Here is a 57,671-nt window from a genome sequence, read left to right on the forward strand (position 1 = left end):
TTCTAGAATTTTGAGAGTAGAAATAGAAAGAATTGGATTCGAAAGAAACTTCACTGTTTACGACAGAGCAGATCAAATATCTCTTGTAAAAGAATGTTTGAAGGATATGGGTGTTGATCCTAAAAATGTAGAAATCAAAAACGAAATCAATACAATTTCTAGATTGAAAAACGCAGGTGCTACGGAAAAAAATATTGACAAAGAAGATTTTGATATAAGTTTAAGCACTTTTACGATGGAATTATTTCAAAAATACGAGCACAAATTAAAAAGGTACAATTCGTTGGACTTTGATGATTTGATCGTCAAAACTAATTTATTGTTCGAGGAAAATCCAGACTTGAGAGAAAAATATTCTGACAGATTTAAGTATGTATTTGTCGATGAATACCAAGACACTAACGATACACAATACAAGCTAATCAAAAATTTGGTTTCAAAAAACGATAATATTTGTTGCGTGGGAGATTCTGACCAATCAATTTATGGTTGGAGAGGAGCAAACATTCAAAACATTCAAAATTTTGAAAAAGATTTTAAGAATGCTAAGGTTATTTTGTTGGAACAAAATTATCGTTCAACACAACCTATTTTGGACTTGGCAAACACTGTGATTAAAAACAATTCACTTAGAAAAGACAAAAATTTGTGGACTGCAAAAAACGAAGGTGATATGCCAATTTATAGGAGAATGTATTCTGATATCGATGAGGCAGACCAAGTTGTTCAATGGATTGAACAAGAAAGATATCGAGAAAATCCATACGAAGAAATGGCAATTTTGTACAGAACCAATGCGCAATCCAGACTTTTCGAAGAAAGATTAAATAGACTTGGTATTCCAAATAGAGTTGTAGGTGGATTGAAATTCTACGATAGAAAAGAAATAAAAGACTGCGTTAGTTATCTTAGAATCGTTGAAAATTTGAACGATAACATGGCATTAAATAGAATTATCAATGAACCGAAAAGAGGGATTGGTAAAACAACAATGGATAAGTTGTTGCAATGTTCGCAAAACAGATCAATTAGCATGATGCAATACATCAAAGATACTGATCTTCCTGATTTTTCAAATGCCACAGCGAAAAAGCTTCAAGAGTTTTATTATTTAATTAAAAGCTTTCCAAAAGATGAAATGAATGTTGCAGAACTTATGGAATATATTTTGGATAAAACAGGATACAGAGCTAATCTAGAAAAATCAAATAATAGAGATGATAAAACGAGGTTGGAAAATATTGATGAATATATTTCATCGCTATACCAATTTGTTCAAGATAATCCAGATAAAAACTTGAGAGAATATTTGGAAACTTCTTCATTAATGACTGATTTGGATAAAACTGACGATAATACAAAAGGTGTATCGATGATGACAATCCACGCTGCAAAAGGCTTGGAGTTTGATGTTGTATTTTTTACAGGACTTGAGGAAGGGACTATTCCATCTAGAGTTGATGAAGATGTAGAAGAAGAAAGAAGATTGTGCTACGTTGCAATCACTAGAGCAAGAAAAAAATTGTACATAACAAGTGTACAATCGAGAAGAAGATTTAATGAATTTCAAACAAAAGCTGAATCGAGGTTTATAGAGGAAATGGAAAATAAATACAAGGACGAATCTCCTAATAAAGAGGTTAGTTTTAGAGAATCGTTCAACACAAAAGTAGTTGATGATTACAGAACAGAAGCATCTGCTTCAATCGCTAAAAAACAAAATACTATTACTAAAAACAACGAAAAATATAGAGCTGGAGACAAAGTTTCACATAAAAAGTTTGGAACTGGTGTAATCGTTGGAATTGTAGAAAAAGAAAATGGAGATGAATTGACAATTAATTTTGACAAGAAAGGGTTGAAGAAACTAAATTCTTCACTAGCACCACTAACAAGGGTTGAATAATGGAAAAACAAGATAGAATGAAATATTTAGTAGACATACTAAATAAATACGCTTACCATTATTACACTTTGGATGATCCATTGATTGCGGATTCAGAGTACGATGTTTTGTATGATGAGCTTGTAAATCTAGAAAAAGAAACTGGAATTGTTCTACCAAATTCTCCTACAAATAGAATAGGTGGAGAAGTTTTATCAGGGTTTGAAAAGCATGAGCATTTGAATACTTTGTACAGTTTAGGAAAAGCGCAAAGCAAAGAAGAAGTTAGAAATTGGGTAGATAAAACCATTGAGTTTGTAGAAAATTACAATGAAAATCACGTAAACAAATTACCGAAAGTTGAATTTTATGTAGAATTTAAGTTTGACGGGTTGACAGTGAACTTAACTTATGATGGCGGATATTTGGTTATGGCTACAACAAGAGGAAACGGTACTATTGGAGAAGTTATTACAAGTCAAGTAAAAACTATTAATTCAATTCCATTGAAAATAAAAGATAAAAGATTAATGGAAATTCAAGGTGAAGGAGTCATGCCACTTTCTTCATTAGAAAAATACAATAAAACTCATGAACCAAAACTAAAAAATGCAAGAAATGCTGCAGCGGGAGCCCTTAGAAACTTAGATCCATCTGTTACTAGAGAGAGAAATTTGGATGCTTATTTCTATAATGTAAATTATTTACAAGATAACGAGCTTGAAACTCAAGAAGAAATGATGAAGTTTTTGGGAGATAATTATTTCAAATTGTATCCATACGAAAAACACGCTACATCATTTGAAGAAATTTCAAAATTTATTGACGAGATTTTTGAATTGAGAAATGAAATTGACGTGTTGACAGATGGTGTGGTAATTAAAGTTAATGATTTTAAAACAAGAGAAAAATTAGGATACACTAATAAATTTCCTAGATGGGCAATAGCTTACAAATTTGAACCTGAAAGATTTACAACAATTGTAAAAGAAGTAGAATGGAATGTTGGAAGAACTGGAAAAGTGACTCCGACAGCTTTGCTGGAGCCTGTAGAAATTGGAAATGTAACTGTAAAAAGAGCTACTCTGAATAATATTGACGATATTGAAAGAAAACAAGTCAGGTTAAATTCAGAAGTTTTCGTTAGAAGATCAAACGATGTAATTCCAGAAATAATGGGAGTTGTAAACCCTGACCAAGAAGATACGGAAGAAATTGAAATTCCGCATTACTGTCCATATTGTCACAGTGAATTATTCAGAGATGGAGTTCATATCTTCTGCCCAAATTCTATGAGTTGTACTCCGCAATTGGTTAAGAGAATGGTTCATTTTGCAAGCAGAAATGCGATGAATATAGATGGATTGAGTGAAAAAACATTGGAAGTTTTGCTAGAAAAACTCAATATAAAATCAATAGAAGAAATCTACGATGTAAAAAAAGAACAGTTGATGCAATTAGATGGTTTTAAAGAAAAGAAGAGCCAAAATCTTATAAATGCAATTGAAAAAAGTAAAAATGTGGATTTAGCTAATTTTATTTTTGCACTTGGAATTCCTGAAATTGGAGAGAAAACAAGCTTTGAATTGGCACAAAAATATAAAAGCTTTGATAATTTGAGAGAAGCGAAGTTTGAAGAATTAATTCAAATTGAAGATATAGGAAATGTTATAGCAGAAGAAATCGTAGAATTTTTCCATGACGAAACTATTTCTAATTCTATCGATTCACTTCTATCAAAAGGAATTAAAATCAAAAATCCTGAAAATATTGAAAAGAAATTGGATAATTTAACTTTTGTGTTGACGGGAAGCTTAGTAAATTATTCTAGAAAAGAACTTACAGATAAGTTATCAAATTTGGGAGCAAAAGTTTCATCATCTGTATCCAAAAACACTGATTACGTTGTATATGGTGAAAAAGCTGGATCCAAACTTACAAAAGCGAAGGATTTAGGTGTAAAATTAATGACAGAAGATGAAATAAATTCGTTCTTGGACAACTTATAAATTTAATTTATTTATGATAAAATTTAATCATGAATTAAAAAGGAGTTAGTATGATTAATCGCGATGAAGTAGTAAAAATCTATGATTTGGCTAACCTTGAGTTAACTGAAAATGTGGATGATTTATATGAAAAATACAATACTGTATTGGATTTTGCAAGTATGATTATGGAATGTGATACTGAAGGAGTAGAATACCTAGAATTCTTGCCACAATATCACAGCATACTTAGAGAAGATACACCAAAAGAATCAATTCCAAGAGATGTTGCGTTGAAGAATGCAAAATCTCGTGAGTATGGTTATTTTAAATTGAAGAAAGTGGTGGAATAATGATAGAAAATCTTAGAAACAAATTTGTAGAAAATCCTGAAAGTTTAAGGGACTACTACAATGATTTGGATAAATTAATAGAATCAAAAAAAGATTTGAATGTGTTCATAACTTACGACAAATCATTCGTCGATGAACAAATTGAAAAACTAATTGAAAAAGCAAAAAACAACGAAAATTTGGGAAAAATGTTCGGCGTTGCAGTTAGTGTTAAGGACAACATCAATGTAAAAGATTTGAAGATGACTTGTGGATCAAAAATGTTAGAGGATTATGTTTCAATTTATGATGCCACTGTAATCAAAAAATTAAAAGAAGAAGACTGCGTTATAGTTGGAAAAGTTAATATGGATGAATTTGCGATGGGATCTTCTTCAGAAACAAGTTATTTTGGCCCTACAAAAAATCCTGTCGACACAAAATTAATCCCTGGTGGTTCTTCATCAGGATCAGCTGCCTGTATCAAAGCTGAAATGGCTGTTGTAAGTTTAGGAACTGACACAGGTGGATCTAGTAGACAACCGGCATCTTGTTGTAATGTTGTTGGTTTTATGCCAACGTATGGTTCAATTTCAAGATTCGGTGTTCAATCAATGGCTAATACATTGGATGAAGTTGGTATATTATCAAATTCTGTTGAAGACATAATGGATACTTACAATGTAATTGCAGGTCACGATGACAATGATATGACCACAATACAATCTGAAGTAAATGTTAAAAAGAAAGATTATGACTTCAAAGGCAAAAAAATTGCCGTTGTTGATTTGAAAAAATATAGCAATGATGAGACAGTTATCAAAGAATACAAAGAAATATTAGAAATTCTAAAAAATATGGGAGCAGATTTAGTTGAAATCGACTTCGAATATTTAAAATACGCAAATGCTTTATACAACGTAATCGTAACGAGTGAAGTATCATCTAATATGTCAAGATTTGATGGAATTAGATATGGATATTTGACAGATGATTATGAAAATACGAGAGATTTGTTCGTTAAAGTTAGAAGTGAAGGATTTGGAGAAGAAGTTAAGAGAAGAATTGCTATGGGAACTTTCTATCTAGCAAGTTCTAACGACCAAAAAGTTTACAAACAAGGTTTAAAAGTTAGAAATCTGCTTTCACAAGAATTCAAAAATATCTTTAACGATTTTGATTTAATCGCCACACCTACAATGACAAGCTTACCTTATGAATTAGACAGCAGAAAAGACGATCCATTGGCTGTGTATGATTCTGGTATTTTTAATGTAATTGTAAACTTGAGTGGATTGTGTGCTATTTCAATTCCTTACAAATCAGGAATATCTACTAGTTTGCAACTAATTGCAAATAGTCACGACGAAGAAAATTTATTGAATGCAGCTTTAGCGTTTGAAAGGAGATAGCATGAACTTAAAAACACTTATAGGATTGGAAATTCACGTAGAACTATCAACTAAAACTAAAATGTTTTGTGGTTGTAAGAATGAGTTTGGACAAATCCCAAATACAAATGTCTGCCCAATTTGTTTAGGTCATCCAGGAGCGCTTCCTCACATGAACAAACAAGCTTTAAGATATGCTATCATGGCTGGACTTGCTTTTGATTGTGACATTGCTAATGAATTTAAGATGGACAGGAAAAAATACTTCTATCCAGATTTAGTTAAAGGATATCAAATTACACAAGAAGATCAACCACTTTGTACAAATGGATATATCGAATTAAAAACCTCAACTAAAAATAAAAAAGTTAGAATTAGAAGAATTCACATAGAAGAAGATACTGGGAAATCAATCCACAACGAAAGTGGAAATACTCTAATGGATTATAACAGGGCGGGAGTTCCACTAATTGAAATAGTTAGTGAACCAGACATGAGCAATCCTGATGAAGCGAGAGAATTCTTAGAAACTTTAAGAGAAAGAATTAAATATTTGGAAATATCAGATGTTAAGATGAGCGAAGGATCATTAAGATGTGATGTTAACATCAATGTTTACGATGAAGATTCTGATTTTAAAACTAAAATTTCTGAAATCAAAAACTTAAACTCATTCAAATCAGTTTCAAAAGCTTTAATTTACGAACAAGAAAGACATATGCAACTAGCTAAGGAAAACAAAATTGGAGAAAAAGAAACTAGAAGATGGGATGAAGATACTCAAACTACAATAGTTATGAGACACAAAGAAGAAGGAAATGATTATAGATTTTCAGTTGAAGGCGATATTCCTAAAACTTATGTAGAACAATCTTATATCGAAGAAATCAAAAAGAATTTACCAGAACTTCCAGAAATGCGTAAAGAAAGATTCATGAACGAATACAAGATTGATGAATACGACGCTGATATTTTAACTAGAAATGGATACTTAGCAGACTACTACGAAAAAGTTGTTGAAATTTCAAATGATCCTGTTCAATCTTCAAATTGGTTATTGGGAGATGTTCTTCGTCAAGTAAACGAAAATGAAATTGAAATTGAAGAAATGAATATGTCTGCTGAAAATTTGGCAAAATTGATTAAACTTTCTTCAGCTAAAAAGATAAATAATCAAACTGCAAAGAAAGTTTTGAGAGAAATGTTCAACGAAAACTTTGATCCAGAAGTTTACGTCAAAGAAAAAGGATTATTACAAGTTGATGACGATAATCTTTTACAACAAATTGTAGATGAAGTGGTAGCTGAAAATCCAGAATCTATCGAAAGTATCAGAAATGGTAAAGATCGTGCAATAGGATTCTTAGTTGGACAATGCATGAAAAAGTCAAAAGGTAAAGGAAATCCACAAAAATTCAACGAATTAATAAAAGAGAAAATCTAATGAAGAAAATATATTTATCTACAGGAAACAAAGGAAAAGTTTCTGAAATAAAAGAAATACTTTCTGATTTAACCTATGATGTGTATTCTAAATCTGAATTGGGTATAAATGAAGATGCAGTGGAAGATGCAGAAACTTTGGAAGAAAATTCGCTTATCAAAGCTAAATTTCTAAAAAAATACACAGATGATATTGTAATGAGTGATGACACTGGGCTTTTCGTAAATTCTTTGGATGGAAGACCTGGAGTATACTCTGCGAGATTTGCAGGAGATGAATGTGACGATAGTAAAAATCGTAAAAAACTTTTATCTGAATTGAAAGATAAAGAAGATAGAAGTGCTTATTTTGAAACTGTGATTACAATCATAGATTCAAATAATGAAATTCATCAAGCAAAAGGCAGAGTAGATGGCAAGATTTTACTTGAAGAATGTGGAGAACATGGTTTCGGATATGATAGTATATTCATGCCAGATGGCTACGATAAAAGTTTTGCACAAATGGAAGATTGTGAGAAAAACAAGATTAGTCACAGAAAAAGAGCTTTGGAAAACGCCAAAATCATCTTGAAAGGTTTAAATGAAAGTAGCAATAATTAGTGATACACATAATAAAATAGCAAAAGTTTATGACTATTTATTTGATAAAGAAATTGACATCATCGTTCACTTAGGAGATGTGTGCGATGATGCAATTTTACTTGAAGATTTATTAAAAAAAGAAGTCATTTATGTAAAAGGAAATAACGATTTTTATGTCGTTGGCGGTGAATATGATAAGGTTATCAGGATTTCCGATAAAAATATTTTCATAACTCATGGGCACAAATACAATGTATCTTCTGGAGTGAAAAGATTAGTTGAAAAAAGTAAATCATTAAATTGTCAAATGTGTTTGTATGGACATACGCACAGGTATTTTAATGAAAAAATTGATGGCGTTTGGGTTATTAATCCAGGCTCTGTAACTTATCCAAGAGATGGACAAGCTGGATTTGTAATATACGATACAAATAATGAAAAAATAGAAAGGATACTTTTATGAACGTATTAGACATTAAAGAACTTAGAGAAGATTTAGGTAAAAGAATTATCGATGGTGTTGAAAAATTAGGCAGAGAAGTTAAAGTTGCAACTGTAAGAGTCGGCGAAAACGCAGGAGATATTTCTTACGAAAAAGCTGTAAAAAACAACTGTGCTAAGTTGAATATTACTTGTGATCAAATAGTTTTAGAAGAAGGAGAAAATGAAAAATTAATCCAAACTATCAAAGAACTAAATGAAACACACGATGGTATATTAATGTTTAGACCATTAAAAGATAAAAACTTGGAAAAAGAAATTCAATATATAATTGCACCAGAAAAAGACATCGATGCAATGGGAATGGTTAACTTAGGAAAAGTTTTGGCAGCAGAAGAAGACGCATATTATCCAGCTACAGCAAGAGCTGTTGTAGAAATCGTAAAATACTATAACTTTGACGTTAAAAATGTGGTAATCGTAAACAGATCATTAGTTTTAGGTAAGCCACTTTTCAATATGCTTATAAAAGAAAACAAGACTGTTACAATGTGCCACTCTAGAACAGAAGATATCAAATCATTTACTAAAAATGCTGATTTGGTTGTAACCGCAGTTGGAAAAGCTAAAATGTTTGATGATTCTTACTTTACTAAGGATTCATATGTAGTAGATGTTGGAGTTAGCTTGGATGAAAATGGCAAATTATCAGGCGATGTTAATCCAGAAGTTGACGTAAAAGTATTGGCAAATAGCGTTGGTAAAATCACAACAAGAGTATTGTTGTTGCAAATGGTTGAAGGCGCTTTGAATAGACAATAATTTTAAATTGCAAGACCTCTTTATCATGATCGATAAAGAGGTTTTTGATTGCAATAAATTAAAAGTGTATAATATATTAGGTGATAATTTTGAAAATAGGTGCAGTAATAATGGCGAGTGGTTTGTCCAAGAGAATGAAATCTGACAAATTAATGCTAAAATATAATGACAAATTTATTTTTGAATATATTATTGATTTGGTGGTAAAATCAAACTTTTACGATAGAATTGTAATAACAAATAATTCTACGATAATAGAATATTGTAAAAATATAGGTATTAAAACGATTAACAATCCAAACAATGAAATCGGACAAAGTGAATCAATCAAATTGGGAGTCAAATATTTTAATGAGATGGATGGTATTTGTTTTCTTGTTTCTGATCAGCCATTTTTAACAGATTTTTCAATAGAAAAACTAATAACTTCATTTGAAAAAGGTAAAATTTCTCAACTAAGGTTTGCAAATAGAATTGGAAATCCTGTTATTTTTTCAAATAAATTTTTCAATGAATTATCATCACTAAAAAACGACGAGAAAGGTTCAATAGTCAAGAATAATAATTTAAATCATGTAAAATATGTAGACGCTTTATATGAAAGAGAACTCATGGATATAGATACAAATGATGATTACGAAAGGATATTAAATGCAGATAATTTGTTTGATTAGAGGCGCAGGTGACATAGCCACAGGTACAATTCAAAAACTTGTTCATGCTGGGTTCAAATGCGTTGTTACAGAAGTTTCAAATCCAAGTAGTATCAGAAGGAAAGTATCACTTTCAGAGGCAATTTACGATAAAAAAGCAACTGTTGAAGATATAGAAGCTGTTTTGTGCGAAAACATAGATGAAATTGATAAATACTTAGAACTTTATAATCCAGTTGTTATAGTGGACCCAAAACTTACGATTTTAAATAAGAAGAGATTTGATGTCGTAGTGGATGCGATATTAGCGAAGAAAAATACTGGATTGAAAAAAGAAATGGCAGATATTACTATAGCTTTGGGCCCTGGTTTTGAAGCTGACGTTGATTGTGATATTGTGATTGAAACAATGAGAGGTCATGATTTGGCAAGAATTATCGAACAAGGATTTGCCAAGAAAAACACAAAAATTCCAGGTGTTATAGAAGGCTTTTCAACTGAAAGAGTAATATACTCTGATTTTGAAGGAAAATTTACTAGTATCAAAAAGATTTCAGATGTTGTTAAAAAAGGAGAAATCATAGCAAAAGTTGGAAAAAATGATATAAGAGCGACTTTAGATGGCGTTATACGAGGTATGATACGAGATAATTTTGATGTTACAAAAGGGCTTAAAATTATCGATATTGATCCACGATATGAAGAAGTGAAGAATTGTTTTACAATTAGTGATAAAGCTAGAGCAATTGGTGGAGCTGTTTTAGAAGCGATAATGATGTTAGAAAACAGGAGAGAAAAGGATGCAAAATGATGTTTTGTTAGAAATGTATAAGTCTTTGGAAGATGGATATAAGTGTATGATGGTGACTTTATTTAAAAATAAAGGCTCAGTTCCAGGAAAACAAGGAAATATTATGGCTGTTCGTGAAGACGGAAAAACTTTTGGAACTGTTGGCGGAGGAGCTATTGAATACCAAGTAATCAAAGATTCTATTGAAAATTTAAAAAAAGATAATGACTTTGAGTTTGATTATGTACTTAATGAAGGCGAGAAGGTTAGTATGAGTTGTGGTGGAAGAGCTAGTGGATTTGGTAAAGTGTTTTTTCCTAAACCTACATTGATTATTTTTGGAGCGGGACATTGTTCTCAAAAACTAGCGAGAATTGCAACTTTAACAAATTTTGAAGTAGTAGTTGTAGATGATAGAGATGAATTTATTTACAATGAAGATTTTTCTAATATAAAGAAATTTATCAATAAAGAAATTGAAGATTCTATTGATGATTTGATATTTACTTCCGATACTTTTGTAATAGCCGCCACAAGAGATCATAAGCACGACGAAGAAGTTGCTTTTAATATTTTGAATAAACCTCATAAATATTTCGGAATGCTTGGTTCAAGAAAAAAAGCGAATACATTAAAACAAAATTTGATAGATAGAAATGTGGACAAGAATTTAGTCGACAGCATAAATGTTCCGGTAGGTCTTGATATTGACGATGGATCCGTGGAAGAGATTGCTATTTCAATAATGTCTCAAATTCTTAAAGTTAAAAACAAGTAATAAAGCATGACTTTTAAGTCATGCTTTTTTACTTGGTTTCATTTTTCTTTTGACAATCTGGACAAATTCCTCTGAATTCAAGGTTGTGAGAATCTATTTTGAATCCTGTTTTATCTTCCAAATCTGTCTCAATTTTTTCTACTGGACAGTGATCTATTGGAATGATTTTGCCGCAAGATTCGCAAATTATGCTGTGTTTATGTTTCTTGCCCTTTAATCTGTAATAAGAAATACCATCAATTTCACAAACGACTTCAACTATTTCTTTGCTTTTTAAAATTTTTAAATTTCTGTAGATTGTAGATAAATTAGAATTTTCTTTTTTCTTAAAAATTTCATACAAATCTTCTGCAGAAATCGGATCTTCTTCTTTTTCTAAAATCGATATTATAAGTTTTCTTGCTTTTGTGATTTTTAAACCATTTTTTAATAAGACTTCGTTTTTCATATTATCACCTATAATTATTATATCATTTTATTATGAAATATTTTAAAAGTGTTTTAAATTAGAAATAAAAAGAATACTACAATTTGTCAACTTTTTCGTCATTTATATCTAAAAATTAGCAAATTAGTGGTATAATATATAGTTAGTGAAATAAGGAGAGTTGTTTATGAACATTTTATTTTCACCACCTGATATTTCTGATAAAGAAATTGAAGAAGTGGTAGACGCATTAAAATCTGGTTGGATTACAACTGGACCAAAAACTAAACTATTAGAAAAAAAATTACAAGAATATACACAATCAAAAAAAACTTGCTGCTTTAATTCAGCAACGGCTGCATTGGAATGTGCGCTTCGAATTTTGGGTGTAAATGGCAAGAAGGATGAATGTATTACTTCGGCTTACACTTATACTGCAAGTTGTTCAGTTATTGATCATTTGGATGCTACGATTAAATTGGTAGACGTTCAAAAAGATTCCTACTTTATGGATTATGATAAATTATATGATTCCATAAATGAAAATACTAAGGCTATTATTCCAGTTGATATCGCAGGAGTTCCAGTTGATTACGATAAAATTTACGAAATTATTGAAGCTAAGAAATCTATATTCAGACCTTCAAACGAAATTCAAGAATCATTGGGAAGAGTAGCTTTGATTTCAGATAGCGCTCATGCGTTAGGTTCAACTTATAAAGGCAAAAAAATTGGATCATTCCAAGATATTGCATCTTTTTCATTCCATGCTGTTAAAAACTTTACTACAGCTGAAGGTGGAATGCTATCGATAAATATTGGCGATGTAGATAAGATTTACAATGATTTACAATTATACTCACTACATGGACAAAACAAAGATGCATTAGCCAAAACAAAATTAGGTGCATGGGAATACGACATTAAAGGTCTTTATTACAAATACAATATGCCGGATATATTAGCAGCAATTGGGCTTGCACAATTAGAAAGATATGATGATTTATTAGCTAGAAGAAAAGAAATAATCAAAATGTATAATGATGGTTTTGATAATACTTCAATTAGTTATTTGAATCATTTTGGAAAAGATTATACAAGTAACGGTCATTTGTATTTAACAAGAGTTGAAGGTATTGATGAACAAACTCGTAACGATATAATTGTCAAGATGGCAGAAAAAGGTATTGCTACGAATGTTCACTACAAACCAATTGCAATGATGACAGGATACAAGAATTTGGGATTTGATATAAAAGATTATCCTAATACTTTTGAACAATACAAAAATGAAATAACATTACCACTTCACACATTGTTATCTGATGATGAAGTAGCATATGTTATCGAAACTTACAAGGATATAGTTAGTGGTAAATAATATGGACAATCGAGTAGATGAAATCCTTAAAAATAGCAAATTTAATCTTTTCATCAAAAGATTATTTGATATTTTGGCATCTTTATTTGGAATATTGGTCATGGCAATCCCAATGATTATCATTTCCATAGCTATCAAACTAGATTCTAGAGGGCCTGTTTTTTTCAAACAAAAAAGGGTTAAGAAAAATAATAAGGACTTTACGATTTTGAAATTTAGAACGATGGTTGTGGATGCACCAAAATTGGGAATGGCAATAACGGTTGGAGACGATCCTAGAATAACTAAAGTAGGAAAGTTTTTGAGAAAAACTAAATTAGATGAGTTTCCACAATTATTCAATGTATTAATCGGTGATATGAGCTTTGTTGGGCCGAGACCTGAAGTGAGAAAATACGTTGACTTATATTCTGATTCGGACAGAGATATTTTGAAAATCAGACCAGGAATAACAGATTTAGCTAGTATAAAATACAGAGATGAATCTGAAATTTTGGACAAATCTGACAATCCTGAAAAGACTTATGTTGAAGAAATTATGCCTAATAAAATCGAATTAAACAAACAATACATTGAAAATATTAATTTAATTAATGATATAAAAATAATTCTTCAAACATTGAAGATTTTATAAATTATTAACTTGTATGAAATAAGAGAAGATTAAATGGGGGATTTTAATGAATATACCATTGTTGAATTTGAAAAGACAATATAAAAACATTGAAGAAGAAGTAAATGCAAGTGTTTTAGAGTGTTTCAAAAATGCACAATATATAATGGGTGAAAATGTTAAACAATTTGAAAAAGAAATTGCAGAAAAGATTGGCGTAAAACATGCGATTACCGTTGGAAATGGAACTGACGCATTGATTATAGCTTTGAAATCTTTAGGAATAAAAGAAGGAGACGAAGTTATAACTACTGACTACACTTTCTTTGCAACAGCTGAAGCAATAAGATTTGTAGGAGCTACACCTGTTTTTTGTGATGTTGAATTAGACACTTACAATATAGATCCTTCTCAAATAGAAGAAAAAATAACAGATAAAACAAAAGCAATAATCTGTGTTCATTTATTTGGAAATGCATGCAAAATGGATCAAATAAATGAAATTGCAAAAAGACATAATTTGTACGTAGTTGAAGATGCGGCACAAGCAATCAATTCACAATATAAGGGAAAAAATGTTGGTAATTTAGCAGATGTAGCATGCTTCTCATTCTTCCCAACAAAGAATTTGGGATGTTTTGGTGATGGTGGAATGATCACAACTAATGATGATGATTTGGCAACTATTATAAGAGCTTTGAAGGTTCATGGCAGTGGCGAAAATGGAATGAAGGCTTACGCTATATTAAATGACGAAGAAGTTGAAGTTGTAGAACAAAATTCAGGTGATAATACTGTTTACAATCCATTGAAATACTACAATTACTTAATTGGTCACAATTCTAGATTAGACGAAATTCAAGCAGCTATTTTGAGAATTAAATTAAAACATTTAGATGAATACACTGAAAATAGAAGAAGTATTTCACACAAATACATTGATGCTTTGAAAAATACTTCTTTGGTGATGCCAACTGAGACTGAAGGCGGAAAGCATGTTTTCCATTTATTCATTTTACAATCTGAAAACAGAGAAGAAATAGAATCAAAATTAAAAGAAAAGGGAATCGCTACGGGAACTTATTACAAGGTTCCAATGCATTTACAAAAAGCTTTTAATGATTTAGGATATAAAAAGGGAGATTTCCCTAATGCGGAATATCTTTCAGAAAGAACTTTTGCAATTCCATTGTTCCCTGAAATGAACGATGAGGAAAGAGAATATATTATTAATTCTATAAAGGAGATAGTATAATGGATTTTTTTGCTCATGAGTCTTGCTATATAGATGAAGAGACAAAGATTGGTAAAGGTACTAAAATTTGGCATTTTAGTCATGTCATGTCAGGATGTACTATTGGAGAAAACTGTAATATTGGTCAAAATGTTGTGATTTCTCCTGATGTTACACTTGGAAATAATTGTAAAGTTCAAAACAATGTCAGTGTTTACACTGGAGTTGTATGTGAAGATGGAGTATTTTTGGGACCTTCATGTGTATTTACAAATGTAATTAACCCAAGAGCTTTTATTGAGAAAAAGGATGAGTATCGAAAAACAACTATAAAAGAAGGCGCTTCTATTGGCGCTAACGCTACAATTGTATGTGGAAACACAATTGGCAAATATGCTATAATTGGAGCAGGAGCAGTTGTTACAAAAGATGTCGGAGATTATGAGGTTGTAGTAGGCAATCCAGCAAGGCATCATGGATTTGCATGTTCATGTGGAGAAAATCTAAAAAGAGTTTCCCTCACAGATTATATATGTGAAAAATGTGACAAGAAATATTTATTAAATGATTATAAATTGAGTGAGGTATCAAATGAATAATTTAAAAGAAGAATTATTGGGAAAAATCGAAGATAAATCTCTAGTTGTAGGGGTTGTAGGATTAGGTTATGTAGGATTGCCATTAGCAGTAGAAAAAGCAAAAGCAGGCTACACTGTTATTGGATTCGATGTACAACCAGAAAAAGTTCAAATGGTTAATGATGGAGTTAATTACATTGGCGATGTTGTAGATTCAGAATTAAAAGCTATTGTTGAATCTGGAAAATTAAGAGCTACTAGTGATTTCAAATCAGTTGCAAGCTGTGATTTCATAGCTATTGCCGTACCAACACCATTGGATATTTACCAACAACCAGACATTTCTTACGTAGAAAAATCAACTACAGATGTTTCTAAGCATTTGAAAAAAGGATCTATTGTTGTATTAGAATCCACTACTTATCCAGGAACTACTGAAGAATTAATGAGACCTATTTTGGAAAATGGTTCAGGATTAAAATGTGAAGAAGATTTTTACTTAGCATTTTCTCCTGAAAGAGTAGATCCAGGTAACAAACAATATAAAACTAAAAACACTCCTAAAGTTGTTGGAGGAATTGGTTCAGAATCTACAGAAGTTGCAGCAGCATTGTACAGAAATGTACTTGAAGGAGAAGTTATGACTGTATCTTCACCAAGAGTTGCTGAAATGGAAAAAATTCTTGAAAACACATACAGAAATGTAAACATAGGATTGGTAAATGAATTTGCCAAATTAGCTAATAAAATGGATATCAATATGTGGGAAGTAGTTGACGCTGCTAAGACAAAACCATACGGATATCAAGCATTCTATCCAGGTCCTGGTGTAGGTGGACACTGTATACCATTAGATCCATTCTATTTGACTTGGAAAGCAAGAGAATATGATGTACACATGCCAATCATAGAAGCAAGTGGTACTGTAAATGATAGCATGCCTGAATGGGTAGTAGATAGATCAATGAAGATTTTGTCTAGAAAATTCAAAAAACCATTGAATGGTTCAAAAGTTTTAATTTTAGGTATTGCTTATAAAAAAGATATCGACGATTTGAGAGATTCTCCTGCATTTGTCGTAATGGATAAATTCAGAGAAGAAGGAGCAATCGTAGATTATTATGATGGATTCAATCCTTCTTATTTCAACCCAGATGGATCTAAGACATACTCATTAAAAGAAATTAATCCAGAAGTAGTTAAGGGTTATGATTTAGTTGTAATAACTGCAGATCACACAAATGTTGATTACCAAATGGTTGTAGACAATGCACCATTTGTATTTGATACAAAATACGCTACAAGAGAAGTAAAAGACAATAGAGATAAAATAGAATTATTATAAGAGGTAATATGCAAAAAATTAAATGTGCAATCATTGGTTGCGGTAGAATTTCTTATAAACACGTAGAAGGAATTGCAAACAACGATTCAGAAATAGAATTAGTTGCAGTATGCGATATTATTGAAGAAAGAGCCATAGAAAAAAGAGATGAATATTTGGAAAGATTTCCTGACAGAGATGTAAAAGTATACACAGATTACAAAAAAATGTTAGAGGAAGTCGACATCGATATGTGTTCTATTTCAACAGAAAGTGGATATCATGGTAAAATAGCTCTTCACTGCTTAGAACAATCAAAACATGTATTGATTGAAAAACCAATGGCTATGAGCTTGGAACAAATTGATCAAATTAATAAATTAGCAGATGAAAAAGGATTAAAAGTTGGTGTGTGTCACCAAAACAGATTTAATCCTCCAATTCAAAAATTGAAAAAGACAATTGATGCTAATAAATTTGGAAAGATGACAAACATCACAGCAAGAGTTTTATGGAACAGAAATCAAAACTACTATAACTTAGCACCATGGAGAGGAACAAAGGCGCTAGACGGTGGTACATTGATGAATCAATGCATACACGCACTAGACTTATTGTTGTGGATGATGGGCGATGAATTAGTAAGCGTAAAAGCTGAGACTGAAACTTTCCTAAGGGATATAGAAATGGAAGATTACGGCGTAATTTTGATGAGATTTAAGAGCGGTAGAATTGGATTATTAGAAGGTAGTGCCGATGTTTATCCTAAAAATCTTGAAGAAACTATTTCTGTGTTTGGTTCAACAGGAACTGCTGTTATCGGTGGATTAGCTGTCAATGAAATCAAAACTTGGGTATTTGAAGACGAATCTGAGACTGGAGAATTAAAAGATGATAAATCAATCGACAATGTGTACGGAAACGGACACACTCCATTATACAAAGATTTTATTCACGCAATAAATACAGATACTCAACCTTTAATTAATGGTCATGAAGGAAGAAAACCAGTTGAAGTATTAATGAAAGCTTACGGTTGGATTGACTAATATAACAAATTTAATATTTTAAAAGCAAACAAGCTCTTGATTTTAATCAAGAGCTTGTTTTAATTTAACGAAAATTTTTAAGCTCTATTATTTAAGTGAGTAATATATATTGTAAATTTATACGAAACTAACATGCTTTTATCAATAATTTTACATATCATATATCAACCATTCAAGTGTTTGTCTAATTTTTTAATATAAATAATGTTTAAAAATTTATAAATAGGGTATATAAATATTAAGGGTTGAAAAAATGCACTATACTAACAATTTATATATATAAATTTGAATATTATAATATCAATAATGTACAAGGAGGTTTTATGAGTGGATTTAAAAAATTTGTCCATATATTGTTTTCAATATTACTAATTTTGTTTTCTTTAGTAATGTTTTTCACAGTATTCAATTTTGGACAAGTTAGTTATAATCTCAGAGAGTTCATGATGAATGAGGTATGCTTTTATATATTTGCTATTATAGGAGCATTAGTCTTAATTGGGGCAATTTTCATAATGTTTAAAGCAATTCTCTCTGATGATTTAAGTGATTTCTTGATTTCAAAAGACAAAGATGGAGAAGTTATGATATCTACAGATGCCCTAGAAAATACTGTTAAACGTACTGTGGATAAATATGAAGACATTAGAACTTCTAATGTTAATGTAAGAGTAAACAATTCTAGTGAACCATATATGAATTGTGATGTTGAAGTTGGAGTAAGGGATATGTCAAATATCGCTGGTCTTGGCGAAAATATAAAAGAGGACATTAAGTTAAATTTAGAAAACCTATCAGGTTATAAAGTAAAAGATATAACAGTTAAGTTCTTGGATTTGACAAAATCTACAAATAAAAGAGTAGTATAGGGGGAGAATATGAACAATAATAATATGTTGGATAATTTTGAATCCCCTGATGAAGAAAAGAAAATAGTTTTTGTAAGAGAATATTCAAAAGATAAGTTTGATGAAAGATTAATAAAAAATTTATCAGGATTAAGAAAACCAACTAAATATGGAATTTTAGGTGTAATAATTGCACTTTTATTTTTGAAGCTTGGTTTTTGGGCAACAATATTAATACTATTGCTTTTTAGTATAGGTTATGGCTATGGATTGTATAAAGAAGGTAATCCTAAATTTATCAGATTTTTGATGAATTTATTTAGGAAATAATATAATAAAAAAAGGAGATTAGAAACATGGAAGAAAATAAATACAATGAAGTAAACAAGGTAAATGAAAAGAAAGCTGAAAAGGAACAAGAACAAAAACACGAATCAAAATTAACTTTTGATAACTCAGTAGTTCAAAAAATAGCTGCAATAGCTGTTAGAGAAGTACCTGGCGTTTTAGATATGGAAGGTGGATTTTTCTCAGGGATTCAAGAAACTTTCGGTGGATATGATGCTACAAAAGGTATAGAAGCAGAAGTTGGAGAAAAGGAAGCTGCAATTGATGTTTCAGTAATCTTAGAATATGGAGTATCAGCAGTTAAAGTATTCCATCAATTACAAGAAGTTGTAAAACAAAGCGTAAATAAAATGACTGGATTAGATGTTGTTGAAGTTAATTGCAAAGTAGTTGATGTTATGACAAGAAAAGAATTCAATTTGAAGAATAAAAAAGAAGAAGAAAATAAGAGCGGATTAAAATAAACTAAATAAAAAGGGAAGGCAGTGCACCTTCCCTTATTTTAATGTTACAACAGCTCCATAGATATAAGGACCTGTATGTATTACAAAAAGACTTGATATAGATCTTTTATAAATTTTAACATTAGGATAATAATCTTGTATTACTTTTTCTAATTCATCTGCATTTTCTTGTAGGTTTGAATGCATTATATAGATATTGTCTATTTGATCGTTAGCTGCGAAGTCAATTATATAATTAAGAATTTGTTGGTTGACTTTTTTTCTGCCTCTTACTGCATCTATAACTTCCAAATTTCCAGTTTTCTTGATGCAAGTTATAATTGGTTTTATGTTTAATAGATTTCCAACGACTTTACTTGAGCGTTTAATACGACCACTGGTGTAAAGATAATCCAATTTGTCTACAGTAAAAAAGAAATCTTCTTTTGTTTTTAGTTTTTCTAATTCTTTTACTATTTCTTCGTAACTTATGCCATTTTCCTTCATTTTTACAGCTTTTTCAATTAGAAAACCCATTCCCATTGAACATGATCTACAGTCTATCAAATGATATGTAATTTTATCAGAGTATAAGTTTAATATTTGTCGAAATAGATTATAGGTACCGCTAATTCCGCAGCTCATGCATGTAGCTATTATATGTGTGTATCCTTCTGATATGATGTATTCTATTTTTTCAATCAAATCACTTGTTAAGGGAAGCGAACTGCTAATAGTGTTACTATTAATGTCGTTTATAACGTCGTCAATATTTTTTTCATATTTATCTTTATACGTAACTTCCGAATTGTAAATGATTTGAAGAGGGACTTCAACAATGTTGTATTCTTTGATAATTGATGGATCAACATCGGATGTAGTGTCAGTTAGAATAGCAATTTTTTGCATATTTTATTCCTTTCTAAATTTTAATACGATATTATAAACATTATACCATTTTAACGAAAAAAATACGACAAGCAGTTGCCGTATTTAAATCGTTATCGTGATTTTTGTTCCAACATCTAATTTAGATTCAAGCTCTATAGTTCCATCATGAATATCCACGATATGTTTAATTATTGAAAGTCCAAGGCCTGTAGATTCTTGTGAAGAGCGTGATTTATCAACGACGAAGAATCTTTCAAATACTCTTTTTTGATATTTTTCGGCAATGCCAATACCTGTATCTTCACAGATTATTTTAGTTTTATCATTATCTTTGAATATCGAAATCTTGATTTTACCGGAAATCTTATTGTATTTGATTGCGTTTGTAACCAAGTTTTCAATCATTTCTTTGATTAGATTTTCATTACCGTATATTAAACAATTTTCTTGTAAATCTGTAATGATTTCGATTTGTTTACTATCCAACTTGTTTTGATTGGACTTAATTATTTCATCGATTATCTTTTCAGGATTGAAAAGAGTTTTCTCAACATTATCACCAGATTCGTCTAATTTGGAAAGTTTAATTATATTATCAATTAATTCCAATAATCTCAACCCTTCTTGGTGAATAATTGATGCAAATTTGCTTACATTTTCAGGACTTACCATGTTGTTTTCAATCATTTCGGCATATCCATTTATTGAGGTAAGTGGAGATTTTAATTCATGACTAACATTTGCCGAAAATTCTCTTCTTCTTTTTTCGGCTTTGATTTTATCACTTTCATCTACCAAAAATAGTAGAACTCCATTGATATTTTCTTCATCTAATACTGGCGCAATATACATAGACAATAGAATTCCCTGCATTTCTATATTAATATGGTGTGCTGTTTTTGTAGATATTACATCTTTAATAGCAGAATGGATTTTCAAGTCTCTATTCAACGAAATAAATGGTCTACCTTCGTATCTCGAATCAGATGCTCCAAACAAAAACTCAGCAGATTTATTTACTGACAAAACATTAATATTTTTATCAAGCAAGATGAGGCCTTCTCTCATATTATCCGTAATAGTTTTTATTGTAGTAGATCTTTCTTGTAATTCATCCACATATTTTTTTATAGTTTCGTTTTTTCGCCTAATAATATTGATAAATGGTATAAGTTCATCGTAAACTGGTTGTTCTAATAATTTTGATTCTTTGTCATTAACGATGTTATCATCTAATTCATTGGCAATAGTTTCTATAGGATCTAAGATTTGTCTTATTTGTCTTCTATTAATATCGATTAATAATATTAATGATAATGCTAATATCAATAGGGTATAAGGCAATAAATCCAAAATAGTTTTCAAAAAACTAGCAGATTCACAACTAACTCTAAGGACATCAGAATTTTCTTGTAGAATAGCTACGTAATACATATTTTTACCAAAACTATCAGACTTACGAGTTATTGAACCGATTTTGGATTCTCTTGCATCTTTGACTTCTTCTCTGTTATTGTGATTATCCAAAGAATCTACATTTGTGTCAGTATCATAAACTACATTTCCATTTTTATCTATAAGTGTAAATCTATTTGAAGGATTAATTATTTTAAATTTCTTAATATTGGTAATGGTATTATCACGACTATTATCGCTGATAGAATCTAAATATTGGACTTGTCGAAGTAGGGTTGTCTCTTCTTTTGATTTGTTGTAATTGTAAAATATAAAATTCTGTAAACTCAATCCAACAGCCAGGGCTATTATAATTACAAGAGAAATTCTAGTGTAAATTTTTCTTTTCATCATTCACCAGCTTTATATCCCAGATTTCTTATCGTTTTGATTATGCTGGAAGCGTTTTTAAGTTTTTGCCTTAAAGTTGCTATATGAACATCAACTGTACGTGATTCTCCTTCAAAATCGAATCCCCAAATTTTTGTCATGATATTTTCTCTAGTCAAAACTTTTCCGACATTTGATAGGAGATAATACAATAATTCAAATTCCTTGTAAGTTAATTCTACATTTTCTCCATCAACACTAACAGTTCTCTTATCATAATCTAATTCAATATTCTTATAGATAATTTTAGATTTTGTTTTACTTAGTGAGGATCTTCTTAGTAGTGCTCTCACTCTTGCTAAAAGTTCCATAATACTAAAAGGTTTGATCATATAATCATCAGCGCCACTATCAAGACCCACTATTTTATCGTATTCTGTAGTCTTGGCAGTAAGCATCATTACTGGGATGTTTTTTGTTTTTTCATTATTTCTGATTTCTTTTAAAATTTCAAGCCCGCTTTTTCCCGGAAGCATAATATCTAGAATAATTAAATCTATACTAGAAGAATACAATGTGGATTTGAATTCTCCATAGTCTCCAAATCCCATTGCATCGTAGCCTTCATTATTAAGTGCGTAGATAATTAATTCTCTTATGCTTTTGTCATCTTCCACACAGCAAATCATTGTGCATTTTCCTCGTATCTTTCGCCAGTAACTGAGAATATTACCCAAGTTGCAATTCTTTCTGCATTATCACCAATTCTTTCAATGTATTTTGCAACTTGAATTAAATCGATAATTTGTTCAGGATTTTCACAACCAGATTTAATCAATTCTATTGATTCTTCCATGAAGTGTGCAAAAAGTTCATCAACTTCATCGTCTTTTTTGATTACAGAATTTGCCATTTCGACATCATCATCAGTAAAAGCGTTGATACTTTCTACAAGCATTTTTTGAGCGCTTTTGCCCATGGCTCTTATCATCGTCAAATCTTTTGGAAGCTGTGATTTACCAATCAACATAACAAGTTCCGAAATTTCTTGTGCATGGTTTCCGATTTTACTCATACAAGAAAGAATTCTAAGTGCTGATGAAATAAATCTCAAGTCTTTTGCGACAGGAGATTGTGTAGTAAGAAGTCTCAAACAAGTATCTTCTACTTCTTTTGACATTTCATAAATAGTTTCTTGAGAATCATAAACTTTTTGTGCTATTTCCAAATCTTGAGTTTCCAATGCATAAGTGCTTTGTTCGATCTGTCTTTCGACATTTGCCCCAAGAAAAATTAAATTATGTTTTAATTCTTCTAATTGATGTGTAAAATATTTTCTCATAATATCACCTCTTTTTAACCGAATCTACCAGTAATATAATCTTCTGTTCTCTTATCCTCAGGTTTTGAGAACAGTATATCAGTATTATTAAATTCTATAACTTCACCTGTCAAGAAAAATGCTGTCTTGTCAGAAATACGAGCAGCTTGTTGCATGTTGTGAGTTACCATTACTATTGTGTATTTTGATTTTAAATCTTGGCACAAATCCTCAATTTTGTTTGTAGAGATAGGGTCAAGAGCGGATGTAGGTTCATCCATTAATAACACTTCAGGTTCAACAGCCAAGGCTCTTGCAATACAGATTCTTTGTTGTTGACCTCCTGAAATTGAAAGTGCATTCTTTTTTAAATTATCTTTTACTTCATCCCAAATTGCTGCACCTTTTAAAGATTTTTCTACAATTTCATCTAACTTAGCTTTATTTTTTTCTCCATGTAATCTTGGACCATAAGCGATATTATCATAGATGGACATAGGGAATGGATTAGGTTTTTGAAAAACCATACCGACTCTTTTCCTTAATAAGTTTACGTCGTAATTTTTATCGTAAATGTCTTTACCATCTAAAGTTATTAAACCTTCGATTCGACATCCATCAATAAGATCATTCATTCTATTTAGACACTTAAGCATTGTAGATTTACCACAACCAGAAGGTCCGATAAAAGCAGTAATTTCATTAGATTTCATTTCCATGTTGATTTTCTTTAGAGCTTGAAAATCATCATAATATAAATCAACATCTTTTATACTTATCTTAGACATTATTTACTTCCTTTCGTTAATTTTTTTCCTATTAAATTGGAAATTATATTTATTATTAAAACTAAAATTACCAATACAACGCCAGTTGCATAAGATTCTTCTACATGAAAACCTTCAGAAGATAATACGTACATGTGTAATGCTAAACTTCTTCCAGATTGAAATAAACTAGTAGGCACACGAGGATCTGTTCCTAATGTAAACATCAATGCAGCGGTTTCTCCTACAACTCTTCCTATTGAAAGAATAATTCCGGCCATGATTCCAGGCATTGCGACAGGAAGTAATACCTTTCTTATAGTATACAACTTTCCAGCTCCTAATGCATAACTACCGGCTCTCAATTCATCATCGATTGACAATAAAGCTTGCTCACTAGCTCTAATAATTAATGGTAGCACCATTATGAACATTGTAAGAACACCTGATATTAAAGAATATCTAAATTTTAATCTCATTACGAATAATAACATACCAAATAAACCATAAACTATTGATGGAATACCAGATAATGTTTCTGTTGCAAGTCTGATAAGAGTAACTACTTTAGAATTTGACTTAGAATATTCCGACAAATAAATTGCTGTAAATATTCCGATAGGACTTGCAATTAATAATGTCAATAAAACTAATATGATAGTAGTTTTAATTGAAGGCATCATTGAGACGTTTTTGGAAGTATAGTGGTTTGAGAACATACTAGGTCTCAAATGGGGTATACCATTAACTAACATGTAAATAATTAAATAAAATAATACAGCTAAAGTAATAAAAGCCATCAAATAAATAAAACCTTTAATGATTCTACTTTTAGTTTTATTTTTTCTTAAATTTTTTAAACTATTTGTTGATATATCAATAGAATTATTTTCCATTATTTACACCTCTCTTGATCAAATTAAACGCAAGATTAATTAATAGTATAAATACGAATAATACCATCGCAGTTGCAATCAAAGCATCTCTATGAGTACCAGACGCATAAGCCATGTCCAATACGATGTTAGTTGTCATAGTACGTGTTCCTGAAAAAATACTTTTTGCTATTACAGGTTGATTTCCTGCAACTAAATACACTGCCATTGTTTCTCCGATAGCACGTCCAATTCCGAGAATTATTGATGATAATATACCAGACTTTGCAGCAGGAACTACAACTCCCATTACAGCTAATTCGTGACTAGCTCCAAGTGCAACACTTCCTTCATAATAAGAATCTACAACAGTATTTATTGCACTTTCAGATAAAGTGATTATAGTAGGTAAAATCATAATGCCTAGCAGAATAGAAGCTGTGACTATGTTCATACCAGTTCCTCCAAAAGCTTTTCTAATCATAGGAACGATAACTACCAAAGCAAAGAAACCGTAAACTATGGATGGAATACCAGCCATTAAATCAATACAAGGTCTCAAAAAATTATATAATTTTTTTGGACAGAACTTTGCAAGATAAATTGCTGTGAAAATTCCGATAGGTACTCCTATAATTATGGAGCCAATAGTTACATAAATACTACCGATAATCATTGGAAGTATACCAAATTGAGCAGGGACATCGACCGGAGCCCAATCCTTACCAAATATAAAATTAGTTAAGCCAACTTTTTTTATAAAAGGCATTGATTCACCAAAAATGAAAAAACATATCAAAACTATCGCAAAGATAGAAGTCAATGCTGATACTAAAAATACATATTTCATTATTGATTCAGATAAATATTTCTTTTTCATATTAAATCCTTTCTACATTTTTATCACCTTAATATTATCAAGAGCTTGTAAAATTAATGCGATAATAATGTTAATTAAATGTAAAGTTTTCAAACTGATAAATATTAAATCTGTTAAAATAGGGGAATATTAGATTTTACAAATGTAAAATAAAATTTTTTCAAATAAAAAACAGACCTCATAAGAGATCTGCCTTTTGAGAGGAATTATTTAGAAATTTCTGACCAAGATTTAACTTTACCTGTGAAAATATCTTTTACTTGTTCTAACGTTAAATCAGTAGCGTTAGTATTTTCTTTGTTTACGATTACTGCTATACCATCAATAGCGATAGGTTGTGATTTTAATTGTTCTTTTTCTTTGTCTTTTAATTCTCTTGAAGCCATTCCAATATCACAAACTCCTTCGATAGCTGAGTTCATACCAGCTGAAGATCCTGTTGATTGGATTTCGATTTCAACTTCTGGATACATTGCTTTGTAACTTTCTGCGATTTTTTCCATTAATGGAGAAACCGAAGTTGAACCTGCAAGAACAATTTTACCTTTTTGAGAATTTTTGTTGTAAGGTTTAGCTTCTTCAGGAAGTTGTTCATATCCTTCTTTTTTAACAATTTCTTGTCCTTCTTTTGAAAGAATATAATCTAAGAAATCTTTTGGAAGTGGTTTTAATTCTCCTTTGTAAGCAATATTAAATGGTCTTGAGATTTTGTAGTCTCCTTTTTGAACATTTTCTGAAGTTGCTTCAACACCGTTGATTTTAACAGCGTTAACTTTGTCATTTAAAGATCCTAATGAAATATATCCAATAGCGTCTTTGTCTTGACCAACAGTCATCATAACTGCGTTTGTACTGTTTTGTACGATTGCAGATGCTGCTGTTTTGTCTTGTTCTTTTCCGTCAGCACCTTTTTCTAAGATTTTAGTGATTTCTGTAAAAGCTCCCCTAGTACCTGAACCATTTTCTCTAGATACTACATGGATTTCTCCTCCAGCACTTTCGTTTGATTTAGAATCTGTAGAAGTAGTTTCTGTTTTGCTTGAGTTGTCTGATGTTTTTCCATCGTCTTGTTTTGCACATGCTACCATGAATACTCCAAATACAAGCATCATAGCAACTAACATAAATTTTTTGATTTTCAAATAAATCATCCTTTCATATTTAATTCACTAATAGAATACATGTTATGTTTAAAGTTCATATAATATTATTGTAAATTGTATGTAAAGTTATTTGTTAACATTTTTTAAAAATAAAGTGTTATACTATTTTTAGGGGGAATGTATGAAAAAATTACTATTGATTACAACGGGAGGAACCATAGCTTCTGTTGCTACAGATAAAGGATTAGCTCCAGGTCTTCAGGCTAAAGATATTTTAGAATATGTAAAATTTAAAAAATTTGATTTCGAATTGGATACTATTAGTTTATTTAGTATTGATTCAACAGACATTAGACCGAAACATTGGTTACATATCAAACAAACTATAAAAGAAAATTACGATAAATATGATGGATTCGTAATAACACATGGAACTGATACGTTGGCATATACAGCATCTGCTTTGGGATATTTAATTCAAAAAAGTCCTAAGCCAATTGTAATTACAGGTGCCCAAAAATCTATTTCAAATGATATTACTGATGCGAAGAATAATTTAATAGATGCATTGATATTTGCAAGCAAAGAAAAATCACACGGTGTTAATATCGTGTTCAATGGGAAAGTTATTTGCGGAAATAGAGCCAGAAAAGTTAGAACAAAAAGTTTCGATGCTTTTGATTCTATAAATTATCCACTAATTGCAATAATCCATGATGGAAAAGTTTTAAGATACATTGATGACAAATCAGATAATGAAGTAGAATTTTACGATCATTTAGATGACAGCGTGTATTTGTTGAAATTGATTCCATCGATGAGGTCAGATATACTAGAAGATATTTTTGAAAAATATGACTGTATTATCGTAGAAAGTTATGGAGTGGGTGGAATGCCTGCAGGAATATCTGAAGAATTTCTAAGATTAATGGATCGATACTCTACTAATAAGATAATTGTAATGACTACACAAGTTCCACAAGAAGGATCAGATATTGGAGTATATCAAGTCGGAATGAGAATTAGAGAAAAGCTTGATGTTTTAGAATCAAAAGACATGACATTGGAATCAGTAGTATGCAAAATGATGTATGTTATGGGAAAGCACAATAGAGATATTCAAAGGATTCAGGATGAATTTTATTCAATAATAAATCACGATATTTCGATAATAGAATAATAAGACAAACGATAAAGTATTTTTTAAAATATTTTATCGTTTTTTATTTGCAAATTTTGAAAAGTTTGAGATATGAATTATAATTTAGTTAGAGGAAAATTATGAAAAGAAATGTAGATTTTTATGTAAAAAAAAGAAATGAATTGATTGATCTGTTAGATGAGGAGAAAATAACAAAGCAAGAATTTATTTCAAGGAACAACGTATTGATTAATAGTTTTAATTTAAGACCATTTACTGAAATTAAAACAGTAAATGAGGGGATTTTTAACTATCAATATTATAATTTAAAAGCAAAAGAATACAATACAATAGCTAACAAATATAAAAACAAGAAACATAAAAAATACCTTGCATCATTAAATAAATGCAGAAACTATTATTTAGAAAAAGATAATACTATTTTAAAAATACTGGAATTAATAGAATACAAGAATGTTGAAGCATATTACATAGACATTTTGTCTTACAGAATGAGGGATAATCTTTTTGAAATTGTACTCAAAGATTATGAAAAGATGATTTTTCACACAATAAATGAAAATATCAAACAACATTTGATAGCAAATAATGTTTTTGAACCAATAAAGAAAAAATCCCTTATCGATTCTTATGTCAATAAGGGATATTAATTATTTCTTTATTTGATTTACTATTTCTTCTGTAGTCATATTTTTATTTAATTTGTAATTGCCATCTTTAAAAGCTGTAACATTATTTTGTTTTAAGTAGTCCAAGAATTCTTGTTCATTTTTTATTATGTTTCCACTGATTAAAATCTTGGACACATCCAAGTCTTTTGCTTCAGGTGGAATTGTGATTTCAATGTCTTTTACTTCGTCAGTAACTTGTTGGATTTTTAAATCCTTTGAATAAGTTTGAGAACTTGTGTAGTTTTTAGAAAACATTGATTCAATTGTTTTGTAAACATAAAATGTTGTGAATACTAGGATGAGTAATAATAACAAAAGCTTTGCAAATTTATAAATAAAGTCTACTATTGTATCAATAAAATTTTTCATTTTTCACCTTCCTTATTAAATTATAATGATTTTTTAAGAATTTTTCAAATAGGAGTAATAATGAGACATATAAATATAGACAATTCAAATAGCAATCAAAGAGTAGATAGGTTTCTTATGAAATTGATGCCAAAAATGAGCAAAAATCATATCCAAAAACTTATTAGAACTAAAAAAATAAAAGTAAATAAAAAAAGGACAGAACCTGATTATAATTTAAAAATTGATGATGTGGTAAATATTTATTTGTACGATGAAGTAATTGAAAAATATCAAGATAATAGAATATACACTGCTGATGATTTTAATTTGGATATAATTTATGAAGATGATGATTTGATATTGATAAATAAAAAAACTGGAGTATTATCTCACGCAGCAAACCCACAAGATTATGGGAAAAATATAGTAGACATGATGGTAAGTTATTTGATTAAAACAAACCAGTTTAAACCAACACAAAACTCTACATTTACACCAGCTTTAGTTAATAGATTAGATCGAAACACATCTGGTATTGTCGTTGGTGCAAAAACATACGATAGTTTGAAATATTTCAATGATTTATTTAAAAAACACGAAATTACCAAGATTTACGAAACTATTGTAGTTGGCAATCTTAAAGATCAAACAATTGATTTGGCATTGGAAAAAGATAATGATAAAAACAAATCTGTAATTAATTCTAGTGGCAAAAAAAGCATGACTAAAGTATGGAATGTGAAGAATTTCGGAAAATATTCTCTAGTAAATGTTGACTTGTTGACTGGAAGAACTCATCAGATTAGAGCTCATTTATCTCATATAAATCATCCAATTATAGGTGATATTAAATATGGAAACAGAGAAGTTAACAAATATTTCAAGAATAAATACGATTTGAATTTTCAATTATTGCACTCATACAAGCTAGTATTTCCAGAAAAAATGGAAAAATATCAAAAATACGAATCTATGGTTTTTGAAAGCAAAAGAGATGATTTATTTGAAAAGATATTGAACGATTTGGAGAGCAAATATGATTAAGATAATTAACAACAATAAAATATACGACTATGAAGATAAAACGATTTATGATTATGCTATTAAATATGGATTCGAAGATAGCATTGTCGCATTAAAAAACAATAAACTTGTCGATATTATGAGTTATGTTGAGAATGGAGATACAATTGAGTTTGTAAATGAAAAAAGTGTTTACTCACAAGACACATTGATGCAAACTGGTATTTTATTGTTGCTATTGGCATTTAAATTAAAATTTCCAAAAGACCAATTGGAAGTTGAATACACAATTGGTGACTACATGTATCTTGAATTTGAAAATAACAACGAAATTCATTTTAAAGATTTGGAAGAAATTAGGAAATTGATGGACGATTTGATTAATCAAAATCTGAGAATTGAAAGAGTAAAAGTTTCTAGAAAAGAAGCTTTTGATATTTTCGAAAAGGAAGGCTACATTCAAAAATCAAGACTACTAAAAAGTTTAGATAAAGAAGAGGTGTATCTGTACAAATGTCTGGATCATTACTTTGGAATAGAAGGATTTGTTGCTCCATACACTAGATTTTTGAAATACTACAAACTTATAAATTATTTTCCAGGAATTGCATTGAGTGTTAGCAATAACAATGAATTTACTGATTTCAAAGAACAAAAAGCACTATCCAAAATATTTTCCAAATCAAAAAAATGGACAGATATGTTGGATATAGGATATGTGGGAAGCTTGAATGAAAAAATTCAAGATGGTAATATGGATTTTTTAGTTAGTGTTAATGAAGCTTATTTTGAAAACCAAATTTCTTATATAGCAGATAAGATAATTTACAATAATGCAAGATTAGTACAAATATCTGGTCCTTCCTCATCTGGCAAAACTACAATGGCAGAAAGACTTTCTGTGCAATTAGCTGTCAGAGGCAAAAATCCTATACCTATTTCTATGGATAATTATTTTGTGAATAGAGTAGACACGCCTTTGGATGAAGATGGAAATAAAGATTATGAATCTATTAATGCACTTGACTTAAAAACATTTAACACAGATTTAATGAGATTATTAGAAGGAGATTATGTAAACCTGCCAATTTATAATTTCATTACAGGAGAAAGAGAATATGGCGACACTTACACGAAACTAGATAATAATGGAATTATTATTGTCGAAGGAATTCATGGACTAAATCCAAAACTTACAAGTCTAGTTCCAGAAAAAGATAAGTACAAAATTTATGTGTCAGCATTGACACAACTTAGTATTGATTGTCACAATAGAATTTCAACTACAGATATGAGACTTATGAGAAGAATGGTAAGAGATTTTGTTCAAAGAGATAAAAGTGTCGATGATACATTATCTGAATGGCCAAGAGTTCATGCCGCTGAATATATCAATGTTTTTCCTTATCAAAATGAAGCAGACAGCATAATAGACTCATCATTAATTTATGAAATTAATATTTTGAAAAAATACGTTTTGAAATTAGTAGATAATTATGACAAGAATGGTCCAAACTTTACAGAAATTGAAAGGTTAAAATCGATTTTGAATTATTTTATAGAAATCAAAGACGATTCAATAGTTCCTAAAAACTCGATTTTGCAAGAATTTATAGGAGATTATGATGAACAATAGAATTGTATACACTAATTCAAATTCTTCAAAACTTTTTGACGATAATATATCTTATTTAAAAAATCAGATTACGAATGGAAATACTGATTTTATTTTGATTTTGCCAAATAGAAAGTTGATCAAAAATATTCGAAACAAGTTTTTGAAAGAACAATCAGTGTTATGTGATGTGAAGATATGGACGATTGACGATTTAGTTAATGCTTCAGATATTTCAACTTATTTGACAGACCTTATTTTGAGAATAGCTATTCAAGAACTCATTGATGAAGGTGAGTTTGAAGATAATAAATTCTTCAATTCGAATGGAATGATAAATTCATCCAAAAGATTTATTTCTGCATGCAAGTATTCAAATAAAAGCACAGATGATCTTGGAGAAATTTCAACACACAATGTTAGCTTAAATATTTTGAGCAAAGTATACGAGAGATACCAAAAAATTATGAGTCAATATAATCTTCTGGATAAATTTGATGCCTATGAAACACATAATTTCAACATACAAAATAACAAGGATATTTACATTCATGGATTCAGTGAGTTTCGCCCAATCGAATTGGAAATTATAAAGCAGTTAAAAAATTACGATATCAATGTCTATGTTTTTGTCGATTATTACAATGAATACAAAAGCAAATTGGCAAATCAATTGCAAGATATTGGATTTGAAGTTGTTCAAAACGATGAAAAATCAAATCCAAACAAATTTATAGAAAAAAAGGTTGTTAAATTAACCAACGAAATATTAGAAAAAGACAGACTAATCGATGAGATTGCAAATGATTCATATATCTATGACTATAATAAAATGGCAATTCTTTTAGAAAAGGATTCATCAAAAAGAGAAATACTAAACACTTTAAAACTACACGATATTCCAGTTTTTGGAGACGATTATATTTCATACCGAGACTACAAAATTTTTTCTGATATTATTAATCTATTAGATAAAAATAGATCTTTTAAGCAGTATATTTTTTCTTTACTAGATAGTTGTTTTCTTGAATTTGATTTGAAAGATAAAATTAATTTCAGAAATATATTGTCGGATTTTGATTTTGACAAATGGGAAGATTTAGAAAAAATTTTAAAATTAAATGTAAATTACGGAACTAATTTAGAAATTTTAGAAAAAATTAAATCATATTACCATTCTTTTATAGAAAAGGACAATATGATTTTGTCTAATCTTATTGAGCTTGTTCAACAAAAAGAGAGCGAGGATGTAGGATTTAAATTGTTTGCTGAAAAACTTTTAATAATCCTTGAGGATTTGGACAAAACATATGCTGAACTTGTCAAAAAGTCGAAAAATATTAACTCTTATTTGATAGATTTGATAAAAAATTTGAAAGTGGATTCTACAGATTATTTGGTTGATGGAATTAGAATATACAGCTTGACAGATATTAGGCTTTCAAACTATGATGTTTTATACGTCGTAAATATGAATGATGATGTAATTCCAGGGAAGATGAATTATGATTTCTTTAACAACGAGGACAACATAGTTTTTCTACAAAACAATGGAATTGATATTTTGTCTGATGCAGATAATAGAAGACGAAATATTGACAGATTTATTGATGCTGTTAGCAGAGCGGATAGGAAAATTTATCTATCGTATAATACTGAAAGCAATGTAAAATCAAGGTTGATTTTAGATAAAAATATAAAACAAAATCAAAAAATCGCTAAAATTAATTCACAAAACATCAAAAAAGTCGATACCAAAAAATTACACAGTATATCAGTTTATGAAAAATATTCTCTAAAACAACACTTGAACAGAATTGAAAGTAGAATATCATCAAAGGATATTTCTGATTTTGAAGTAGACGATAAGACTACTCAATATATTTTGAACAAAGAATTATCATCAACTAAACTTGAAACATACTTTGAATGTCCAATGAAATTTTATTTTAGATATTATTTGAAACTAAGACCACAAATAAAATCAAGACTATTGGATATTGGAACTATTTTGCACAACACATTAGAAGAATTTTACGGAATTAATATTTCTCAAATAAAAGATGCTATTGATGGGAAGTGTGAATTAGATATATCCAGTTTAGATGGTTTACTTAAAAATTCATTTGAAAAGTTCGGCTTAAACACAGATATCAAGGAAAATGAATTCGATTACGAAAAATACTTAAATAAACTCAAAGATTTTGTGCGAACTGATATTTACAATATGAAAAACGAAAGAGAGAAGTTCTATCCATTCAAATTAGAGGAAGATTTTATCATTAGTTTGGATGAAAGTACGAAATTTACTGGAAGAATAGACAGAGTCGATAAAACAGATTCAGGTAAGATTCGATTAATAGATTACAAATTATCAAAGAATAGTTTCAGAAAAGCAAAAGATTTGGATAAGAACAAAGGATTTCAATTTGCAATTTATTCTTCATATGGAGATGTTGTAAGCTGCAAATACAAGAGCATTAAAGATAATGAAGAATATGAATTTCTTCAAAATATTTCAAAAGCTCAACTAGATGAAATAATGATTCAAAAAGTAAATGAGTTCAGAGAAAACATTAGAAATAAGAGATTATTTATAAAAGCGAGTGATGATAATTCTTGTAAATATTGCGATTATAATAAAATTTGCAAGTTAAAGAACACAGAAAAAGAGGCTAGAGATGATTAAATTTAGCGAAAATCAAAAATTAGCTTATTCTACTATAAATCAAAATGTGTGTGTAAATGCAGGCGCAGGAACTGGTAAAACAGAAGTAGTATCTGAAAGATTTAGATATATGTACGAGAAAGGAATTGATATCAAAAGTATCGTGTGCATAACTTTCACCAACAAAGCTGCTGATGAAATGAAGGATAGAATCATTCAAAAGCTAAATAATCCTAGATTGATTGACGATATAAACGTATCTACGATTTCATCTTTTTGCAAAAAAATAGTATCAGATAATTCGTACTATTTATCTATAGATCCTAGTTTTCAAATCATAGAAGATGATCAAGCTAACAAACTGCTCAATGAAATTTTTGACAAAATCCTAGAAAATAGAATTGATTTTATCAAAAAACTTGGTAGAAAGTTAGATATTTCATATTCAGATACACTTAAAATTATCAGAGATTCATTCAATAAATTAAGAACCAACAACATTGATTTTAAGCTAATCAAAAGAGAAACACTTCTTCTATTAACTAATTTGAGAAATGTTGACGATGAAGATATAATCGGAATCAAAAATTATCTTTTCGATTTAAAAGAAGAATCAGGTAGTATCAAAGGACTTACAAAAAATAGCAGACTTTACAAATTTTTGCATGATGATAAGCAAAATTTGGAAATCCAAGAATTTACTCAATTTTTGTTAGAAAGTTATGATAATTTGGGAGAGAGCAAGAAAGAAAATGTTCAAGAAATTATAGATGAAATTAACAAGAGAGTTGATGCTATACTTTCTAATAAAGAAAAACAATATGTAGATTTGTATGAAGGCTTTTTTGATATTTTAATAGATATTAATAGGGAGTATTCAATAAAAAAGAATGAAAAAAGCTTTCTGGATTTTAATGATATTGAAATAATGTGCAAAAAAGCTTTAGAAAATGAAGATATTCTTAAATCTTGTAAACAAAAATACAAATATTTTATGATAGATGAATATCAAGACACATCAAATCTTCAACGAGATATTTTTTATATGTTGTGCAGCGATAACGAGGCTTTAGATAGAAATAATCTTTTCGTAGTAGGTGATCCTAAACAAGCTATATATAGCTTTAGAGGAGCTAACATAAAAGTATTCGAAAAAACTAGAGAAGACATCAAAAAAAGCGGCGGAAAAGATATAACTTTCCATGAAAATCACAGAACTCATCCAAATATTATGGAACCGATTAATTATATTTATTCCAATAAAATGAAGAATAGATATGATAGCTTAATTGCAGTTAATGAAGTGGGAGATGTTATCGGCAGAGATGAGTTTAAGCTCAACAATAAGGATGCAAAAACAAAAGATGATTCAACAGATGTTCTGGTTTCTTACATCAATAAAGATAATTTCAAAGACACTGCAATCTTAGCTAGAACCAAGAATGATTTCTCTGAATACGAAAAAAGTTTGAATAACAGAAATATTCCGTATTATATTTTCGACAAACAAGGATTAGAAGAGTGCAGAGAAATATTAAATCTGATTCAGTTCATAAAATATGCAAGGTATAGTGATGAAATAAGTAAAGTAGGAATTCTATCTAATGTTTATGATGTGGATTACAATGAAATATTAAACCAAACTGAGAACTATCAATCAACTATGAAAAAAATTGATGAGGAAGTTGAGGATTTCACTGAAAATCTTACAAAATATACGCTATATGATTCAATATCCAATTATATTGAGAAAATTGATTACTTAAGAATATTTGATGATCTTCAAGCAAAAGCAAATGTTATTAAATTTTTGGAAATTGCAAAGCAATTTGATTCCAACAACTACAGTGTAGAAGATTTTGTAGAGTATTTTGAAAATAACAGTAATTTATATCAAATGTCTTATGAAGACGAACACAGCGATTTGGTCAAACTTATGACTATTCATAAGTCAAAAGGTTTGGGATTTGAAAAAGTTATAGTGGATAATTTGTCAAAACCTTCGAATAACAAAGATAAATTTCTATTATTTATAGACAACGAAAACATTCAGATGCAATTCGTATTGGATTTTCCTTTTTCAAAATTTAGAATGTCTAAAGTTGAGAAACTAATAGAAGAAGAGGAAGACTACGAAGTTGATAACGTGTATTATACAGCATTCACTCGTGCTAAAAAAGAATTGTCGTTTTCAAATTCGAAAAAATCAGGACATTTTAAGCAAATTAGTCCATATATTGAAGATTTGCAACAAAGAGGTAGCATCAAGTTTTTGGATATGAGAGATATACCTTTTTTATTGGAAACAAAAGAAATTAATTTCAAAAGAGCAGAACCGAAAAAAGTTGAAATTGAAAAGTTTATTCCTATTGGTATTACTAGTATATTAAATTCTGACGAAGAAATTTTTGAAGGTAATCTTAAAAAAACTACAATAAATTATATATTGCTCGGTAATTTGGTTCATATGTATGCAAAATTATCTGACGGAAACAATATTCCACATATCACAGAAGTAGATTTCTTAAATAACGATGAAAAGAAAATTTTCGATGTTGCAACTGAAAATTTTAACAAATTTATAAAAGATTTTTCCAATTATAAAAATGAAATGGATTTTAATTTATTGTACGAAAATCTTATGATTTCTGGATTTATGGACAGAGTAGAATTTAGTGATAGTGAAATAAAAGTTTATGATTATAAAATAAGTTCACAATCACAAGAATACTTGTACGAAAAATACCACATGCAATTGAAGTTTTATTCTTACGTTTTGAACAAAAAATACAATAAAAATATTAAAATGATTCTTGTAAATTTGAGAAAAGGATATGTAATAGAGAAACATTACGACAAAAATTGTGAACAAGAGGTTGAAGATTTTCTTAACAATTATTTAAATCAATTGAATTAGCTAAATTATGGGTTATAATAATACATGAGGTGTGATATGAGTATTAAAGTTCTTTTAGTAGAAGATGAAGATAATATTAGACAATTTACAAAAATAAATTTAGCAAGAGAAGGATTTGAAATTTTGGAAGCGGATTCTGGAGAAAAAGGAGTAGAACTTGCAGAACTAAACAAACCAGATGTTGCAGTATTGGATATAATGCTTCCTGGAATTGATGGGTTTGAAGTATGCAAAATCCTAAGAAATAAATTTCCAAATATAGTTATCATAATGTTAACTGCAAAAACTCAAGATAACGATAAAATCGAAGGGCTTGAGAGAGGCGCAGACGATTATTTGACAAAGCCTTTTAATCCTCGCGAGTTGATACTTAGAATAAAATCTGTTTTAAGAAGAAGTCCTCAAAAACAAAATAATAGTCAAATTATTGAAGATGAAACATTCAAGCTTGATATGTATTCGAGAACCTTTTATAAAAATGGCAAAGAAATTACATTAACTCCAACAGAACTTAGCATCATAAAACTTTTGATGCAAAATCCTGGAAAGGCAATTACTAGAGATGAATTGATGGATAAAGCATGGGGTGAAGATTTTATTGGCGATGCAAAAATAGTAGATGTTAACATGAGAAGATTGAGAAGTAAAATTGAAGAGGATTCAACTCATCCAAAATATATTGTTACGGTTTGGGGAGTTGGTTACAGATGGGAAAATAAAAAATAATGAGTATTAAAAACAAAATAATGTATTCCTTTGTATTTTTAACAAGTATTACTGCGATAATACTTGTTATATTTTCGATTTATGCTACAAAGTTTTACTATTATTCCACAATGGAAGGTGTTCTTAACAACGAAATAAGATATTCTACAAATTTGTACAGTTCCTACATGGCTGATTATGAATTAGATGAAGTAATCGCAGAAGATAAAAACCAATTTTATCGACAAACAGATTGTCAAGTACAAATTTTGGACAATAACCAAATTGTTGTATTTGATTCCATTGCAAGTCCCAATCTAGGAAAAAAAATAGAAACATCTGATGTAGTAAACGCGGTAAATGGCCAAAGTGGTAGCTATACTGGAAAGGTCAGTTATTCTGATTCAAATATAATTTCAGTATCCGTTCCATTAGAATCTCGTGGAAAACAAGTCGGAGTTTTAAGATACATTTCAAGTTTAAAAGACGTTGACAGAGCAATAAGAGTGAAGTCAGTTTCGTTTGCACTATTTGGATTTTTAGTAATACTATTTAGTATTTTATTGAGCAAAATTCTAACAAAAAGTATTGTAAAGCCAATTAATAGCTTAGCAAAAACAGCTGAAAAAATGGCAAAGGGCAACATGGAAGTACGAGCAAAAGAAAATAATACCGATGAAATTGGAAGATTAGGAATGACTTTGAATTTGTTAACGGATAATATCAACAAAAAAGAACAATTAAAAAATGAGTTTATTTCCAGTGTCTCACATGAATTGAGAACTCCATTAACTTCTATCAAAGGATGGGCACAAACGTTAAAATACGATCCTTCGGATTTAGAAACAACTACAATGGGAATTGATATTATAGATAGTGAATGTGATAGACTGACAACTATGGTTGAAGAATTGCTTGATTTTTCAAGATTTACTTCCGGAAGAATTTCTATTGTAAAAAGAAAACAAAATCTAATAGAATTAGCTGAGCATATCAAAAATCAATTACTTCCTAAAGTTCGTTCCAAAGGCATTGATTTGATACTGAATTACGAAAGCCCAGAACTAATTGCAACTTTTGATGAAGATAGAATCAAACAAGTTTTTATAAATATTTTGGATAATGCTATAAAATTCACACCGGATAAAGGAACAATAATTATTAATATTGAAAAAACTGAAAAATTTGTAGAAGTATCCATAATAGATACTGGAATTGGAATTTCATTTGAAGAAATCGAATTAGTAACTGGTAAATTCTACAAAGGTTCTAATTCAAACTCACATGTTGGTTTGGGGCTTTCTATTTGTGAAGAAATAGTAAAACTTCACAAAGGCGAGTTGATGATTAAATCTAAGATAGATGAAGGAACTACTGTTTCATTCACATTGCCATTAGGAGATGATGAAAATGAAAAAGACAACTAGTATATTGATAGGTACGATTGTTTTGATATTATTGATTGTTTTTATAATGTTTAGAAATAAAGAACAATCAGCAGTCGAAAATGTAAAAGTTCCTGATAATAATTTATTGGTCGCAGCAGGAGTATGGCAAATAGACAAGAAAGAAAGCTTCGCAGATTCTAAATCAAAAATATCAGATGAAATAGGGAAATTTTATGTCGATGAATCAATAGTTGTTTTTGGGAAAAGATTTACAATCAACCCTAAGTTCTCGTCAAAATTTGTAAGCTTACAAAATTATATTAACAAGAAGACAAGCGATGAAAATTTGAGTAAAAATTTTTCTAAAGATAAGAAAATGGTAATTACCATTTCTGATGGCAGCAAGTTTTACCAAGATGTAGTTGTAATGGATAAAAACAATCTAATTCTTCCATATAATGGCGTGCTTTATTACATGAAAAAGACGGAGAATAAAGTTAGTCGAACATTTATTGAAAACTACCAATCAACATATGAAAGCAAGTATTATGAAAACAAAGGAAATAATTTAAAAGACAAAGAAAATATTGCCATGTTAATTGGTATTAAAAATAAAGTTGTACGAAATGGTAAAAGTGATATTTCATACAGGACTATTTTATTAGATATTGACAAGAAAAATAGCGCTCAAATTTATCAAACATCAGCATTGTTTTTCCCAAGGAAAAACGGATTTTGGATAATGGAATATAAAAAGAACGAATTCGATAATAATTATGTAGAACAATTTATAGCAAAACCAGTTTATTCAGGTGAAAATATAAAGGACAATAGAAAATTAGAATTTGATTTGCCTTCAGAAATAACGTATCTTGGCCCAGAGTATATTTCTATTTTGAAAATAAAAGATCAATTTGAAAATTATTCTATTTTTGATATAGATAAAATGAGTAATAATAATGAACTTAATATTGACCAAATCGGGGGCAAAGAAGCTGTCAATGTCTTAAAAAGTTCTATAGCTGAGGAATCTGCTGACCCTAATATAGAGGTAACTACTGAAGATAAGAATGAAGATTACAAAAACATAGGAATAACAAGAAATTCTGGTAAGTGGAGTTATCAAACTCAATACACTTTAAAAGATAATAACGAAATTAAATTAAAAAATATAAACTTAAATATAGTTTCACATTTGAATATATCAACAGATGAATTATCGATGAACTGGCAATCAATTAAAAATTTAAAAAGCAGTGCTTTAGATGCATATTCATCTCCAGATAAAAGAATATTAGTTGTACAAACAACTGATGAAATTTTAATTTATGATTACTCTAACGACAATAAATTGATAGGGAGTATTCCTATAACAAAAGATGATTCCATTATAATGAGTGAATGGGCGATAGGTAACTATGCTGAAATGTGGAAAAAAGAATTTAAAAACAATGAAAAAATCCCATCTTCATTCATAATTAATCAAAGGTAATAAATTTATTAAATTTAAAATAAGAAGTAGATAATTTTGAAAATTATCTACTTACTTTTATTTATAGCTTTAATCATAACATTAAAATTATTTAAAACTCTTTACAAATTCTTAAAATAGTGTATAATAATATTGTTGTGGTAAAGATGTGCGCCTTTAGCTCAGTTGGTAGAGCAACTGACTCTTAATCAGTGGGCCCAGGGTTCGAGTCCCTGAAGGCGCACCATTTTTTATAACTTAATATGCGCCTTTAGCTCAGTTGGTAGAGCAACTGACTCTTAATCAGTGGGCCCAGGGTTCGAGTCCCTGAAGGCGCACCATCTAATCCGAGTTCACTCGGGTTTTTTTATTTGAAATAATTAAGCAATATAAAAATTCAATATATATGATATAATAAAAAAAGGAGGATAGACATGAAATCAATTTTATCTGTAATATGGAAATACAAAGCAGTTAGCTTCCTATTTTTTATATTCGTTGCAATTTTATTGCTTATTGTACATTTCTTACATAATAAATTACAAAGCAAACAAAAAAAATATGTTTTTACTGCTGTATTATTTGTTATATCAGCAATACTTTTTGTAATGTCCATGCTATCTATTTTAAATAAGATAGGACTTACACTATTAATGATGTTTACTTTTACATTTTCGTCTGCCGTTATTTGTTTAGCGTATTCTTTGATTTTAGATGTAATGAATCCAATTACCCATAAGAAAAAAAACTTGGAGTTTCGCAATATAATTGATAAGTTCGACAGATTAGTTGAAGAATCTAGGAGTACAAAATAATGAAAATTGGCGCATTTTTTGATATTGACGGAACGATTGCGAGAGATTCTCTAATGATTGAGCATTTCAAAAAACTAGTCAATTTTGAAATAATTGATCAAAAATTATACTACGAAAAAGTGTATCCGGCCTACCAAAAATACGAAAAAAGAAAAATAGACTATGATGATTATTTGAACGAACTAGTTGATGTGTACAAATACAACTTGAAGGGATTTAGTAGTGAGTTCAACGAATTTATATCTAATCAAGTAATCAGCCAGGTTAAAGAAAAGGTATACAGATATACTCGTAAGATGATAGAATTTCACAAGGAAAATAATCATTTGATATTTTTTATTTCTGGAAGTCCTGATTTTTTAGTTAAAGAAATGGCTGAAAGTTACGGAGTAACAGAATACAGGGCATCTTTGTATCTAAAAAAATCGGGGATGTATACTGGAGAAGTTGTTCCAATGTGGGATAAAAATAGCAAAAAAGCAGTTATCGATAAAATTGTTGAATCTTATGATATTGATGTGGATAACTCATATTGTTACGGTGATACTTCCGGAGATTTTTCTATGATTAATATGATGGGAAAACCTACAGCGATTAATCCTACCAAAGAACTATTTGAACTAATAAGAGCTAATGAGAAAATAAATGAAAAAACAAAAATTATAATTGAACGAAAAGATGTAATTTATGATTTTCCTAAAAATGGTAAAATTTTAGATATTTAAACAGCATAATAGACTCTCCTCACAATAATGAGGAGAGTTTTTTATATGGAAAAACCGCTGAAGAATTTTAAGATTCTCAGCGGTTTAAATTTTTACTTTAATTTTGTTTGAAATAATTTTTGTCGTATTTAAATGATCTAACGAGCTTTCCGATTTGAAATACTCTGTTGTCGGGGTCGTTTGGCATATCGCATGTCATCAAAGAAATAATTGGTTTGTTATCATATTTTTCAATTCTATCGTCATCTAACATATAAAAAGCATAAGAATCAGTAACTTTTCTATCTACAATTTCATATTCGTATATGTTTTTCTTATCTGTAATGTAAACTTTAGTACCCTTTGTCAAATCATACACTTTACTAAATAAAGAGCCATTTCTCTTCATATAGTGACCAGTAAGTGTGTAATTTTTTTCTCCCATTTTTTGGCTTTCTTTCATTGTGGCTGCACCACTTAATAAATGTTCATCAGTTACACCACGATGTATAGGAAGACTCAAATTATAGTCAGGGATAATTATTTGTCCAATAACATTTTCTCCACTTATAGCTGTAAAATTAAACAATGACGTTGTTGTGCTAATAGAGTTTACAGCATCAAAGTCGTTTTTGAATTCCTTTTTGTTGTTCTGTTCCATTTCTGTGGATGATATATCATTACTTATATCATTTTCACTGTAATAAGTAGGTATTAATCTGGCTGCGAAATATAAAGCGAAAAGTAAAATACCTATTGTCATTAAAAATATTCCAAATTTTTTTCTCATATTCATCCTCTTTAAAATTTATTACGTAGAGTATTTTAACATATAATTAAATTTTAGTAAATATCATAAAGAACAAATATTCAGAACAGATAAAAACATTGATATCATCATATATAAAAGATATTATTAATGTAGTGGAATGAAAGTGGAACAAAGTGGAGGGAAAAATGTTTATCAATGAATATTTTCATAATATAGACTCAAAAGGTCGCGTTATTATGCCTTCAAAATTTAGAGATGAAATAGGAGAAGAATTCTACATTACAAAAGGAATGGATGAATGTCTTTTTGTATATCCTGTATCCGCTTTTATCCAAATGACTGAAAAGCTTAATAAGTTGTCATTGACTAGAAGACAAGCAAGAGCGTTTTCAAGGGTGTTTTTTGCAGGTGCTAGTAACCAAGAAATTGATAAGCAAGGAAGGTTTTTAATTCCTCAATCCTTGAGAAGCTATGCAGATATAAAAAAAGAAGTTGCAATTATTGGGGTATCCAATCGTATAGAAATATGGGATAAAGAAAAATGGGAACAATACTCTAATGATTCTTCACTAAACTATGACGATTTAGCAGATGATTTAAATGATCTTGATTTGTAGGTGAATTATGGAATTCAAGCATGTGCCAATTTTATTAAATGAATGCATCGAAAATTTGAATATCAGAGACGGCAAGATTTACGTGGATTGCACTGTAGGTGGTGCTGGACATTCCAGAGAAATTGCAAAAAGAATTGGCGATGGAAAATTGATTTGCTTTGATCAAGACGAAGACGCATTAAAAGTCGCTAAAGACAGACTAAAAGAATTTGGAGATAAGGTTATCTTCATAAAAGATAATTTTAAGAATATAAAAAGTGATTTACATAACTTAGGCATCGAAAAAGTCGATGGAATTCTAATGGATATAGGTGTTAGCTCGTATCAAATTGATGAAGATAGCAGAGGATTTTCTTATATGCATGATGCTGATTTGGATATGAGAATGGATCAATCCAATCCAATAAGTGCAAAAGATATTGTGAACACTTATTCAAAAGAAGACTTGGAAAATGTTATTTTCAAATATTCAGATGAAAAATGGGCCAAAAGAATTGCTGAATTTATATGTAATGCTAGAGAAAATAAACCAATTTATACTACTTTCGAATTAGTTGAGGTAATTGAAAAAGCGATTCCTAAAAAGGTTAGAATGAATCAAAAAGGCCACAGCGCTAAGAAAACTTTTCAAGCAATTAGAATTGAAGTTAACAAAGAATTAGATGTTTTGGAACAGGCTGTAGGAGATTCTATAGATTTATTGAATCCTGAAGGCAGAATTTGCATAATAACGTTTCATTCTTTGGAGGATAAAATTTGCAAAGATATTTTCAGACAAAGACAGAAAGGTTGTATATGTCCTCCGGAAATTCCAGTTTGTGTTTGCAATCATAAACCAGAAATTAAGATTATTACTAGAAAGCCTATAGAACCTTCAAAAGATGAATTGATGCAAAATTCTAGGGCTAGAAGTGCAAAATTAAGAGTAGCTGAAAAGATTATTTAATTTGTAGATTATTTGACTGATAAATGGAGACAAAAATGGGTAACGCGCAAAGAAAAATCGAAGTTTTTCCACAATACGTAGAAAAAAAAGAATTAGAAGTAAAGAAAATTGAACAAACAAAAAAATTAAATAGACCAAGCAGAAAAACAAATCTTTTTTCTACATTTAACAAGGTGATGATTTGTGTGGTCATTTGTTTATCCATTTTAGTAATGAATCGTTACTCTAAGATTCAAAGCATGTCTAGTGAATTAAAAGAAGTAAAAAATCAGGTAATGCTAACAGAAGGTAATCGAGATGTGATAAAATCTAGTATAGAAAGCAAATTAACTAATAAAAACATTGAAGAAATAGCAAAAAATAATTTGGGTATGCAATTTCCTGAAAATGCTCAAATTATGTACTTAAAATTAGAGGAAAAATAATGAGAAGGCGCAATTTAAGCAAAGGAAAAATTAATAAAAATTTCAATAAAAACTACAATTCTCGTATTGTAGTTTTATTTTGTATATTGACATTTATTGTTCTACTAATAGTAGGGAAGTTGATTTATTTACAATTAACTCCGGCTGGAGATAAATATCGAAAATTATCTGCAAAACAAAGTACCAATACTATTAATATTGACGCTGAAAGAGGAAAAATATTGGATACAAATGGGGAAACGTTGGCTGATAATGTCGTATCAAATAATTTGTATGTGAATGCCACGTATTTAAATGATCAAGCAAAATCTAATTTAGTAGATTCATTAAGCAAAAGTTTAAGTATGAAGCCAGAAGAGTTAAGAAAAATTTTAGAAAAAAAGAAAACTGTTTTGGTTAAGCCTTCGTTATCTAAAACTGAAATAGATAATATAAAAAAATTGCCTATTAGTAACCAGAAATTCATCAGTGTTGTATCTGAGAAAAAAAGATACTATCCAAATAAGGAAATGTTATCTCAGGTTTTAGGATTTACTAATGTAAATAACGATGGTGTTGTGGGTTTGGAAAGCTTTTATAATTCTAAATTAAAAGGCAAACCTGGTAAAAGAATTCTGAATAGTTCTGTTAATCGATCGATAGATTTATCAGATGACAGCTCTGTAATAATAAATCCAGAAAATGGATATGATTTAAAAACAACCATAGATATTACTATCCAAGGTTTTGTAGAAGATAGTTTGAAGGATATCGAGAATAATTTCAAACCAAAATCTGCTACGATTATTGTTATGAATCCGAATAATGGAGATGTTTTGGGAATGGGATCTTATCCTAATTATAATCCAAATGACCCCAAAAAACCGCTTTTAAAAGAACAATTAGATGAATTAAATGATTTGAAAAAAGAAAATGACGAAGATAAAATCAGTAAATTTTATTTTAATATGTGGGAAAATAAGGCAACTTCATGGACTTATGAGCCAGGAAGCGTATTTAAAACAATAACAAGTGCAGCTGCAACTGAAGAGCACACAGCAACTCAACATTCACATTATTTTTGTAATGGATTTATTAGAGATATTCCTGGTGTTGTAATTAGGTGTGAAAGATACTGGAATCCACATGGAGACGAAACATTCCAAGAAGCCTTTAATAACTCTTGCAATATTGCTTATGTCCACATCGGTAGAGATTTGGGAAAAGCAAATATGCAAAAATACGTAAATGGGTTTGGATTTAATCAAAAAACAGATATTGATTTGCCGGCAGAAGAATTGGGGATAGCTCCAAAAAGTGTAAAAGACATTGATGCCGCTAGACTTGCTACACTTTCTTACGGCCATGGAATATCAGCGACACCCATTCAAATGTTGACCGCTCTAAATTCGATTGTAAATGGTGGTATGTTAATAGAACCTCATGTAGCGAAGGAATTTATATCAAAAGATACAAAAAAGGTAGAAAAAGTTCAACCAAAAGTCAAAAGACAAATAATTTCAGCACAAACTTCTAAGCAAATTAACAAAATGTTGCAAGGAGTTGTCGATGATGGAAGTGGTAAAAAGGCTGCAATACAAGGATTTGGAATTGGTGGTAAAACTGGAACGAGTATAAAAATTGAAGATGGTAAATACACTGATAGTAAAACTACTGCATCTTTTTTCGGTTCTTTTCCAACGGATCATCCAGAATACACAGTTTTGGTTGTAGTAGATGAGCCCCAAAGAAAAAATGGAGGAAGTGCTGTGTGCGCGCCTTCTGCAGGTAAGATTTTTTCGAAAATTATTGAATATAAAAGGATGAACAAAACTAGATTAGACACCGTTGATTCAGATAAAATTACTGTTCCTGAATTAGAGGGACTTACATTGAAGTTAGCTGTTGATAAACTAAATTCATTAGGTTTAAAATCTAAAGTTACAAATTCAGATTCAAACTTGAATTCAATTGTAACATCACAAGAAACAGCAGCTTATTCTAAAGTGAATAAGGGAGATATTATTGAGCTCACAACAGGAAGCGTTGAAGACTCATTAATTAGAATTCCGGAGATAGTAGGATTCACAGTTGAAGATGCTGTGGATACATTAAAAAAATACGGAATTAAGAATATTGAAATTAAAAATGGCAAAAAAGGGAAAGTGGTCAAAACTGATCCTGAAGAAAACAAATTGATTGATCCAAAATCTTATATTAAAATTTATACTGAACAATAAATAACACTGAAGAATGAAATTATCGTGTGGTATAATAAATACTTATGAGGTATAAAATTGGACATAATTTGTGTTCATAATTTAAGGAGAAAAATATGAATTTTAAAAGCGAAATTTTAATGTCGATGCTATTAGCGATTATAATTTCATTGATATTGGGAAAGTTTATAATCAAGATTTTGAGAAAAAAACATATTGGTCAAGAAATCAGAGATGATGGGCCCAAATCACATTATTCAAAAGCCGGTACACCGACTATGGGAGGTATTATATTTATCATATCTACATTGATTACTGTGATTGTATTCAGGTTGTTTAATAGTGAAGTTTTATTGGCGATTTATGGAATGATTGCTTTTGGAGCAATTGGTTTTATAGATGACTTTATGAAATTAGTAATGAAGCGTTCATTGGGATTAAACGAAAAACAAAAACTTGTATTGCAACTTTTGTTTTCTGTTATTGCTTGCTTCTTAATTAAACAAGTAAATCCTAACTTTACAAAACAAGTTATTCCATTTTTCCATAAAACAGTAGATTTTGGTTTAATAACTTACCCATTCTTGATTTTCGTGATGATGGGAACATCTAATGCCACTAATCTTACTGATGGATTAGATGGACTTGCAACTTCTGTTTCAATTCCAGTATTCATATCTACAAGTATTATTATGTACAACTTGAATTCTACGGCTAGCATATTCAGTATTATATTTGCGGGAAGCCTTTTGGGATTTTTAGTGTACAATTCAAACCCAGCAAAAGTATTTATGGGAGATACTGGATCAATGGCTATTGGCGGAGCATTAGTAATGATTATGGCTATGTACGGATTGAGTTTGTATTTAATTATTTTAGGATTTGTTTACATGATTGAAGTATTGTCAGTAATCATTCAAATGACAAGCTACAAATTGCGAAACAAAAAAAGAGTATTTTTGATGAGTCCAATACATCATCATTATGAATTAAAGGGATATAAAGAACAAAAAATAGTATCAACTTTTATGGTTGTATCAGTAATTACAAGTTTAATTACATTATTAGATATATTGTAGGTGAAATATGAAGAAAATATTAGTATTTGGATTAGCAAGAACAGGAATATCAGCTCTAAAAACATTAAAATTAAAAGGATATGATTTGGGAGCAATCGATGATAATATTGACGAAGAAAAAACAAAAATATTAAATGAATTAGACGTTCGAATAGAATCTATAGATACTATTGATAAGTACGATATTATTTTAAAAAGTCCGGGCATCAGAATGGATAATCCAGTAATATTAAAGGCTAATGAATTAAATATCGAAGTTGTTAGCGATTTGGAATTGGCACAAAGAATTTTTGGAGATATTAAAATTGTAGCTATTACTGGTACAAATGGCAAAACAACAACAACTTCATTGATGACAAAAATGTTGAATGATTCAGGTAGAAAAGCTATTTCAATAGGTAATATAGGAGTAGGTATGTTGTGGGAAATCTACAACAGCGATAAGGACACATTTTTTGTTATTGAATGTTCGAGCTTCCAACTAGAAAGTACGAAACATTTTAAACCTCAATATTCATGCATAATCAATATTACTCCAGATCATATTGATTGGCATGGGAGTATGCAAAATTATGTAAATGCAAAAAAGAATGTACTAAAAAATCAAGACGAAAATTGCTACACTGTACTTAATGCAGATGACGAATACTATGAAGAATGCAAAAAATTTACAAAAGCAAATGTATACGATATTTCTACATCAAAAAATGTTAAAAGAGGCTCATTCATAAAAGATAATTCTATATATTTTTCTGATTCAGATTGCGATAAAATCATTGATTTAAAAAATGTTCAATTAATAGGCTATCATAATTATCAAAATGTTTTATTCTGCGTTACTTTAGCAAAATTGATAGGAATAAATGATGATAGTATTAGAGAAACTTTAATGAGCTTTTCTGGAGTAGAACACAGATTGGAATTTGTAAGGGATTTGTCTGGAGTAAAATACTACAACGATTCTAAGGGAACAAATGTAGATGCAAGTGTTAAGGCAATAGAATCTTTTGATAAGAATGTTATTATATTGGCCGGTGGATATGACAAAAAAGTTAGCCTGGATAATTTTTTCATAGCTGGTAAAGATAAATTTAAAGCTTTGATTTTAATGGGACAAACTAGAGATTTGTTCGAACAAAAAGCTAAAGAATATGGATTTAAGAATATCTATTTGGTAGATGATATGAAACAAGCAGTAACTCAAGCTAACAAAATAGCCGAAAGTGGAGATGTAGTTCTACTTTCACCAGCTAGTGCAAGTTGGGGAATGTATTATAACTATGAAGAAAGAGGAAACGAATTTAAAGATTTAGTAAATAATTTGCGAGGATAGAGGCATGAAACTTTCAAAAGATGGGAAGGCTTTATTGTATATAACAGTTTTCCTGACAATTTTTGGAATAATTATGGTACTAAGTTCAAGCTGGCCAACAGCTGTAAGTGAACACAGAGCATGGTATTACTATGGACTAAGACAGGGTATTTTTGCTCTTCTTGGATTTGTTTTCATGCAGTTTACTGGTGTTTATGACAATGAGAATTACAAAAAAAATGCATTGTGGATTTTTTTAATCTCACTCATTTTGTGTGCATTAGTATTTACACCTTTAGGTAAAGAAATAAACTACGCAAAACGATGGATTAAGATTAAATCATTTAGTTTCATGCCATCGGATATTCTTAAATTTGCATCAATTAACCTTGCCGCAGCAATAGTATCACAAAAAATAAATAAAATTAAAACCTTTAATGAAGGTTTTTTAAGAATGATTTTCTTAGTTGCAGTATCAGGTGGAATTGTATTTATGCAACCTGACTTATCAACGGCAATTGTAATCATAGGAAGTGTATTTTGCGTATTTATGGTGAGCGGTTTGAATTTTAGATACATTGTGTCAACGTTATTAACAACACTGGTTTTCGGATACATAGCTATTTTCAAAGTAAAAATAGGTTATAGTAGAATTGACAGAATAATAGCTTTTGTTGATCCATTGGGCAATTTAGAAGATGAAGGATGGCAATTATCACAATCATTAGCAGCTGTGTCTAATGGCAGTTTTCTCGGTAGCGGATTGGGCATGAGTAAACAAAAATTTTTGTATCTATCGCAAGCTCATAACGACTTTATCTTCGCAATTATTTGTGAAGAATTTGGGTTTCTAGGAGCGCTGATTTTAATTATAGCTTATTTTGCATTCTTAGTTTGTGGAATTAGAATTGCAATGAAAACAAAATATATTTATTCAAAGTTATTGGTTTCTGGAATACTTTTTGTAATCGGAATACAAGCTTATGTTAACATGACAGTAGTTACAGGATTAATTCCTCCAACAGGATTGACCTTACCATTTATTTCTTATGGTGGAACGTCTTTGATGATTATGTTGGGATTAGTTGGAATAATCTTAAATGTAGACAGGAACAATGAAGAGGAGAGAAAATGAATATCATAGTATCTGGCGGTGGAACTGGTGGACATATATATCCAGCAATTTCATTAATAGAAGAATTAAAGAAAAGAGATAAGGATAATAAAATCCTATATGTAGGCACCGAAAAGGGATTGGAAAGTAGCATTGTACCAAAACTAGGAATAGATTTTAAAACTATACATGTGAGAGGAATTCCGAGAAAAATAAATGCGAATTCTTTTAAAGCTTTGAAAGAATTATTTCAAGGATTAAGAGAAGCAAATAAAATCCTCAAAGAATTCAAACCAGATCTTGTCATAGGAACTGGTGGATATGTGAGTGGACCTATATTATACAAAGCCACTAAAACTAAAGCGAAGGTAGCTTTTCATGAGCAAAATAGTTTTCCAGGAATTACGAATAGAATTCTATCTAGATATGTTGATAAATATTTTGTGACATTTAAAGAATCGATTAAATATTTCAAAAATCAAGATAAAGCTGTAGTAACAGGAAATCCAATTAGAAATAGATTTACTGATATTGAAAAAAACAAAAAATCTGCGCTCGAACAATACGATATTTCAGAAAATAAAAAGGTTGTATTTATTTTTGGCGGTTCAAATGGTTCTGAAATATTAAACAAAGCAACATTGAATATGATTGAAAAAATATCTAATCAAGATAAATTCGAAATAGTTTTAGCTACAGGTAAGTTGAACTACGATGAATTTATGCAACAATCAGGAAAAGAAATCAAAAACTTACACGTTTTCCCATATATCGATGATATAGATAAAGCTTATGCAGTATCTGATTTAATAGTGACAAGTAGTGGAGCTATAACATTAGCTGAATTATCTTTCCTGGGAAAAGCATCTATACTCGTTCCAAAAGCATATACAACTGAAAATCATCAAGAGCATAACGCCAGAGCTTTTGAAAAAAATGGAGCAAGTAAAGTAATATTAGAAAAAGATTTGAACTCTGATACATTGTTTGATCAAATTAACGAAATATTAAGTGATGATAATTTATTAAATGAACTTTCAGAAAACTCTAAGAAAATGTCATATCCAACTGCTTGTAAAGATATCGTAGATGAACTTTACAGATTGGTAGAACAAGATGAAAAAGCTTAGAACGGTTATTATTGTCGCAATATCACTATTGATTGCACTCATAGTATATTTATGTGCTACAATTGACTATTTTTCAATAAAAACAATAAAGGTTAAAAACAATAAAATAGTAAAATTATCTGAAATAAAAAATTATGCTAATTACTCATTAGGAGAAAATATTTTTAGATTTAACAAGAATAAATTACAAACTAAAATTAGTAAAGATATTTATATTAGAAGTGCGAATATCAAGAAAATTTATCCGAATACCATAGAAGTAACAGTAGAAGAAACGAAAGATATTTGTTATTTTGAAATTGGAAAGGATAAGTTTTTTGTAGATTCTGATTTTAATGTGGTAAAGAACAAAGATAGAATTGATTATTCTAAGATTGTTAAGATAGTTGGAGCAAATGAAAATTTGTCGAAAATAAATAATTTAGAATCAGATGAAAAGTTTTACGAATTTTTGAAGAATCTTTTTTCTCATAAAGTTTTAAATCAATTAACTGAAATTAATGTTTACAATGCAAGTGATATAACTTTGCTTACAAAAAATGAAATAAGCGTGTTTTTTGGAGATTTAAATGATTCAGAAAAGAAATCTAATAATATTTCAAAAATTTTGAATGAAATTAGTACTAAAAGTATAAACACAAAAATAGTAGATACTAAAGATCCTAAAAAACCATTTTTGATAAAAGAAAATGCAGAACAAAGTGAGTAAATACAGTTTCTGTAAATCATCGTAAAGAAATAAAGCAAGATACACATTGAAAATAAGGTGTATTTATAATACATTAAATAAAAACATGATACAAAACTGGAAACATTATCAAATTATTACAAGCGTCGCCAAAAGGATACAAAGCAATAATAATACAAAATAGAAATGCTAGATACAAACAACAAAAAAGAAATTTTAGAAAAATTATACTATAGATACAACAACGCTACAGTGTGAGACAAAAGCAGGTTTTTAACAAAAAAACGTTGAACTTGTAGTATAATTAAATCATAGAGATTGAAATAAATTTTAATTACGAATTAGGAGGATGTTATGACTTTTGATATGGAACTAGAAGATAATGATTTAGCAAAAATCAAAGTAATTGGTGTTGGTGGCGGTGGAAATAACGCTGTCAAGAGAATGAAAGAAGAAGGTTTACAAGGCGTTGAATTCGTAGCGGTAAATACTGACAAACAAATTTTAAATAATTTAGATATTAATACTAAATTACAAATCGGAAGCAAGATTACTAAGGGTTTGGGAGCCGGAGCTAATCCTGCAGTTGGTATGAAAGCTGCTGAAGAAAGTAGAAACGAAATCGAAGAAGCACTTGATAAAACAGACATGGTATTTGTAACTGCTGGTATGGGTGGCGGAACTGGTACTGGTGCTGCACCTATAGTTGCACAAATTGCAAAAGAAAAAGGAATTCTTACAGTTGGCGTTGTAACAAAACCATTTACTTTTGAAGGAAGAAAAAGACAAATGCAGGCTGAACAAGGTATCGAAGCTTTAAAGGGAAAAGTTGATACATTGGTAATAATTCCTAATGATAAATTATTACAAATTTCAGACAAGAGAACTACAATGTCAGAAGCTTTTATGATGGCTGATGAAGTTTTGATGGATGGTATTCAAGGTATCTCTGATTTAATTGCTGTACCTAACTTAATTAACTTGGACTTTGCTGATGTTAGATCCATTATGCTAAACCAAGGAATTGCTCACATGGGTATTGGTAAAGCGAATGGAGACAACAGAGCTATGGAAGCTGCAAAACTTGCAGTAAAATCTCCATTATTAGAAACATCAATCGGAGGAGCAAAAGCTGTTTTGATTAATGTTACAGGAAAAGAATTAGGATTATTCGAAGTTAATGAAGCTGCAGAATTAATCAGAGAAGAAGTAGATCCAGACGCTAATATTATATTTGGTGCTGGTATTGATGAGTCTTTAGGTGACGATATCAAAATAACTGTAATTGCAACAGGATTTGATTCTGATAACCCAATGGCTAACAAATTAAAATCAAATAAAAAGTCTGATCCAGTTTCTCAAAAATCAGAAGAAACTTCTGAAAAAGATCATGATGATATAGAAATACCTTCATTCTTGAAGAGAAGAGGATTCTAATGAAATGTCCGTTCTGTAATGCATCTGATACAAAAGTTGTAGATACTAGAGCATCTGAAGACGATAAAATTGTTAGACGAAGAAGAGAATGTATTTCTTGCCACAAAAGATTTACTACTTATGAAAGATATGACTTTAATAATCTTACAGTGGTAAAAAAAGATAAAAACAGAGAAGCTTTTGATAGAGATAAAGTGTATCGTGGAATGAAAAAGTCTTGTGAAAAAAGACCTGTTCCAGATTCAGTGTTGCTTGAGGCTACTAAAGAGATAGAAGTTGAATTAACACATAGCAATAAAAGGGAGGTAGATTCATCTGAAATAGGTGAATTAATAATGAAAAAGCTTAAGAAAATTGACAAGGTTGCATATATTCGTTTTGCTTCTGTGTATAGAGAATTTACAGATGTTAAATCTTTTAACGAGGAAATATCAAAATTAGATAATGAATAAGGTCGGGTAAATATCCGACCTTTAATTTTTATTTAACGATATTTAATTTTTATGGTAAGATATAAATAAAATAAATGTTAAAGGGGAAATATTTTGGATTTATTTGAATATAATTTACAATTACAAAAAGAAAATAGTTCACCGTTAGCAAATAGACTTAGACCAAAAAGTTTGGATAAATATTTTGGACAATCTCACGTGGTTGGCGAAGGAAAGCTTTTGAATAGATTGATAAAGGCTGATAAAATTCCTTCTATGATTTTTTACGGACCACCTGGAACTGGAAAAACAACTTTGGCAGAAATTATTTCGAATCAAACTAATTCTTTATTCGAAAGATTATCTGCGATTTCAAATGGAGTTAAAGACATTAGAGAAGTTATTTCAACTGCTAAGACTAATTTGAGCATGTATAACAAAAAAACTGTTTTGTTTATTGATGAAATTCATAGATTTAACAAATCGCAACAAGACGCATTGTTAGGATATGTTGAAGATGGAACAATTACTTTGATAGGTGCCACAACAGAAAATCCATTCTTTGAAGTGAACAAAGCTCTTTTATCTAGATGTCAAATTATCGAATTGAAACCGTTGACTTATAATGATATTAGAAATATTATAGAAAACGCACTTACAGAAGATAAAAAATTAAAAGAAATGAACATTCAAATAGATGAAAAAGCAATTGATGTTCTCGTAAATTCTGCAAATGGGGATGCGAGAAGTGCATTGAATGCTCTAGAGATTGCAATCGAGAGCACAGATCAAGTTAATGGTTGCTTAATTATAGATGAAGATGCAATTAAAAATTCTGTATTTAAACCTGTTTTGAAATACGATAAAGAAGAAGATCACTATAATGTTATATCTGCATTTATTAAATCTATGAGAGGTTCTGATATTGACGCAGCTTTATATTACTTAGCAAGAATGATTGAAAGCGGTGAAGATCCTAAATTTATTGCCAGAAGAATGGTGATTTTTGCATCAGAAGATATTGGACTCGCAAATCCTGAGGCTTTGACTGTGGCTATTAATGTATTTAACGCAGTTAATTTAATAGGGCTACCAGAATGTAGGATAAATTTATCGAATGGTGTAATCTATCTTGCATCAAGTGAAAAATCTAATACATCATATGTAGCAATCGATAAGGCATTAGAAGATATTCGTCAAAACAAGATTTACGATGTTCCTGATCATTTAAAAGACGCTCATTATGATGGGGCAAAATCATTGAATAGAGGAATCGGATACAAATATCCGCACAGTGACGATTCGTATCAACAATATTTACCTGACGAATTAAAAAATCAAAAATATTACGATCCAAAAGATATTGGATATGAAAGCAAAATATATAAAAAAATGAGGAGTAAAGAATGATATTAATTAAAGATTTGATTAAAGATTACGAAAAGTATTCTGACAAAGAAGTTGAAGTTGGAGGTTGGATTAAAAACTCAAGATTTAGTAAAAATGTTGGTTTTATTGAATTAAATGACGGAACTTTCTTCAATCCTGTTCAAATTGTTGTAGGAAAAGATAATGAGGATTTTGAAAAGTCTGAAAAGTTAAAACTAAGCTCTGCAATTATTGTTGTAGGTAAATTAGTTTTGACTCCAAATTCTAAGCAACCATTTGAAATTCAAGCATCAAAAGTTATTGTAGAAGGTGAATCTACTGATGATTATCCACTACAAAAGAAAAGACATACATTTGAATTTTTGAGAACAATTTTACACTTAAGACCAAGAACAAATACATTTAATGCTGTATTTAGAGTTAGAAGCAGATTAGCATTTGCTATTCATAAATTCTTTAACGAAAGAGGATTTGTATATGTTCATACTCCAATTATTACAGGCAGTGATGCTGAAGGTGCTGGAGAAATGTTCAGAGTTACAACATTGGATTTGGATAATCTTCCAAAAGATGATGACGGAAATGTTGATTTCACACAAGATTTCTTCTCAAAATCTACTAACTTAACTGTAAGTGGTCAATTGCAAGCAGAAGCTTACGCACTAGCTTTCAGAAATGTATATACATTTGGACCAACTTTTAGAAGTGAACATTCTAATACTCCTAGACATGCGGCAGAATTTTGGATGATGGAACCTGAAATATGTTTCGCAGATTTGGATGATGTATGTAGCTTGGCTGAAGATATGGTAAGATACATCATAAAAGATGTTATGGAAAATTGTGAAGAGGAAATTAAATTCTTTAATAGTTTTGTAGATAAAAACTTGATTGAAAGATTGACAAAAGTTGCAAACAAATCATTCAAAAAATTGACTTACACTGAAGCTATTGATATTCTACAAAAATCAGGAGAAAAATTTGAATATCCTGTTGAATGGGGAATGGATCTACAAACAGAACATGAAAAATATTTGAGTGAAAAAGTTGTTGACGGTCCAGTGTTTGTTACTGATTATCCAAAAGAAATCAAAGCTTTTTACATGAGACTTAATGACGACAAAAAAACAGTTGCTGCAACTGACCTTTTAGTTCCAGGAATTGGTGAGTTAATTGGTGGAAGCCAAAGAGAAGAAAGATTTGAATTATTGGATCAAAAAATGGATGAGCTAGGTTTCAACAAGGAAGAATATAAATGGTATCTTGATTTAAGAAAATACGGTGGAGTTAAGCACGGTGGATTTGGACTTGGATTTGAAAGAATGGTAATGTACATGACAGGAATGTCAAATATAAGAGATGTCATTCCGTTCCCAAGAACTGTTGGACATTGTGAATATTAATATTGTATTTAATTCTTTGATGTGGTATCATAGTAATAAGTTTTTATAATAATATTTGAATAAAAGTAGTAAATAATTAAAAATTTTCAGAGAGTTGATGGGTGGTGCGAATCAATATTTAAGATTATTGAACTTGTTTATTAAAAGAATATTCGTATATCTGCGTTAAAGATTTGAGTGGGATTAACCAATAAGAGTGGTACCGCGGAATTTTATTTCGTCTCTTCTATGTAAGAGGCGAATTTTTTATTATTTGGAGGTAAAA

General features: G+C 29.7%; 55 protein-coding genes, 2 tRNA genes and 1 other annotated feature (1 of these 58 running past the window's edge). Of the genes, 46 read left to right on the forward strand and 11 right to left on the reverse strand.

Annotated features, from left to right (window positions below; translation table 11 throughout):
- From ACU68Y_RS00455 to ACU68Y_RS00505, 11 genes are all read left to right on the forward strand, one after another.
- Positions 1-1,906 carry the 3' portion of an ATP-dependent helicase gene (locus ACU68Y_RS00455; protein ID WP_446755192.1) on the forward strand. Its footprint begins 269 nt before the window's first position, so the window shows 1,906 of its 2,175 coding nt (coding positions 270-2,175); its start codon lies off the left edge, out of view; its stop codon occupies positions 1,904-1,906.
- Positions 1,906-3,894: an NAD-dependent DNA ligase LigA gene (ligA, locus tag ACU68Y_RS00460; RefSeq protein ID WP_446755193.1), complete on the forward strand. Its 1,989-nt coding sequence runs from the start codon at positions 1,906-1,908 to the stop codon at positions 3,892-3,894. Before ACU68Y_RS00455 ends, ligA begins: the two co-directional genes overlap by 1 nt.
- A gap of 50 nt (positions 3,895-3,944) precedes the next feature.
- Positions 3,945-4,226, forward strand: coding sequence for an Asp-tRNA(Asn)/Glu-tRNA(Gln) amidotransferase subunit GatC (gene gatC / locus ACU68Y_RS00465; RefSeq protein WP_002839337.1), 282 nt, complete (start codon positions 3,945-3,947; stop codon positions 4,224-4,226).
- Positions 4,226-5,617: an Asp-tRNA(Asn)/Glu-tRNA(Gln) amidotransferase subunit GatA gene (gatA, locus tag ACU68Y_RS00470; RefSeq protein ID WP_446755194.1), complete on the forward strand. Its 1,392-nt coding sequence runs from the start codon at positions 4,226-4,228 to the stop codon at positions 5,615-5,617. Before gatC ends, gatA begins: the two co-directional genes overlap by 1 nt.
- Before the next feature lies 1 nt (position 5,618).
- On the forward strand, positions 5,619-7,040 hold the full coding sequence (gatB, locus tag ACU68Y_RS00475) for an Asp-tRNA(Asn)/Glu-tRNA(Gln) amidotransferase subunit GatB (protein WP_002838180.1): 1,422 nt from the start codon (positions 5,619-5,621) through the stop codon (positions 7,038-7,040).
- Positions 7,040-7,642 carry an RdgB/HAM1 family non-canonical purine NTP pyrophosphatase gene (rdgB, locus tag ACU68Y_RS00480; protein WP_002838227.1) on the forward strand — a complete coding sequence of 201 codons (603 nt, stop codon included), beginning with the start codon at positions 7,040-7,042 and terminating at the stop codon, positions 7,640-7,642. The genes gatB and rdgB overlap by 1 nt, the downstream gene beginning before the upstream one ends.
- Positions 7,623-8,087, forward strand: a complete 465-nt coding sequence (locus ACU68Y_RS00485; protein WP_012290487.1) for a metallophosphoesterase family protein — start codon at positions 7,623-7,625, stop codon at positions 8,085-8,087. Before rdgB ends, ACU68Y_RS00485 begins: the two co-directional genes overlap by 20 nt.
- Positions 8,084-8,887, forward strand: a complete 804-nt coding sequence (locus ACU68Y_RS00490; protein WP_002839362.1) for a bifunctional 5,10-methylenetetrahydrofolate dehydrogenase/5,10-methenyltetrahydrofolate cyclohydrolase — start codon at positions 8,084-8,086, stop codon at positions 8,885-8,887. The genes ACU68Y_RS00485 and ACU68Y_RS00490 overlap by 4 nt, the downstream gene beginning before the upstream one ends.
- An 80-nt stretch (positions 8,888-8,967) precedes the next feature.
- Positions 8,968-9,561 carry an NTP transferase domain-containing protein gene (locus ACU68Y_RS00495; protein ID WP_446755195.1) on the forward strand — a complete coding sequence of 198 codons (594 nt, stop codon included), beginning with the start codon at positions 8,968-8,970 and terminating at the stop codon, positions 9,559-9,561.
- Positions 9,539-10,351 carry a selenium-dependent molybdenum cofactor biosynthesis protein YqeB gene (gene yqeB / locus ACU68Y_RS00500; protein WP_446755196.1) on the forward strand — a complete coding sequence of 271 codons (813 nt, stop codon included), beginning with the start codon at positions 9,539-9,541 and terminating at the stop codon, positions 10,349-10,351. The genes ACU68Y_RS00495 and yqeB overlap by 23 nt, the downstream gene beginning before the upstream one ends.
- The gene (locus ACU68Y_RS00505) at positions 10,341-11,108 is read left to right on the forward strand and encodes an XdhC family protein (protein WP_446755197.1); all 768 of its coding nucleotides are present in this window, start codon (positions 10,341-10,343) and stop codon (positions 11,106-11,108) included. Before yqeB ends, ACU68Y_RS00505 begins: the two co-directional genes overlap by 11 nt.
- Positions 11,109-11,136: 28 nt before the next feature.
- Here the strand turns inward: ACU68Y_RS00505 and ACU68Y_RS00510 are convergent, their stop codons facing one another.
- A complete protein-coding gene (locus ACU68Y_RS00510; protein ID WP_002838130.1) occupies positions 11,137-11,556 on the reverse strand; it encodes a Fur family transcriptional regulator in 420 nt (139 codons plus the stop codon).
- 166 nt (positions 11,557-11,722) lie between these two features.
- On the opposite strand from ACU68Y_RS00510, the gene ACU68Y_RS00515 reads away from it, so the two are divergent.
- From ACU68Y_RS00515 to ACU68Y_RS00555, 9 genes are all read left to right on the forward strand, one after another.
- Positions 11,723-12,916 carry a DegT/DnrJ/EryC1/StrS family aminotransferase gene (locus tag ACU68Y_RS00515; protein WP_002838084.1) on the forward strand — a complete coding sequence of 398 codons (1,194 nt, stop codon included), beginning with the start codon at positions 11,723-11,725 and terminating at the stop codon, positions 12,914-12,916.
- Position 12,917: 1 nt separating this feature from the next.
- Positions 12,918-13,550: a sugar transferase gene (locus tag ACU68Y_RS00520; RefSeq protein WP_446755198.1), complete on the forward strand. Its 633-nt coding sequence runs from the start codon at positions 12,918-12,920 to the stop codon at positions 13,548-13,550.
- A 46-nt stretch (positions 13,551-13,596) separates the two neighbouring features.
- Positions 13,597-14,784: a DegT/DnrJ/EryC1/StrS family aminotransferase gene (locus ACU68Y_RS00525; protein ID WP_446755199.1), complete on the forward strand. Its 1,188-nt coding sequence runs from the start codon at positions 13,597-13,599 to the stop codon at positions 14,782-14,784.
- Positions 14,784-15,362: an acyltransferase gene (locus ACU68Y_RS00530; protein WP_002838142.1), complete on the forward strand. Its 579-nt coding sequence runs from the start codon at positions 14,784-14,786 to the stop codon at positions 15,360-15,362. Before ACU68Y_RS00525 ends, ACU68Y_RS00530 begins: the two co-directional genes overlap by 1 nt.
- A complete protein-coding gene (locus ACU68Y_RS00535; RefSeq protein ID WP_002838407.1) occupies positions 15,355-16,686 on the forward strand; it encodes a nucleotide sugar dehydrogenase in 1,332 nt (443 codons plus the stop codon). The genes ACU68Y_RS00530 and ACU68Y_RS00535 overlap by 8 nt, the downstream gene beginning before the upstream one ends.
- 8 nt (positions 16,687-16,694) lie before the next feature.
- On the forward strand, positions 16,695-17,714 hold the full coding sequence (locus tag ACU68Y_RS00540; RefSeq protein WP_002839309.1) for a Gfo/Idh/MocA family protein: 1,020 nt from the start codon (positions 16,695-16,697) through the stop codon (positions 17,712-17,714).
- Positions 17,715-18,037: 323 nt separating this feature from the next.
- Complete coding sequence (gene amaP, locus ACU68Y_RS00545) at positions 18,038-18,583, forward strand: alkaline shock response membrane anchor protein AmaP (protein ID WP_316451305.1); 546 nt, start codon at positions 18,038-18,040, stop codon at positions 18,581-18,583.
- Between the two features lie 9 nt (positions 18,584-18,592).
- Positions 18,593-18,892 carry a DUF2273 domain-containing protein gene (locus ACU68Y_RS00550; RefSeq protein ID WP_002838166.1) on the forward strand — a complete coding sequence of 100 codons (300 nt, stop codon included), beginning with the start codon at positions 18,593-18,595 and terminating at the stop codon, positions 18,890-18,892.
- 26 nt (positions 18,893-18,918) lie between these two features.
- Complete coding sequence (locus ACU68Y_RS00555; RefSeq protein WP_002839393.1) at positions 18,919-19,374, forward strand: Asp23/Gls24 family envelope stress response protein; 456 nt, start codon at positions 18,919-18,921, stop codon at positions 19,372-19,374.
- A 33-nt stretch (positions 19,375-19,407) separates the two neighbouring features.
- On the opposite strand, the gene ACU68Y_RS00560 is transcribed toward ACU68Y_RS00555, so the two are convergent.
- The 8 genes from ACU68Y_RS00560 to ACU68Y_RS00595 all read right to left on the reverse strand — a co-directional run bounded on the left by ACU68Y_RS00560 (position 19,408) and on the right by ACU68Y_RS00595 (position 27,014).
- The gene (locus ACU68Y_RS00560; RefSeq protein WP_002839270.1) at positions 19,408-20,262 is read right to left on the reverse strand and encodes a DegV family protein; all 855 of its coding nucleotides are present in this window, start codon (positions 20,260-20,262) and stop codon (positions 19,408-19,410) included.
- 84 nt (positions 20,263-20,346) lie between these two features.
- Entirely contained in the window at positions 20,347-22,050 is a 1,704-nt protein-coding gene (locus ACU68Y_RS00565) for a sensor histidine kinase (RefSeq protein WP_002839312.1), read from the reverse strand.
- Positions 22,050-22,718: a response regulator transcription factor gene (locus ACU68Y_RS00570; RefSeq protein WP_002838158.1), complete on the reverse strand. Its 669-nt coding sequence runs from the start codon at positions 22,716-22,718 to the stop codon at positions 22,050-22,052. The genes ACU68Y_RS00565 and ACU68Y_RS00570 overlap by 1 nt, the downstream gene beginning before the upstream one ends.
- The gene (phoU, locus tag ACU68Y_RS00575) at positions 22,715-23,371 is read right to left on the reverse strand and encodes a phosphate signaling complex protein PhoU (protein WP_002839406.1); all 657 of its coding nucleotides are present in this window, start codon (positions 23,369-23,371) and stop codon (positions 22,715-22,717) included. The genes ACU68Y_RS00570 and phoU overlap by 4 nt, the downstream gene beginning before the upstream one ends.
- Positions 23,372-23,385: 14 nt before the next feature.
- Positions 23,386-24,138 (reverse strand): phosphate ABC transporter ATP-binding protein PstB, encoded by a 753-nt coding sequence (pstB, locus tag ACU68Y_RS00580; protein ID WP_012290501.1) that lies wholly within the window; start codon positions 24,136-24,138, stop codon positions 23,386-23,388.
- On the reverse strand, positions 24,138-25,013 hold the full coding sequence (gene pstA / locus ACU68Y_RS00585) for a phosphate ABC transporter permease PstA (protein WP_316057701.1): 876 nt from the start codon (positions 25,011-25,013) through the stop codon (positions 24,138-24,140). Before pstA ends, pstB begins: the two co-directional genes overlap by 1 nt.
- Positions 25,003-25,872 carry a phosphate ABC transporter permease subunit PstC gene (pstC, locus tag ACU68Y_RS00590; protein WP_060790646.1) on the reverse strand — a complete coding sequence of 290 codons (870 nt, stop codon included), beginning with the start codon at positions 25,870-25,872 and terminating at the stop codon, positions 25,003-25,005. The genes pstA and pstC overlap by 11 nt, the downstream gene beginning before the upstream one ends.
- Positions 25,873-26,078: 206 nt before the next feature.
- Positions 26,079-27,014 carry a substrate-binding domain-containing protein gene (locus ACU68Y_RS00595; protein WP_446755200.1) on the reverse strand — a complete coding sequence of 312 codons (936 nt, stop codon included), beginning with the start codon at positions 27,012-27,014 and terminating at the stop codon, positions 26,079-26,081.
- A 142-nt stretch (positions 27,015-27,156) separates the two neighbouring features.
- Here ACU68Y_RS00595 and ACU68Y_RS00600 point away from each other — a divergent pair, with 142 nt between their 5' ends.
- Together ACU68Y_RS00600 and ACU68Y_RS00605 are read left to right on the forward strand one after the other, a co-directional pair.
- On the forward strand, positions 27,157-28,155 hold the full coding sequence (locus ACU68Y_RS00600; protein ID WP_446755201.1) for an asparaginase: 999 nt from the start codon (positions 27,157-27,159) through the stop codon (positions 28,153-28,155).
- Between the two features lie 101 nt (positions 28,156-28,256).
- Positions 28,257-28,787, forward strand: a complete 531-nt coding sequence (locus ACU68Y_RS00605) for a DUF6648 family protein (RefSeq protein WP_446755202.1) — start codon at positions 28,257-28,259, stop codon at positions 28,785-28,787.
- On the opposite strand, the gene ACU68Y_RS00610 is transcribed toward ACU68Y_RS00605, so the two are convergent.
- Positions 28,788-29,177 (reverse strand): hypothetical protein, encoded by a 390-nt coding sequence (locus tag ACU68Y_RS00610; protein ID WP_304151707.1) that lies wholly within the window; start codon positions 29,175-29,177, stop codon positions 28,788-28,790. It lies immediately after the preceding gene.
- A 60-nt stretch (positions 29,178-29,237) separates the two neighbouring features.
- Between ACU68Y_RS00610 and ACU68Y_RS00615 the strand changes: the two genes are divergently transcribed.
- The 11 genes from ACU68Y_RS00615 (at position 29,238) to ACU68Y_RS00665 (ending at position 42,486) form a co-directional block, all read left to right on the forward strand.
- Complete coding sequence (locus tag ACU68Y_RS00615) at positions 29,238-30,203, forward strand: RluA family pseudouridine synthase (protein ID WP_446755203.1); 966 nt, start codon at positions 29,238-29,240, stop codon at positions 30,201-30,203.
- Positions 30,196-31,818: a nucleoside kinase gene (locus ACU68Y_RS00620; RefSeq protein ID WP_311433080.1), complete on the forward strand. Its 1,623-nt coding sequence runs from the start codon at positions 30,196-30,198 to the stop codon at positions 31,816-31,818. Before ACU68Y_RS00615 ends, ACU68Y_RS00620 begins: the two co-directional genes overlap by 8 nt.
- Complete coding sequence (locus ACU68Y_RS00625; RefSeq protein WP_446755204.1) at positions 31,808-34,486, forward strand: PD-(D/E)XK nuclease family protein; 2,679 nt, start codon at positions 31,808-31,810, stop codon at positions 34,484-34,486. The genes ACU68Y_RS00620 and ACU68Y_RS00625 overlap by 11 nt, the downstream gene beginning before the upstream one ends.
- Complete coding sequence (locus ACU68Y_RS00630) at positions 34,479-37,382, forward strand: UvrD-helicase domain-containing protein (RefSeq protein WP_446755205.1); 2,904 nt, start codon at positions 34,479-34,481, stop codon at positions 37,380-37,382. The genes ACU68Y_RS00625 and ACU68Y_RS00630 overlap by 8 nt, the downstream gene beginning before the upstream one ends.
- Before the next feature lie 36 nt (positions 37,383-37,418).
- A complete protein-coding gene (locus ACU68Y_RS00635) occupies positions 37,419-38,108 on the forward strand; it encodes a response regulator transcription factor (RefSeq protein ID WP_002838205.1) in 690 nt (229 codons plus the stop codon).
- Positions 38,108-39,514, forward strand: coding sequence for a sensor histidine kinase (locus ACU68Y_RS00640; RefSeq protein WP_002842287.1), 1,407 nt, complete (start codon positions 38,108-38,110; stop codon positions 39,512-39,514). The genes ACU68Y_RS00635 and ACU68Y_RS00640 overlap by 1 nt, the downstream gene beginning before the upstream one ends.
- Complete coding sequence (locus ACU68Y_RS00645; RefSeq protein WP_002839373.1) at positions 39,498-40,967, forward strand: hypothetical protein; 1,470 nt, start codon at positions 39,498-39,500, stop codon at positions 40,965-40,967. Before ACU68Y_RS00640 ends, ACU68Y_RS00645 begins: the two co-directional genes overlap by 17 nt.
- A 150-nt stretch (positions 40,968-41,117) precedes the next feature.
- Positions 41,118-41,193: transfer RNA gene (locus tag ACU68Y_RS00650), tRNA-Lys, on the forward strand.
- Between the two features lie 18 nt (positions 41,194-41,211).
- Positions 41,212-41,287 (forward strand) — tRNA-Lys (locus tag ACU68Y_RS00655).
- Between the two features lie 93 nt (positions 41,288-41,380).
- The gene (locus ACU68Y_RS00660) at positions 41,381-41,761 is read left to right on the forward strand and encodes a hypothetical protein (RefSeq protein ID WP_002839428.1); all 381 of its coding nucleotides are present in this window, start codon (positions 41,381-41,383) and stop codon (positions 41,759-41,761) included.
- Positions 41,761-42,486 (forward strand): HAD family hydrolase, encoded by a 726-nt coding sequence (locus ACU68Y_RS00665; protein ID WP_012290514.1) that lies wholly within the window; start codon positions 41,761-41,763, stop codon positions 42,484-42,486. Before ACU68Y_RS00660 ends, ACU68Y_RS00665 begins: the two co-directional genes overlap by 1 nt.
- A gap of 97 nt (positions 42,487-42,583) precedes the next feature.
- Here ACU68Y_RS00665 and ACU68Y_RS00670 read toward each other — a convergent pair whose 3' ends face one another.
- Positions 42,584-43,255, reverse strand: a complete 672-nt coding sequence (locus ACU68Y_RS00670) for a class A sortase (RefSeq protein ID WP_446755206.1) — start codon at positions 43,253-43,255, stop codon at positions 42,584-42,586.
- A 167-nt stretch (positions 43,256-43,422) separates the two neighbouring features.
- On the opposite strand from ACU68Y_RS00670, the gene mraZ reads away from it, so the two are divergent.
- From mraZ to asnS, 13 genes are all read left to right on the forward strand, one after another.
- Positions 43,423-43,854 carry a division/cell wall cluster transcriptional repressor MraZ gene (gene mraZ, locus ACU68Y_RS00675; protein WP_002838414.1) on the forward strand — a complete coding sequence of 144 codons (432 nt, stop codon included), beginning with the start codon at positions 43,423-43,425 and terminating at the stop codon, positions 43,852-43,854.
- 7 nt (positions 43,855-43,861) lie between these two features.
- Positions 43,862-44,800, forward strand: a complete 939-nt coding sequence (rsmH, locus tag ACU68Y_RS00680) for a 16S rRNA (cytosine(1402)-N(4))-methyltransferase RsmH (RefSeq protein WP_446755207.1) — start codon at positions 43,862-43,864, stop codon at positions 44,798-44,800.
- A 35-nt stretch (positions 44,801-44,835) separates the two neighbouring features.
- Positions 44,836-45,225: a hypothetical protein gene (locus ACU68Y_RS00685; RefSeq protein ID WP_035113105.1), complete on the forward strand. Its 390-nt coding sequence runs from the start codon at positions 44,836-44,838 to the stop codon at positions 45,223-45,225.
- The gene (locus ACU68Y_RS00690) at positions 45,225-47,444 is read left to right on the forward strand and encodes a penicillin-binding transpeptidase domain-containing protein (RefSeq protein ID WP_446755208.1); all 2,220 of its coding nucleotides are present in this window, start codon (positions 45,225-45,227) and stop codon (positions 47,442-47,444) included. Before ACU68Y_RS00685 ends, ACU68Y_RS00690 begins: the two co-directional genes overlap by 1 nt.
- 95 nt (positions 47,445-47,539) lie before the next feature.
- Positions 47,540-48,502, forward strand: a complete 963-nt coding sequence (gene mraY / locus ACU68Y_RS00695) for a phospho-N-acetylmuramoyl-pentapeptide-transferase (RefSeq protein ID WP_012290519.1) — start codon at positions 47,540-47,542, stop codon at positions 48,500-48,502.
- A gap of 7 nt (positions 48,503-48,509) precedes the next feature.
- A complete protein-coding gene (murD, locus tag ACU68Y_RS00700; protein WP_446755209.1) occupies positions 48,510-49,835 on the forward strand; it encodes a UDP-N-acetylmuramoyl-L-alanine--D-glutamate ligase in 1,326 nt (441 codons plus the stop codon).
- Between the two features lie 4 nt (positions 49,836-49,839).
- Entirely contained in the window at positions 49,840-50,949 is a 1,110-nt protein-coding gene (locus tag ACU68Y_RS00705; protein WP_446755210.1) for an FtsW/RodA/SpoVE family cell cycle protein, read from the forward strand.
- Positions 50,946-52,058, forward strand: a complete 1,113-nt coding sequence (murG, locus tag ACU68Y_RS00710; RefSeq protein ID WP_316534296.1) for an undecaprenyldiphospho-muramoylpentapeptide beta-N-acetylglucosaminyltransferase — start codon at positions 50,946-50,948, stop codon at positions 52,056-52,058. Before ACU68Y_RS00705 ends, murG begins: the two co-directional genes overlap by 4 nt.
- Positions 52,045-52,767: a cell division protein FtsQ/DivIB gene (locus ACU68Y_RS00715; protein ID WP_012290523.1), complete on the forward strand. Its 723-nt coding sequence runs from the start codon at positions 52,045-52,047 to the stop codon at positions 52,765-52,767. The genes murG and ACU68Y_RS00715 overlap by 14 nt, the downstream gene beginning before the upstream one ends.
- 333 nt (positions 52,768-53,100) lie before the next feature.
- Complete coding sequence (gene ftsZ / locus ACU68Y_RS00720) at positions 53,101-54,183, forward strand: cell division protein FtsZ (RefSeq protein WP_002838455.1); 1,083 nt, start codon at positions 53,101-53,103, stop codon at positions 54,181-54,183.
- A complete protein-coding gene (gene nrdR / locus ACU68Y_RS00725; protein ID WP_002836229.1) occupies positions 54,183-54,635 on the forward strand; it encodes a transcriptional regulator NrdR in 453 nt (150 codons plus the stop codon). Before ftsZ ends, nrdR begins: the two co-directional genes overlap by 1 nt.
- A gap of 93 nt (positions 54,636-54,728) precedes the next feature.
- On the forward strand, positions 54,729-56,024 hold the full coding sequence (locus ACU68Y_RS00730) for a replication-associated recombination protein A (protein ID WP_446755211.1): 1,296 nt from the start codon (positions 54,729-54,731) through the stop codon (positions 56,022-56,024).
- The gene (gene asnS / locus ACU68Y_RS00735; protein ID WP_446755212.1) at positions 56,021-57,406 is read left to right on the forward strand and encodes an asparagine--tRNA ligase; all 1,386 of its coding nucleotides are present in this window, start codon (positions 56,021-56,023) and stop codon (positions 57,404-57,406) included. Before ACU68Y_RS00730 ends, asnS begins: the two co-directional genes overlap by 4 nt.
- Positions 57,407-57,454: 48 nt before the next feature.
- Positions 57,455-57,634 (forward strand) — a binding site (T-box leader).
- Positions 57,635-57,671 lie beyond the last annotated feature (37 nt).

The organism is Finegoldia sp. P1-F-LS (assembly GCF_052932205.1).

Coding starts and splice junctions, on each gene's coding strand:
- ACU68Y_RS00630 (WP_446755205.1), top strand. CDS start 34,479: ATGATTAAATTTAGCGAAAATCAAAAATTAGCTTATTCTACTATAAAT.
- ACU68Y_RS00555 (WP_002839393.1), top strand. CDS start 18,919: ATGGAAGAAAATAAATACAATGAAGTAAACAAGGTAAATGAAAAGAAA.
- mraZ (WP_002838414.1), top strand. CDS start 43,423: ATGTTTATCAATGAATATTTTCATAATATAGACTCAAAAGGTCGCGTT.
- asnS (WP_446755212.1), top strand. CDS start 56,021: ATGATATTAATTAAAGATTTGATTAAAGATTACGAAAAGTATTCTGAC.
- ACU68Y_RS00715 (WP_012290523.1), top strand. CDS start 52,045: ATGAAAAAGCTTAGAACGGTTATTATTGTCGCAATATCACTATTGATT.
- pstB (WP_012290501.1), bottom strand. CDS start 24,138: ATGTCTAAGATAAGTATAAAAGATGTTGATTTATATTATGATGATTTT.
- phoU (WP_002839406.1), bottom strand. CDS start 23,371: ATGAGAAAATATTTTACACATCAATTAGAAGAATTAAAACATAATTTA.
- ACU68Y_RS00525 (WP_446755199.1), top strand. CDS start 13,597: ATGAATATACCATTGTTGAATTTGAAAAGACAATATAAAAACATTGAA.
- ACU68Y_RS00645 (WP_002839373.1), top strand. CDS start 39,498: ATGAAAAAGACAACTAGTATATTGATAGGTACGATTGTTTTGATATTA.
- ACU68Y_RS00615 (WP_446755203.1), top strand. CDS start 29,238: ATGAGACATATAAATATAGACAATTCAAATAGCAATCAAAGAGTAGAT.
- murG (WP_316534296.1), top strand. CDS start 50,946: ATGAATATCATAGTATCTGGCGGTGGAACTGGTGGACATATATATCCA.
- murD (WP_446755209.1), top strand. CDS start 48,510: ATGAAGAAAATATTAGTATTTGGATTAGCAAGAACAGGAATATCAGCT.
- mraY (WP_012290519.1), top strand. CDS start 47,540: ATGAATTTTAAAAGCGAAATTTTAATGTCGATGCTATTAGCGATTATA.
- rsmH (WP_446755207.1), top strand. CDS start 43,862: ATGGAATTCAAGCATGTGCCAATTTTATTAAATGAATGCATCGAAAAT.
- amaP (WP_316451305.1), top strand. CDS start 18,038: ATGAGTGGATTTAAAAAATTTGTCCATATATTGTTTTCAATATTACTA.
- ACU68Y_RS00535 (WP_002838407.1), top strand. CDS start 15,355: ATGAATAATTTAAAAGAAGAATTATTGGGAAAAATCGAAGATAAATCT.
- ACU68Y_RS00485 (WP_012290487.1), top strand. CDS start 7,623: ATGAAAGTAGCAATAATTAGTGATACACATAATAAAATAGCAAAAGTT.
- pstC (WP_060790646.1), bottom strand. CDS start 25,872: ATGAAAAAGAAATATTTATCTGAATCAATAATGAAATATGTATTTTTA.
- pstA (WP_316057701.1), bottom strand. CDS start 25,013: ATGGAAAATAATTCTATTGATATATCAACAAATAGTTTAAAAAATTTA.
- ACU68Y_RS00510 (WP_002838130.1), bottom strand. CDS start 11,556: ATGAAAAACGAAGTCTTATTAAAAAATGGTTTAAAAATCACAAAAGCA.
- ACU68Y_RS00570 (WP_002838158.1), bottom strand. CDS start 22,718: ATGATTTGCTGTGTGGAAGATGACAAAAGCATAAGAGAATTAATTATC.
- ACU68Y_RS00560 (WP_002839270.1), bottom strand. CDS start 20,262: ATGCAAAAAATTGCTATTCTAACTGACACTACATCCGATGTTGATCCA.
- ACU68Y_RS00620 (WP_311433080.1), top strand. CDS start 30,196: ATGATTAAGATAATTAACAACAATAAAATATACGACTATGAAGATAAA.
- gatC (WP_002839337.1), top strand. CDS start 3,945: ATGATTAATCGCGATGAAGTAGTAAAAATCTATGATTTGGCTAACCTT.
- ACU68Y_RS00625 (WP_446755204.1), top strand. CDS start 31,808: ATGAACAATAGAATTGTATACACTAATTCAAATTCTTCAAAACTTTTT.
- rdgB (WP_002838227.1), top strand. CDS start 7,040: ATGAAGAAAATATATTTATCTACAGGAAACAAAGGAAAAGTTTCTGAA.
- ACU68Y_RS00540 (WP_002839309.1), top strand. CDS start 16,695: ATGCAAAAAATTAAATGTGCAATCATTGGTTGCGGTAGAATTTCTTAT.
- ACU68Y_RS00530 (WP_002838142.1), top strand. CDS start 14,784: ATGGATTTTTTTGCTCATGAGTCTTGCTATATAGATGAAGAGACAAAG.
- yqeB (WP_446755196.1), top strand. CDS start 9,539: ATGCAGATAATTTGTTTGATTAGAGGCGCAGGTGACATAGCCACAGGT.
- ACU68Y_RS00640 (WP_002842287.1), top strand. CDS start 38,108: ATGAGTATTAAAAACAAAATAATGTATTCCTTTGTATTTTTAACAAGT.
- gatA (WP_446755194.1), top strand. CDS start 4,226: ATGATAGAAAATCTTAGAAACAAATTTGTAGAAAATCCTGAAAGTTTA.
- ACU68Y_RS00690 (WP_446755208.1), top strand. CDS start 45,225: ATGAGAAGGCGCAATTTAAGCAAAGGAAAAATTAATAAAAATTTCAAT.
- ACU68Y_RS00515 (WP_002838084.1), top strand. CDS start 11,723: ATGAACATTTTATTTTCACCACCTGATATTTCTGATAAAGAAATTGAA.
- ACU68Y_RS00685 (WP_035113105.1), top strand. CDS start 44,836: ATGGGTAACGCGCAAAGAAAAATCGAAGTTTTTCCACAATACGTAGAA.
- ftsZ (WP_002838455.1), top strand. CDS start 53,101: ATGACTTTTGATATGGAACTAGAAGATAATGATTTAGCAAAAATCAAA.
- ACU68Y_RS00600 (WP_446755201.1), top strand. CDS start 27,157: ATGAAAAAATTACTATTGATTACAACGGGAGGAACCATAGCTTCTGTT.
- ACU68Y_RS00550 (WP_002838166.1), top strand. CDS start 18,593: ATGAACAATAATAATATGTTGGATAATTTTGAATCCCCTGATGAAGAA.
- ACU68Y_RS00605 (WP_446755202.1), top strand. CDS start 28,257: ATGAAAAGAAATGTAGATTTTTATGTAAAAAAAAGAAATGAATTGATT.
- ACU68Y_RS00660 (WP_002839428.1), top strand. CDS start 41,381: ATGAAATCAATTTTATCTGTAATATGGAAATACAAAGCAGTTAGCTTC.
- ACU68Y_RS00520 (WP_446755198.1), top strand. CDS start 12,918: ATGGACAATCGAGTAGATGAAATCCTTAAAAATAGCAAATTTAATCTT.
- ACU68Y_RS00665 (WP_012290514.1), top strand. CDS start 41,761: ATGAAAATTGGCGCATTTTTTGATATTGACGGAACGATTGCGAGAGAT.
- ligA (WP_446755193.1), top strand. CDS start 1,906: ATGGAAAAACAAGATAGAATGAAATATTTAGTAGACATACTAAATAAA.
- ACU68Y_RS00565 (WP_002839312.1), bottom strand. CDS start 22,050: ATGAAAAGAAAAATTTACACTAGAATTTCTCTTGTAATTATAATAGCC.
- gatB (WP_002838180.1), top strand. CDS start 5,619: ATGAACTTAAAAACACTTATAGGATTGGAAATTCACGTAGAACTATCA.
- ACU68Y_RS00705 (WP_446755210.1), top strand. CDS start 49,840: ATGAAACTTTCAAAAGATGGGAAGGCTTTATTGTATATAACAGTTTTC.
- ACU68Y_RS00610 (WP_304151707.1), bottom strand. CDS start 29,177: ATGAAAAATTTTATTGATACAATAGTAGACTTTATTTATAAATTTGCA.
- ACU68Y_RS00670 (WP_446755206.1), bottom strand. CDS start 43,255: ATGAGAAAAAAATTTGGAATATTTTTAATGACAATAGGTATTTTACTT.
- nrdR (WP_002836229.1), top strand. CDS start 54,183: ATGAAATGTCCGTTCTGTAATGCATCTGATACAAAAGTTGTAGATACT.
- ACU68Y_RS00505 (WP_446755197.1), top strand. CDS start 10,341: ATGCAAAATGATGTTTTGTTAGAAATGTATAAGTCTTTGGAAGATGGA.
- ACU68Y_RS00490 (WP_002839362.1), top strand. CDS start 8,084: ATGAACGTATTAGACATTAAAGAACTTAGAGAAGATTTAGGTAAAAGA.
- ACU68Y_RS00635 (WP_002838205.1), top strand. CDS start 37,419: ATGAGTATTAAAGTTCTTTTAGTAGAAGATGAAGATAATATTAGACAA.